This is a genomic window from Saccharopolyspora rectivirgula DSM 43747 (assembly GCF_000497205.1).
Taxonomy (GTDB): domain Bacteria; phylum Actinomycetota; class Actinomycetes; order Mycobacteriales; family Pseudonocardiaceae; genus Saccharopolyspora; species Saccharopolyspora rectivirgula.
Genome location: NZ_AYJW01000002.1, coordinates 57,018 through 113,748, shown reverse-complemented (window position 1 = coordinate 113,748; position 56,731 = coordinate 57,018). Strand labels below are relative to the sequence as shown.

Genomic DNA, 56,731 nt, shown 5'->3' with positions numbered 1-56,731 from the left:
AGCGGGCGCGGCGCGTGGCCGGCACCGCGACGGCCCTGGCCAGGCTCCGGCGGGTGGCGAACCGGGACAAGCGGTTGGCGATCGTGCTCTCCTCCTACCCGACGAAGCACTCCCGGGTGGGCAACGCGGTCGGGCTGGACACCCCGGCGTCCGCGGTGGTCCTGCTGCGCGCCCTGGCCGAAGCCGGGTACGACCTCGGCGGACTCGATCTGTCCGAATTGGATGGAGACGGGCTCGTCCACCGGCTGATCGAAGCGGGTGGCCACGACGTGGAGTGGCTGACCGAGGAGCAGATGGAGCAGGCCGCCATCCGGGTCCCGGCCAGCCGGTACCGGGAGTGGTTCGACGCGCTTCCGCAGGGCCTGCGGGAGGCCATGACCGAGCACTGGGGCGACCCGCCCGGCGAGCTCTACGTCGACGGCGAAGGCGCGATCTACGTCGCCGCGCTGCGGTTCGGCAACGTGGTGCTGCTCATCCAACCGCCCCGGGGCTTCGGCGAGAACCCGATCGCCATCTACCACGACCCGGATCTGCCGCCCTCGCACCAGTACCTGGCCGCGTACCGCTGGCTGGACGAGGAGTTCGGCGCGCACGCCGTGGTGCACCTGGGCAAGCACGGCACCCTGGAGTGGCTCCCGGGCAAGGGACTGGGCATGGCGGCAGACTGCGCACCGGACGCCGTGCTCGGCGACCTGCCGCTGGTCTACCCGTTCATCGTCAACGACCCGGGGGAGGGCACCCAGGCCAAGCGCCGCGGCCACGCGGTCGTCATCGACCACATGATCCCGCCCATGGCGCGCGCGGACAGCTACGGCGAGATCGCCAAGCTGGAGCAGCTGCTGGACGAGTACGCCATGGTCTCCGAGCTGGACCCGGACAAGAAACCCGCGCTGCAGAACCAGATCTGGGACCTGGTCACCAGCGCTGAGCTGCACCGCGACCTGCACCAGGAGGAACAGCCGGACGACGAGTCGTTCGACGACTTCGTCATGCACATCGACGGCTACCTCTGCGAGATCAAGGACGTGCAGATCCGGGACGGGCTGCACGTCCTGGGCCGCGCCCCGGAGGGCGAGGAGCTGGTCAACGACGTGCTCGCGGTGCTGCGGGCCCGGCAGATGTTCGGCGGCAAGGTCGGGGCCCTGCCCGGGCTGCGCTCCGCGCTGGCCGCGCACTTCGGGCTGGACGAGCAGGCGCTGCTCGCCGATCCGGGGGCGAAGGTGGACGTGCCGGAGGCGCTGCGCGGTCTGGTCGACGGCCCGGCGGCCACGGCCTCGGACGCGGTCGACCTGCTGGAGGAACTGGCCCGCCGGCTGGTCACCGAGCTGGCCCGCGCGCAGTGGCGGGCCGACCAGGTCGACCAGGTGGTGTCCGGGGTGCTGGCAGAACCGGTCCGGCAGGTCGCCGAGGTGCTCCGGTTCGCCTGCGCCGAAGTGGTGCCCCGGCTGCTGGGCACCACCCAGGAGGTCGCCAATCTGCTGCACGCGCTGGACGGCGGTTTCGTGCCGGCCGGCCCGTCCGGCTCCCCGACCCGCGGGCTGGTGTCCGTGCTGCCCACCGGGCGCAACTTCTACTCGGTGGACCCGAAGGCCATCCCGTCCCGCAACGCGTTCGACGTCGGTTCGGCGCTGGCCGAGTCGCTGATCGCCCGGCACCGGCAGGACACCGGGGAGTACCCGAAGTCGGTGGGCTTGACCGTGTGGGGCACCTCGGCCATGCGCACCCAGGGCGACGACATCGGGGAAGTCCTGTGGCTGATGGGGTGCCGCCCGGTCTGGGACGACGCCTCCCGCCGCGTCACCGGCTTCGACGTCGTGCCCCTGGAGGAGCTCGGCCGACCGCGCATCGACGTGGTGGTGCGGATCTCCGGGTTCTTCCGGGACGCCTTCCCGCACGTGGTCTCCCTGGTGGACGAGGCGGTGCGGACGGTCGCCGAGCTGGACGAGCCGGACGACTGGAACTACCTGGCCGCGCACTACCGCGCCGACGTGGGGGAGCACGGGGACGCCCGGCGCGCTTCGGCCCGCATCTTCGGCTCGAAACCGGGCGCTTACGGTGCCGGGTTGCTGCCGCTGATCGACGCGCGCAACTGGCGCAGCGACGAGGACCTGGCGGAGGTGTACGCGACCTGGGGCGGCTACGCCTACGGCAAGGGGCTGGACGGTTGCCCGGCCCGCGGCGACATGGAGGCCGCGTTCCGGCGCATCCAGGTGGCGGCCAAGAACGTCGACACCCGGGAGCACGACATCGCCGATTCCGACGACTACTTCCAGTACCACGGCGGCATGGTCGCCATGGTGCGGGCGCTCTCCGGGCGCAACCCGGCCGCCTACGTGGGGGACTCGGCCGTGCCGCACGCCGTGCGCACCCGGAGCCTCGCGGAGGAGACCAAGCGGGTCTTCCGCGCGCGCGTGGTCAATCCGAAGTGGATTTCGGCGATGCAGCGCCACGGGTACAAAGGTGCGTTCGAACTCGCCGCCACGGTGGATTACCTGTTCGGTTTCGACGCCACGGCCGGGGTCGTCGACGACTGGATGTACCAGAAGCTCGCCGACTCCTACGTGTTCGACGAACAGGTGCAGCAGTTCCTGCGGCAGTCGAACCCCTGGGCGCTGCGCGGGATGACGGAACGGTTGTTGGAAGCCGCCGAACGCGGGTTGTGGGAGGAGCCGGACGAGACCGTTCTCGACCAGCTGCGCGCGGTCTACCTCGACCTGGAGGGTGAGCTCGAAGGTTGAAGCCAGCGGAATTTCGACCGGCAGGGCTAATTTTCCGGAGTGGTGCCGGTTGCTTTCCGCTGCGGTGCCGCGAAAAACCGTGGTCAAATGCGAAAACCCTGCTGTGGCAAGAAGAATCTTGACCGCTGGATTTGGGTCGTACGGGTGGTTTTGCCGCGGACCTGTAACCTGTTCGGGCTCGCCTGGCGGGAGGGGCTGTATCTGAAGTCGCGCTGTGATCCTCTCTGTCATGGACACTTTGTCGGACCGGAGGAGGGCCGGTCATGGGGGACCGTTCCGGTGAGCTCCGGGGGAGGAGAGCAGCGAGATGGCAAGTGCCCTGCAGCGCATGAGCATGCTGGCGACGGGGGCGCTGGCAGCTGTACTGTCAGCCGCCTTCCTGACGCCCACCGCGAACGCTGAGCAGACCGGGTTCTCGTCCAGGCAGCCGATCGTCGGGGGACAACCGGTTTCCATCGCCGAGCACCCGTGGGTGGTGTACCTGGTCGACACCCAAGGGAACCAGTACTGCGGCGGCACCTTGGCGAAGGAGAACAAGGTGGTGACCGCCGCGCACTGCGTGCACTCGGAAACTCCCGAGTCACTGCAGGTCGTCGCCGGTCGGGAGGACAAGCGGAGCAATGACGGCGTCGTCGCCGCGGTCACGGACATCTGGGTGCACCCGCAGTTCCAGAACGCCAACCGCGGCTCGGACGTGGCGGTGCTCACGCTCGACCAGAACCTGCCGTACGAGTCGCTGCCGTTGGCTTCGGCGCGCGACGACGGGCTGTACCAGCCGGACACCCCGGCTTCGGTGTTCGGTTGGGGAGCCACGTCGGAAGGCGGGGCGGCGTCGGACGTGTTGCGCAAGGCCGATGTCCAGGTCATCGGGGACCAGGACTGCCAGTCGGCTTATCCGCAGTACCGCGGGGACCGGATGGTGTGCGCGGGAGCGCCGCAAGGGGGGATTGACAGCTGTCAGGGGGATTCCGGCGGGCCGCTGGTCGCCGGCGGCAAGCTGATCGGGATCGTCTCCACCGGCAGCGGGTGCGCTCGCCCCGGCTATCCCGGTGTCTACACCAAGGTCGCCGCTTACCACGACGACATCGCCGCTCAACTGGGCGCATGAGTCGACGTGGCCGGGGCTGCGGGAGCACGTCCCCGGCCACGTCGGCTTCAGCCGGTGACCAGGCCGATCGAGATGGTCAGGAAGGCCGCTGCGCTCACCGTGTCCAAGGTGCGCAGCACCCGGGGCTGTTGGAGGCGCTGGGCGATCCGGGAGGCGGCCAGCACGATGGTCGTTTCCCAGATCGCGGCGACTCCCAGGAAGACCAGGCCCAGCACGGTCAACTGCACCGCGGGCTGGGCGGAGTTGCCGACGAACTGCGGCAGGAAGGCGAGGCTGAACAGCAGCATCTTCGGATTGGTGATGTTGCTGAGCAGGCCTCGCAGGTAGGGGTTGCCGGGGGCCGGATCGCTCCGCTCCAGGGTTCCGGGGGAGGACTCCTTCCTGGTGAGCCACAAGCCGTGCAGGATGGCTCCGGCCAGGTAGAGCAGGTAGGCCGCGCCGATCCACTTCATGGCGGACAGCACGGCGGGGCGGCTGGCGATCAGGGTGCCCAGTCCGGAGATGGCTGCGGCCATCTGCACCGTGCTCGCGCTGTGGATGCCGGCCAGGGCCAGCAGGCCGGCGCGGCGGCCGTGGTGCAGCGAGGTGCGCAGCAGCAGGAACGAGTCGACGCCAGGAGTGAGCACCACGACCAAGCTGGCGATCAGGAATGCCGGTAGCGGTGTTAGGTCCAGCGACAACGCAGCCCCCCACAACGTGTTGGTCACTCGATCGGATGGATCTGCTCCTCCCGTCGGCGTGCTCGGCTGGCCCGGGCTTGGTGGCCGTTGGGCGCTGAGCGGGAATTCCGGCGGAGGAGCTAAGCGAGATCAGGAATCATCGCGTAAATATTCCTGCCGAAAGACATGATAGCGAAATTTTTTACTGCTCAGCTGTGAGTTGCGCCTCGTGTTTCCCGGGTGTCCGGGTGACTACCGTGTGTCGTCGGGAAGATCGACAACGGTGGAGGGGCGAAGTGGGGCGCACCCAGGGCGGCAAGAGCAGGGCGCTGCGCCGGATCGCTGCGGTCGGGGCCGCGGTGGCGGCGACCGCAGCAGCGGCTCCGGCGGCGAACGCGGCGCAGCAGCCGACTCCGCGGATCCTCGGCGGGGCGGAAGTCGGCCAAGGTCAGGCTTCCTGGGTGATGGCCATCACCGACAGCTCCGGGAAGCACTTCTGCGGTGGCGCTCTGGTCTCCCCCACCAAGGTCGTCACCGCGGCGCACTGCGCGGTTTCCCCCGTCGGGGGAGTGGTCCGGCCGGCCAGCGACTTCCGGGTGGTGGGCGGCCGGGTCGACCTGCGCACCGCACAAGGCGAGGTGCGCCAGGTCGAGCGGGTCTGGGTGCCTCCGACCTACCGGCACTACACGGAAGGCGACGACATCGCGGTGTTCACCCTGCGCGCCCCCATGCCCCAGCGGCCGGTCCCGCTGGTGGAGGCCGCGGACACCGAGGTCTACCGGCCCGGTGCCCTCGGTCGGGTCTACGGCTGGGGAACCACCAGCGAAGGCGGTCCCGGCTCGCCGACCTTGCGTTCGGTCGCGCTGCCGGTGGTTCCGGACGGCGCTTGCCAGCAGGCCTATCCCAGCTTCGTGCCGACCAGCATGTTCTGCGCGGGCTACCCGGAAGGCGGCAAGGACGCCTGCGCCGGCGACTCCGGGGGGCCGTTCGTGGTCAACGGCAGGTTGGCCGGGGTCGTTTCCTTCGGCACCGGATGCGGTCGGCCGGGCATGCCCGGGGTGTACACCCGGGTGGCGGGTTTCCTCCCGGAGCTGTCCGAACAGCTGTGAGCGCGCGCCGGCCCGCGTCGTCCGCGGCAGCGGGGTGTGGTATCGAATCCGGGTGACCCCACAGCTTCCCGCAGACGTGCACCGCGCCTGGACCGCGGACCTGAGCGCTGCGCAGCTCTACCGGATCTTGCAGCTGCGCGTGGACGTGTTCGTGGTCGAACAGCGATGTCCCTACCCCGAGTTGGACGGGCGCGACATGGAGGAGACCACCCGGCACTTCTGGATCGAGGAGCCGGACGGCCGGGTGGTGAGCTGCCTGCGGCTGCTGGAGGACGGCGACGTCTTCCGGATCGGCCGGGTGTGCACCGCGGCCGATGCCCGCGGCAAGGGGTTGAGCAGCAAGCTCATGCGGGCCGCCGTCGCCGAGGTCGCCGGCGCGCCGGCGGTGCTCTCCGCGCAGGTCTACGCCGTCGACTTCTACCGCTCGTTCGGCTTCGAGCCGGAGGGCGAGCAGTACCTCGAGGACGGCATCCCGCACATCGACATGCGCCGGCCCGCCAGATGACGGCGTGGCGTGAGTCCTAGCTGCGATCGATCGTTTCTGCGACGATGTCCGTCGGCCATCGCAAGGGGCGGGCAGGAAGCCGGTGGGAATCCGGCACGGCCGGCGCCACTGTGACCGGGGAGTGAAGCCTCCCGCAGGCCCGGGTTCTTCCAATCGGGTCGGGTGTGCCACCGGGACGTCAGTCCTGGGAAGGCCGGAGGTGAGCGGTGATCCGGGAGTCAGGAGACTGCTACCCCTTGTTTCCCGAAGACCCGGGGCGTCCGAGACCCGAGGAAGGAAACAGGCATGACAGCTTCCCGGCGTACCGCGCCGCGTTTTCCGTTCTCCGCCGTGGTCGGGCACGACGACCTCCGTCTCGCGCTGCTGTTGAACGCGGTCAACCCGAGCATCGGCGGAGTGCTGGTGCGCGGTGAGAAGGGAACCGCGAAGTCCACTGTGGTGCGTTCGCTGGCCTCGCTGCTGCCGCCGGTGGACGTCGTCGTCGGCTGTCGTTTCGGCTGCGCGCCCGCTGCGCCGGACCCGCATTGCCCGGACGGCCCGCACGACTCCGGTGCTCCCGCCCAGCAGCGGCCGGCGAACCTGGTGGAACTGCCGGTGGGGGCCACGGAAGACCGGCTGGTCGGTTCTTTGGACCTGGAGCGGGCGCTGTCCGAGGGAGTGCGTGCTTTCCAACCGGGCTTGCTGGCGGCGGCGCACCGCGGCGTGCTCTACGTCGACGAGATCAACCTGCTCCACGACCACCTGGTCGACCTGCTGCTGGACGCCGCGGCGATGGGACGAGCCCACGTCGAACGGGAAGGCGTGTCGGTTTCCCACGCGGCTTCCTTCCTGCTGGTCGGCACCATGAACCCGGAAGAAGGCGAGTTGCGGCCGCAGCTGCTGGACCGCTTCGGGCTCACCGTGCAGGTGGCCGCCTCCAGGGAAGTCCCGGTCCGCACCGAAGTGGTGCGGCGGAGGCTGGCGTTCGAAGCCGATCCGGAAGGTTTCGCCGCCGAGTGGGCGGACGCCGATGCCGAGCTGGCCGAGCGGATCGCCCGAGCCAGGGAGCGGCTCGGTTCGGTGGTCCTGCCGGACTCGGAACTGCGCCGCATCGCCGCCCTCTGCGCGTCGTTCGAGGTGGACGGGATGCGGGCGGACTTGGTGCTGGCTCGCACCGCGGTGGCGCACGCCGCCTGGCGCGGGGCGGACGCGGTGGAAGCCGGTGACGTGGAAGTCGCCGCTCGACTGGCGCTGCCGCACCGGCGCCGCCGGGACCCGTTCGACGAACCGGGCATGGACGAGCAGCAGCTGCAACAGGCCCTGTCGGAGGCGGCCGAGGCGGCGGGGGACGACGATGACGACCCGCCGGACGGCCCCGATGGCGGTCCGGGCGGGGAGCCTCCGCAAGATCCCGACGGTCCGGACACCAGCGGTGGGGAAGCTGCGTCCGGAAGCGGTGACGGCGCAGCGGAAAGCTCCCAACCCGGTCGGCCTCCGCAGGCCCCGGCGCCCGCGTTCAAGGCGCGGTTGCTGGAGGTGCCCGGACTGGGTGAGGGGGATTCCGGTCGGCGTTCCCGGGCGCGTTCCCGGCGCGGGCGGGCGGTTCGCGCGTCCCGCGCCGAAGGCAGCGGCATCCACCTGGTGTCGACGTTGACGGCCGCGGCGCCGCACCAGATCGCCCGTGGACGCTCCGGTCCGGGGCTGGTGCTCGCGCCGGAAGATCTGCGCCGGGCGGTCCGGGAGGACCGGGAGGGCAACCTGGTGCTGTTCGCGGTGGACGCCTCCGGTTCCATGGCGGCCCGCCAGCGGATGTCGGCGGTCAGCGGCGCGGTGCTGTCCCTGCTGCGGGACGCCTACCAGCGCCGGGACAAGGTCGGGGTGATCGCCTTCCGGGGTGATTCTGCGGAGTTGGTGCTGCCGCCCACGTCTTCGGTCGAAGTGGCGGCGGCGCGGCTGCGCCGGATGCGGACCGGTGGTGGCACGCCGTTGGCGCAGGGGATCCTCCGCGCGGGAAAGGTGGTCCGGACCGCGCAGTTGCGCGATCCGCAGCGGCGCGCGCTGCTGGTGCTGTTGACCGACGGCAAGGCCACCGTGCCGGTCGAGCCGGGCGCCGGCAGCCGGCAGGCGGTGCAGGACGCTTTGCAGGCGGCGGGGAAGTTCGCCGCGACCGGCACCGCTTCGGTGGTCATCGATTGCGAGAGCGGACCGGTGCGGCTCGGAATGGCGAAGCGGTTGTCGGTGGCGCTGGGCGGGCAGTGCCTGCGGTTGGAGGAGTTGTCCGCGGAGAGCGTCGCCGGGGTGGCCAGAGCGGTGCGCGATGAACGGCGGCGGGCCGCTTGATTGCTGTTTGGTTACGGCAGTCGGCGTTTCGAGTTCTCAACTCCTGCTGCGCTTGGTACCGTTTCCAGTGTCCACCTGACCCCCAGGGGTGGACTTCGGCGAGTTCCCCTGCGCTCCCGGTGACCCCCAGGCCGGTTGAGCGCGGGGGACTGCCCCCTTCCCCTCTTCTGTCCTCAGTGGAGCACTGGATCCGGTTTCCGCTCGTTCGTCGTCTGCGCTGGACTGTCGTCCCCTGGAGCAGTGCGGTTTTCCGCTGGCCGGTGGTCCGCGGAGGAGGAAGGAAATTGGTGGAGACCAGTTCTGCTGCGGACGGTCGCGCGCCGGGTGCAGGAGCTGCTCCTGCGGCGCGTTCCGCAGAGCAACTGGGTGCGGTGCACATCGATCGTTGGTTGGGGTCGTTTCATGCCTAAGGGACAGCCATCGACCATTCCGGATGACGGGTTGACCACGCGCCAACGCCGCAACCGTCCGCTGGTCGTGGTGCACACCGGTGAGATGAAGGGCAAGTCGACCGCTGCGTTCGGGCTCGCCCTGCGGGGCTGGAACCAGGGCTGGTCGATCGGCGTGTTCCAGTTCGTCAAATCGGCCAAGTGGCGGGTTGGCGAGGAAGCCGCTTTCCGCGGTTTGAACCAATTGCACGAGCAGACCGGTCAAGGTGGCCCGGTCGAGTGGCACAAGATGGGCGAGGGCTGGTCGTGGGCCCGCAAGAAGGGAACGGAGCAGGACCACGCCGCCGCTGCCGCGGAGGGCTGGCGGGAGATCGCTCGTCGGATCGAGCAGCAGCGGCACACCCTGTACGTGCTCGATGAGTTCACCTACCCGTTGCGGTGGGGATGGGTGGACGTCGAGGACGTGCTGTCCGTCCTGCGCGACCGCCCGGGGTACCAGCACGTGGTGATCACCGGCCGGGACGCGCCCCAGGAGTTGATCGACGCCGCGGATCTCGTCATGGAGACCACCAAGGTCAAACATCCGATGGATTCGGGCCAGAAGGGGCAAAGGGGCATCGAGTGGTGAGCGATGCCCGGGTGGTGATCGCCGCCCCGGGGTCCGGTCAGGGCAAGACGACCGTCGCGACCGGCCTGCTGGCGGCGTTGAGCCACCGCGGGGAGCGGGTGGCGCCGTTCAAAGTCGGCCCCGACTACATCGACCCGGGCTACCACCGGCTGGCCGCGAACCGCCCGGGGCGCAATCTCGATCCGGTGCTGTGCGGGGAAGAGCTCATCGGACCGCTGTTCCGGCACGGCTCCCGCGGTGCTGATCTGTCCATTGTGGAAGGTGTGATGGGGTTGTTCGACGGCCGGTCCGGTGCGCCGGGGCCGGTCCCGTTCGGCAGCACCGCCCACGTCGCGGAACTGCTCGACGCGCCGGTCGTGCTCGTGGTGGACGCCGGTGGGCAGGGGCACAGCCTGGCCGCGCTGCTGCACGGATTCCGCTCCTACGGTCCGCGGACCCGGGTGGCGGGGGTGGTCTTGAACCGGGTCGGTTCGGAGCACCACGTGCAGCTGCTGCGGCAAGCGGTGCACGAGCAGGGGCTGCAGCTGCTCGGGGCGATTCCGCGGAACGCCGACCTGCAGGTGCCGTCCCGGCACTTGGGGCTGGTCACCGCGGTCGAGCGCGGAGCTGCCGCGCGGCGCGCCGTGGCGGAGATGCGCCGGGTCGTCGAGCAGTCGGTGGACCTGGACGCGGTGGTCGCCCTGGCGCGGTCCGCCCCACCCCTGGACTGTCCACCGTGGAAACCGGAAGAGGTGGTCTCCGAACGGGGGAAGCCGGTGGTCGCGGTGGCCGGCGGGGCGGCTTTCACCTTCGCCTACGCTGAGCACGTCGAGCTGCTGGCCGCGGCCGGAGCGGAAGTGGCGGTGGTCGATCCGCTCAACGACGAGCGCCTCCCCGACGGCACCGCAGGGCTGGTGCTGCCGGGCGGTTTCCCGGAGCAGCACGTCGAACAGCTGGCCGCGAACGCCGCGCTGCGGGCGGAGATCGCCGAGTTCGCCGCGGCAGGTCGGCCGGTGCACGCCGAGTGCGGCGGACTGCTCTACCTCGCCGAGGAGTTGGACGGCCACCGGTTGTGCGGGGTCGTTCCGGCCACCGCCCGCATGTCCAGCCGGTTGACCCTGGGTTACCGGGACGCGGTGGCCGCGGCGGATTCCGCTGTCTTCGCCGCAGGAACCCGGGTGCGCGGGCACGAATTCCACCGCACCGCGCTCCAGCCGCGCTGCGGCGAACTCCCGGCGTGGACCTGGCGGGATGTGCGGGAAGGGTTCGTCGAAGGCGGTGTGCACGCTTCCTACCTGCACACCCATCCGGCCGCGCAGCCCGGCGCGGTGGAGCGGTTCGTGGCGAGGTGCGTGCGATGAGATTGGTCGGTGTTGGCGTCGGTCCGGGCGACCCGGAGCTGCTGACGTTGGCCGCGCTGCGGGAACTGCAGGCGGCCGACACGGTGTTCGTCCCGGTGCTCTCCGCCGACGAGCAGGGGCGAGCGGAGTCGGTGGTGCGGGCGCACTGCGGGGACGACGAACGCGTCCAGCGGTTGGTGTTCGCCCTGTCCGACCCGGTGGACGGTCCGCAGCAGCGGCGGCGCGCCAAGTGGGACCAGGCGGCGGAAGCGGTGGTGCAGCGCTTGCGGGAGTGCCGGGGCACCGTGGCCTTCGCCACCCTGGGGGATCCCTCGGTGTACTCGACGTTCAGCTACCTCGCCCAGACCGTGCGGCAGTTGCTGCCGGAGGTCGAGCTGGCGACCGTGCCCGGCATCACCGCGATGCAGGCCACCGCGTCGCAGGCCGGGGTGGCGCTCACCGAAGGAGCGGAGTCGCTGACCGTAGTGCCGGTGATGCGAGATGTGAGTGTCCTTCGAGAAGCGCTGGCCGCGCGCGGTACTGTCGTTGCCTACAAGGGTGGCCGGCGGCTCAGCGAGCTGCGCTCGGTGATCGCTGAGCACGGTGCGCTCGATCGTTCGGTGTACGCCGAACATCTGGGCACGCCGGATGCCAGGGTGTTGCCGCTGTCCGAAGTGCCGGAAACCGGCGCGGCGCCGTATTTGTCCACCGTGGTAGTGCTTCCCCCACGAGGCGGTAGAGGAGAACAATGGTGACTGGCCGGATCTCGTTCATCGGTGCCGGGCCCGGAGCGGCCGACCTCATCACGGTCCGCGGCGCCCGCCGGATCGCCGAAGCTGACATCGTGGTGTGGGCGGCGAGCCTGGTCACTCCCGAGTGCATCAAGGAGCACGCCCGCAAGGACGCCGAGCTGGTCGACTCCTCCCGGCTGGTCCACGAGGAGGCGATCGAGATCTACCGGCGGGCCGAGCGGGACAAGCTCAAGGTCGCCCGGGTGCACTCCGGGGACCCGTCGCTGTGGGGCGCGGTCCAGGAGCAGTACGACGCCTGCACCAAGATGAACCTGGAAGTCGAGATCGTGCCGGGGGTCCCGGCGTTCTCGGCCGCGGCCGCCGCCGTCGGTCGGGAGCTGACCGTCCCGGAGGTGGCGCAGTCGGTGGTGCTCACCCGGCTGGAGGGCGGCAAGACCCCGATGCCGGACGGGGAGCGGGTCCGCAAGTTCGCCGAGCACGGCACCACCATGGCGCTGTTCCTGTCGGCCGCGCGCACCGGGCAGCTGGTGCACGAGCTGCGGGAGGGCGGTTATCCCGACGACACCCCCGTGCTGGTCGCCTACAAGGTCACGTGGCCGGACGAGCTGCTGCTGCACACCACGCTCGGGGACCTGGAGCGCACCGTCAAGCAGCACAAGCTCTGGCGGCACACCCTGTTCATCGTGGGCAAAGCGCTGACCAGCAGCGGAACCCGCTCGCACCTCTACCACGCCGGCCACTTCCACACCTACCGGCGGGCCGATCCTGCCGCGCGCCGGGCGCTGCGCGCCGAGCGCTCCCGGAGCCGCTACGGAACCGGTGCCGCTTCCGAGCGGCCCGCGGCGAAGCGGCCGGATTCCGAAGTCGCTTGGTGGGCGGTCCGCAAGTGGCAGGAGACCGCCCGGGAGGCCTCGCGCTCGACGGCCGGCCGCGGCCAGGCCGCCCGGGAGGACGAGTCGCAGCAGCACCTGTTCGAGGCGCACGAATCGAGCTCGGCCCAGGAGGTCCCGCGAGCACCGGAGGCGGAGGCGGCCGCGCCCGACGCGGAGGAGCAGTCCGCGGCGGCGAAGACCAAGCGGACTTCCGCGGCGGCCACCACGACCGTCCGGGCCACCGCGAAGACCGGTGCGAAGCGGACCAAGAAGGCCTCCGGCAAGACCAGCTCCGGAAAGTCCCGGCGCAAGTCGGCTCCAGCCAAGAAAGATGACTGACCCCAACGAGGACGAGCAGCCGCGCCTCCGCGAACCGGACCTGCCGCGCACCGCGAAGGTCCGGCCGAAGGCGCTGCGCACCGGTTACACCACCGGGGCGTGCTCGGCGGCGGCGGCGAAGGCTGCAGCTGAGCTGATGCGCACCGGGCGCCTGCCGGAAACCGTGCAGGTGCTCTTCCCGGACGGCAGCCGGCACTCCTTCCCGGTGGACTCCGGGAGCCGCGATCCGGCCACCGCGGTGGTGGTCAAGGACGCCGGGGACGACCCGGACGTCACCCACGGGGCCCGGATGACCGCGACGGTCACCGGGCGGGACGACGCGGAGGTCGTGCTGCACGGCGGGGAAGGCGTCGGGGTGGTCACCAAACCGGGGTTGGGGCTCGAGGTCGGCGGCCCGGCGATCAACCCGGTTCCGCGGAAGATGATCACCGAGTCGGTTCGGGAGGTCATCGGGGACGCCGGCGCGGACGTGACCATCTCCGTCCCGGGCGGCGAGAAGATGGCCTACAAGACGACCAACCGGCGGCTCGGCATCTACGGCGGGATTTCGATCCTGGGCACCACCGGGATCGTCCGGCCGTTCTCCACCGCTTCGTGGCGTTCCAGCGTGGAGCAGGCGGTTTCGGTGCTGGCCGCGCAAGGCGGGCGCACCGCCGTGCTGTCCACCGGCGGGCGCACCGAGAAGGCCGCCATGCGGCTGCTCCCGGACCTGCCGGAGGTCGCGTTCATCGAAGTCGGTGACTTCACCGGGGCGGCTCTGCGACGCGCCGTGGAGCACGGGCTGTCCGATGTGGTGTTCGTGGGGATGATCGGCAAGCTGACCAAGCTCGCTTCCGGGGTGGTCATGACGCACTACACGCGCTCCAAAGTGGACACCGGGATTCTGGGGCGCATCACCGCGGAATTCGGTGGCACCCCGGAGCAAGTGGACGAGGTCCAGCGGGCGGCCACCGCGCGCCGCGCCTACGAGGTGTGGGAGGCGAACGGAAGCCTCCGGGGCTGCGGCGACCGGCTGTGCGCAATGGTCGCCTCCGTGCTGGAGCGCTTCAGCGCCGAGTGCGGCCGACGACTGCCGGCGCGGGTCGCGATGGTGGACTTCACCGGAGAGCACGTGGTCGCTTCCACCGAAGCGGGGTGGGTGACATGTCAGTCACGGTGATCGGCATCGACGGCGCCGGGCTCCCGCCGGGCGGCGCGGAGGCCCTGGAATCGGCCCGAATCGTGATCGGCGCCCGCCGGCACCTGGACGCGCACGCCCCCGAGCACGTGCGCAAGCTCGAACTGGGACCGATCGAACCGGCCCTGAACACCCTGGCCGCGCTCGCCGCGGACGAACGCGGCGTGGTGCTCGCCTCCGGAGACCCCGGGTTCTTCGGCATCGTCCGCGTGCTGCGCGAGCGCGGCATCCACTGCACGGTGCTCCCGGCGACCTCCAGCGTCCAGCAGCTGGTGGCGCGCGTCGGGCGACCGTGGGACGACGTGATCGTGGTCAGCGCCCACGGCCGCGACCTCACCCGGGCCGCCAACGTCTGCCGCGCCAAACCGGCCGTGGCGGTGCTCACCGCCCCCGGGGCGGGGCCGGCCCAGCTCGGTTCCGCGCTGTGCGGCTGGCGCAGAACCCTGGTCGTGGCCGAGAACTTGGGGCTTCCCGAGGAGTCGCTGGTCACCGTGGACCCGGCCGAGGCGGCCCGCAGGACCTGGTACGAACCCAACATCGTGCTGTCCCTGGCGGACCTGGACGCGGTTCCGCAGCGCGGTTGGATCGCCGGTGCCCAGCCGCTGCCGGAAACCGGTTGGGCGCTGCCCGAGGACGATTTCTCCCACCGCGACGGGATGATCACCAAAGCCGAGGTGCGCGCGGTGGCCCTGGCCAAACTCGCCCCCCGGCTGGGTTCGCTGGTGTGGGACGTCGGTGCCGGCTCGGGATCGGTGGCGATCGAGTGCGCCCGGATGGGGGCGGCCGTGATCGCCGTCGAATCGGACGAGAACCAGATCGTGCGGCTGCTGAGCAACGCCGCCGTGCACGGTGTCGACGTGCGCATCGAAGAGGGCAAGGCCCCCCGCGCGTTGCGGGAGCTGCCGAAACCGGACGCGATCTTCGTCGGCGGCGGTGGCACCGAGGTGATCACCGCGTGCGCCCACGTGGGGGCGTCCCGGGTGGTGGTCGCGCTGGCCGCGCTCGACCGGGTCACCTCGACCAGGGACGTGCTGCGCAGCGCAGGTTACGAAGTGGAAGGTGTACAGCTGTCGGCTTCCCGGATGACCGACCTGCCGGACGGGTCCTCCCGGCTGGAGGCGGTCAATCCGGTGCTGCTGGTCTGCGGACAGCGGTGACGGCCGGCCGGGTTCACCGGTGACGAAGCAGGGAGCGAGGAAGCGTGATCGGGCTGTTCGCGGTGACCGCGGCGGGAAAACGGGCAGCAGCCGAACTGGCCGTGCGGCTCGGTCCGGACGCGGTGGTGGCGGACGGACCAGTCGGCTCGGCGCTGCGGCGGCTGTGGGACCACCTGGACGCAGCGGTGTTCTTCTTGGCCACTGGCGCCACCGTGCGTCTGATCGCCCCGCTGCTGCGGGACAAGCACACCGATCCGGCGGTGGTGTGCGTCGACGAGGGGCGGCAGTTCGCCATCGCCCTGGCCGGCGGGCACGCCGGCGGGGCCAACGAGCTGGCCGCGCACGTGGCCGAAGCGCTCGGCTGCACCCCGGTGATCACCACGGCCACCGACAGCACCGGGATCACCCCGCTGGACGAACTGGTGGACATGCTGGACGCCTCCGTCGACGGCGACCTGGCCGGCTGCGGAGTGGCCGTCCTCGACGGGGAACCGGTGCGGCTGGTCAACCCGCTGGGCTTCCCGCTCCCCGCGCTGCCGGAGAACGTCTCCACCGACGTGGAGAACCCGACGTGGACGATCATCATCGACGACCGGCGGCCGGAGGACCGGGAAGACCGGAACACGCTGCGGATCATCCCGCGCACCCTGGTGGTGGGAGTCGGCTCGGCGCGCGGCGTGCCCCGCACCGCCGTCGCCGAGACCATCGCGCGGCTGGACCGCGACCACGGGCTCGACCCGCGGGCGATCCGGGCCTGCGCCAGCGTGGACCGCAAAGCCGACGAGACCGGGATCCTGGAAGCCGTGCAGGACCTCGGCTTCTGGCACTCGGGCGGGGACGAGCTGCCGCTGCTGACCTACCCGGCGCAGGTGCTGGCCGACGTCGACGTGCCCAACCCCAGTGAAGTGGTCAACGCCGAACTGGGCACGCCCAGCGTGGCGGAGGCCGCGGCGCTGCACGCGGCGGCAGAACTCGGCTACGGGGCCCCGGTGGAACTGGCGGTGCCCAAGATCAAGGGCGACAACGTCACCGCCGCAGCAGCCCGGATCCTGCCGCGAGGACGTCTGGCCATCGTCGGCATCGGCCCCGGAGCCCCCGACCTGCGGGCCCCGCGCGCGGACGCGGAGCTGCGGCGCGCCTCGGTCGTGGTCGGCCTCGACCAGTACCTGGACCAGGTCCGGCACCTGCTGCGCCCGGGCACCGAGGTGCGCTCCAGCGGACTCGGCCAGGAAGAGGCCAGGGCGACCGAAGCCGTGGAACTGGCCCGGCAGGGCAAGGCCGTGGCCCTGATCGGCTCCGGGGACGCCGGGGTGTACGCCATGGCCAGCCCGGCCCTGGCGAAGGCCGGGCTCGAGATCGAAGTGGTGGGGGTTCCCGGGGTGACGGCGGCCCTGGCCGCGTCCGCCCTGCTGGGCGCCCCGCTCGGGCACGATCACGCCCTGATCAGCCTGTCGGACCTGCACACCCCGTGGGACGTGATCGAACGGCGGGTGCGCGCTGCCGCGGAAGGCGACCTGGTGGTGTGCTTCTACAACCCGCGCTCCAAGGACCGGGACTGGCAGCTCGGCCGGGCGTTGGAGATCCTCGCCGAGCACCGGCCGGCCACCACCCCGGTCGGCGCGGTGCGCCAGGCCACCCGCAGCGGTCAGCGGGTGTGGTGCGCGCCGATCTCCGAGTTCGACCCCGCGGAAGTGGACATGCTCACCACGGTCGTCGTGGGGTCGTCGCAGACGACCGTGGTCGGGCAGCGCATGGTCACTCCCCGCGGCTACCGGTGGATGAGCACCGATGCCCGATGAGCGGCTGGTGGTCTCCTCGGCCTGCACCGCCTGCGGAGCGTGCCTGCTGACCTGCCCGGAGCACGCCCTGCGCCCCGCACCGGGGCGACCGCGGGTGCTCGACGAGCGGTGCACCGCCTGCGGGGAGTGCGTGGAGGTCTGCCCCGCCGACGCCCTGCGGCTGGTCAGCGCATCAGCTTCGCCAACTCCACCCGGGACCGAACCCCGAGCTTGGTGAAGATGTTGCGCAGGTGGTAGTCCACGGTGCGGTGGCTGATGTGCAGGTGCGCCGCTATCTCCCGGTTGGTGGCGCCCTCCGCGACCAGGCGGGAGATCTCCTCCTGCTGCGGGGTCAGCTCCGCGCGCCCGGGCCGGTCGTCGCCGGGGACTTTCGCCCCCGCGGCCCGCAGCTCCGCCCGCGCCTTGTCCGCCCACGCGGGAACGTCGCAGTCGCGGAAGATCTGCCACGCCTCCGCCAGCAACCGGCGCGCCGCACCGGGCTTGCGGTCGCGCCGCAGCTGCTTGGCGTACAGCAGCTCGGTGCGGGCCAGCTCCACGCAGGCCCCGGAGGTGCGGTGCAGTTCGATGGCGGTCCGGAAGTGCTCGTCGGCCTCCGCCGACCGGCCGGCCAGCAGGGCGTGCGAGCGGTGGGAGAGCGCCAGGCGAGTTCTGCTGCCGGTGTGGGACGCCCAGTCGTCGAAGGCCCGGATGGTGCCCCCGGCTTCGTCCTGCTGCCCGCAGGCGGCTGCGGCCTCGGTGAAGTGCGGCGCGGCCATCACCCGCACCACCGTGTTGGTCTGCCCGTTCCACGAGTTCATCGACCGCATCCGCTGCACCGCGTCCAGCGGTCGTTCGGCGGCCAGCGCGGCGCAGCCCTGCGCCCACGAGCTGAACGCGTCCGGGCGGGCCAGGCCGCGACTGGCCACGCCTTCGGTGAACTCCCGGTTCAGCCGGTGCCGGGTGGTGTCCTGCTCCCCGCGCAGCGCAGCGGTCAGCGCGAGGATGGCGAGGTGGTCGATCCCGGTGTTGTGCTGCCCCAGCGAGCGCGCGATCCGCAGGCCCTGCAGGGAGCTGGCTTCCGCCTCGGCGTACCGGTCGAGCTGCAGCGCGGCCAGCGACCGGTACACCAGCGCCCACGGCAGCTGCCAGTGCTGCCCCAGACGCTGCGCGCTGCTCTGCGCCCGGCAGGCGAGATCGCGGGCCCGGACGGCGTCCCCCAGGGTGTAGGCGGCTTGGCTGGCCAGGATCTGGGACATCGGTTCGGTGGTCGTTTCAGCCAGCTGCACCACGCGGTGCAGTGCGGGGACCGCTCGCCGGTGCTGTCCTTCGACGGTGGCCGACATCCCGGCGAAGTGCTCGAAGATGAGCTGTTCGGCCGGTCGGTCGGCACCGCTCCGCAAGTGGCGCACCCGCTGCGCGGTGTCCTGGTAGCCGCGGTAGTCACCGGTGATCCAGTCGGATTCGCCGGCCAGCAGCAGGGCGGTGAGCGCCAGTTCCCGATCGCTGGCCAGCAGTTCTTCGGCTGCTTCGCGCAGCGTTCGCCGGGCCAGCGCCGGGTCCCCGCTGCGCAGTTCCATGGTTCCCCGGAACAGCTCGGCGAGGCCGCGTTCGCTGCTGGTGCAGGCCAGTTGTCGGGCTTGGCGCACCAGCGAGATGGCGTGGCCGTGCTGTCCGTCGAGCCAGCTGTCCCGGCTGGCCGCCAGCAGCTGGCGAGTTCTGTCCACTGCCGACGCGGCTGAGCGGGCGGCCTGTTCGTAGGCCCGTGCGGCGGTGGCGTAGTCCCCGTGCTCGCGGGCCCGTTCGGCCGCTCGGGCCAATCGCGCGGAGCGGCAGCTGTCGGGGCCGTCTTCGGCTGCGGCGCGGTGCCAGGCGAGCCGGTCCGGGGTGGCCGAGGTGGCCAGCGCTCTGGCGAGGAAACCGTGCGCCTGCCGGATTTCCGCCGGGCCAGCGGCATCCAGCACCACGGACCGCGCGACGCGCGGCACTCGCACGGTGCGCCCGCTGACGTCCGCGAGCCCGCGGGCGGCGATGTCCCGCAGGCCGGCTTCGGTGACCTCCCGGGCGGCAGCGGCCGTGCCGAGGTCCTCTTCGACGGCCGCGGCCAGCACGATCGTGCGGCACTCCGGTGGCAGCGCGCGGAACTCCCGCAGGTACCGGCTGCCCAACCGGCCGTTCGGCACCAGCGGCTGCCGGATCGGCGCCAACCCGGCCCGCTGCTGGGGGGTCAGCGCTTCGACGAGTTCCACCGCGGCTTGCGGGTTGCCGCCCGCGGCGGTGCACACCGCGTCGACGGCTTGCGGGCACAGCTCTCCGGGCCAGCGGTCTTCGATCAATCGTCGGCAGGCGTCGTCGTCCAGCGGGCGGAGGGGGAGTTCGCGGATCCCCCGCCACAGCTCGGGAAGCTCCGCGGAACCGGTTTCCGCGGTGAAGACCACCAGCACCGGCAGGTCGGCCGTCCTCCTGGCCGCGAAGACCAGCGCGGTCAACGATTCCCGGTCCAGGTGGTGCGCGTCGTCCACGCCCAGCAAGATCGCGCGGTGCCGGGACTTCTCCCGCAGCAGCGCCCAGATTTCCCGTGCCGGCGCCACCGGCATTCCGCTCCCGGCGACGCCCAGCAGTCGCAGCAGCGACCACACCCCGCCCAGCGGGATGTGCTGTTCAGCGGAAAAACCCTGCAGCCGGAGCGTTTTGAACCCGGTGGCCTCCCGGAAGAGCTGGTTCAGCAGCGCGGTGCGGCCCAGTCCGGGTTCCCCGGTTATCACCAACGCGCTACCGCTTCGCCGGCGAGCGCTTTCCGCCGCACGGAGCAGAACAGCGGCTTCTTCGGTGCGCCCGTGGAGATTTTCCGGCGCAGCCGCCGCTTTTTCCAGCTCGCTGAGCATGACAAGAGTGTTATCGACCTGTGGTGATCGGGTAAATCGGACAATCGGTGGCTGTTCCGCGTGCTCGCGCGATTTCGGCGGAACGCCCGCGAGACTGGTGATTTCGCCGATGTGCCGGGGGCTGATCTTCGCCAAGTATTGCTGCGTCTCCAGAATTCAACGTCCTGGGAGGCGCAATGCGTCGATTGTTCGGTGTGCTGCTGGCGTGTTTGGCGCTCGCAGTCCTCAGTCCCCTGGGCACCGCCCACGCGGCCGGCAAGAACCCAGTGGTGTTCGTGCACGGTTACACCGGGAGCGCTTCGAACTGGGTGGCCGCCCAAGCGTACTTCCGGCTCCAGGGGTACGACTCCAGCCAGTTGCACGCTTTCGAGTACGACTGGAGCCAGTCCAACGAGATCAGCGCGGCTCAGCTCGGCGACTTCATCGAGCAGGTGCTCCAGGAAACCGGAGCGGACAAGGTGGACATCGTCAACCACTCGATGGGCGGGCTGGTGACGCGCTGGTACATGAAGGAACTCGGCGGGCACGTCAACGTGGGGCACTGGGCTTCGCTGGCCGGGGCCAACCAGGGGACCACTTACGCCAGCGCGTGCCTGATCTACCGGTCGTGCCAGGAGATGCTGCCCGGATCCAGCTTCGAGCGGCAGCTGAACTCCGGTGATCCCACGCCGGGTGACGCGGAGTACGCGACGTGGTACTCGCCCTGCGACGGCATCATCGTCCCCTACACCAACACCCGGGTCGACGGCGCCCAGAACAACCTGGTGGCTTGCGAGACCCACCTCGGGTTCCTGACCAACACCGATGTGTTCGGTGAAGTGGTCGACTTCTTCGAGAGCTGATCACCGCCACGGACACCGCGGAGCCCGCAGCCGCGGTGTCCGTTCGCGTCCGCGGGTTCCCGCCGTCGCAGCCGAGTGGAAAGCTGGGCGGGGTGAACGCTCACATGACACCGGAGGAATTCCGGCGCCTCGGCAAGCAGGTGGTGGACTGGATCGCCGACTACTACGCCGGAATCGAAGAACACCCGGTGCGTTCCGCGGTGCGGCCGGGTGAAGTGCGGGAGAAGCTGCCGGCACGCCCACCGGAGCACGGCGAACCCTTCGAGGCGGTGCTGCGGGACCTGGACCAGGTGCTGCTGCCCGGGGTGACGCATTGGCAGCACCCCGGTTTCTTCGCCTACTTCCCGGCGAACGCCAGCGGGCCGGCGGTTCTCGGCGATCTGCTCTCCAGCGGCCTGGGGGTGCAGGGGATGCTGTGGGCGACCAGCCCGGCTTGCACCGAGCTGGAAACCCTCGTCGTCGACTGGCTGGTCGAGCTGCTGGGCCTGCCGGAGCGCTTCCGCACCGACTCCACCGGTGGTGGGGTCGTCCAGGACTCGGCTTCCAGCGCGGCGCTGGTGGCACTGCTGGCGGCCCTGCAGCGGGCCAGCGACGGGCAGGTGGCCGAATCCGGGATCACCCGGCGGTACACGGTCTACGTCTCCGAGCACACCCATTCGTCGCTGCAGCGCGCGGCCCGGATGGCCGGGGTGGGGGCCGCCAACGTGCGGGTCGTCGAGGACGATCCGCGGACGTTGGCGATGGATCCGGCGCACCTGGCCGAGCTGATCGCCGAAGACGTCGCGGCCGGCGCGGTGCCCACCATGGTCTGCGCGACGATCGGCACCACCTCCACCACCGCCGTGGACCCGGTGCCCGAGATCGGGAGGGTTTGCCGCCAGCACCGGGTGTGGTTGCACGTGGACGCGGCATATGCCGGGGTGGCCGCGGTGTGCCCGGAGTTCCGCTGGATCAACGACGGGGTCGCCGACCACGCCGACTCCTACTGCACCAACCCGCACAAGTGGCTGCTGACCAATTTCGATTGCAGCGTGCTGTGGATGGCCGACCGGGCCCCGCTGATCAACGCCCTGTCGATCCTGCCGGAGTACTTGCGCAACCCGGCGACGCTGTCCGGTGCGGTGATCGACTACCGGGACTGGCAGGTGCCGCTGGGGCGCAGGTTCCGCTCGTTGAAGCTGTGGTCGGTGCTGCGCTGGTACGGCGCCAGCGGGCTGCGCGAGCACATCCGCACCACTGTCGGCTTGGCCCAGGAGTTCGCCGCCCTGGTGCGCGACGACCCGGAGTTCGAGCTGCTGGAGCCGCACCCGTTCTCCCTGGTGTGCTTCCGGCCGCGGTTCCCCGGGCTGCCGGTGGAGGAGGCCAACCGCCGAACGCTGCAGCTGCTGGAGACGCTCAACGACAGCGGTGAGCTGTACCTGTCGCACACCAAGGTGGACGGGCGGGTGCTGCTGCGGCTGGCGGTGGGGTCCCCGCAGACCGAGCGGCGGCACGTCCTGGCCGCTTGGGAGCGGATCCGCCGGGAGGCCATCGCCGCGGGGCAGTAGCCGGCGGACCGCCGCGGAAAAGGCCCCTCCCGCGGGAAGGGGCCTTTCCGGTCGCTCGGCGCTGGCCGGCGGGGGTGCTGGCGCACTGGTGCTACCACCCGGACATCCGCTGCGAGTGGTTTCAAGCCGGGAGGTGCACCCGCCGGTGCAACCGTTCGCCTATGTCGTGCGCCGCGTTGTCCAGGAGCTTGTGCGCCAGGTCGAACAGGGCGCGGGCGATGGCGATCTCGTCACCGATCTCCGGTACCTCGGGGTCGTCCGGGTGCCGTCGGGCCGTGCCGTGCCCGTGCATGGCCATGCCGCTGGGCGTGGTGAATCCAACATCGCAAGTGGTCTTCGCCCCGGTCTCGACCACTTGGAGGTTCAGGGGGATCGAGCGGGTCTCGTTCATGGCTGCCTCCTGCTGTCTGATCGTTCCCATCCGCGTTGTCCTGCGCTTTCGCGGTTTCCGTCCGCGGGGCGCGGTGGGGACGGCCGGTCATCTCCCGAGTACCCGCCAATGCCGGTGACCGAACTCACCATGTTTGACCTCCGGTGAGTTACGGGCGAGGATACAGCGGCCGGCGGTCGCAGGAACCCGGTGCGAATCCGGGACGGTCCCGCCACTGTGACCGGGGAGCGAACCCCGCTCGTGCCACGGCTGCGCTCAGCTGGAAGGCCGGGGATCTCGCGGTGATCCGGGAGTCAGGAGACTGCGCGTCGGCCCGTGCTGGCAGGTGGCGCGGAGGCAAGGTCCCTTGGGCGGGTGAACCCGGAGGATGCCGTGATCGTGATGTCGGATCCTGCCGTCGGGCAGTGGTGCACCGGACGGCGCAGCGCGCGACCGCGCGGAGCAGCTGCACTGCGCCGGACCGGAGGCGGTTCGCCGCGAGGCCGGTGCGGTTCTGCAGTCCGCGCCCCGCGCTCGGCCGCCGCGACCGCTGCGCGGATCTCGCCCCTACCGAAGTCGTCGCCAACGGCGGCTGCGCCGATCTCGCTGCGCGCCGCATCGATGTTCACTGTGGACGTTCTTGTTCCGGTGCCGCCCTCCCCGAGCGGTACCCGGTCGCGGTCCAGCACCGCGATGGTCCGCGGAACCGAGTCGGTCCTGTTCGGACACCATTCCGATGGGCGAGAGCGGACGGAGGTCGCGTGAGCAGCACTCCGGAACCGAACGGTCTGGGCGGTGTTCGGAAATCGGTGCACCCAATAGAAGTCGAGTCCTACCGGATCATGCGGTCCAGGGTGGACTTCAGCTTCTTCCCACCGCTCACCAGGGAAGTCGTGGAACGCATCGTGCACACCACGGCGGACCCGAGCTGGGCGGGTGAAGTGGTCGCCAGCGAACCCGCGCTGCAGGACGGCCGGCGAGCTCTGCTCGCCGGGGTGCCGCTGATCGCCGACGTGCGCATGGTGGCGGCCGGTGTCACGGTCCGCCAGGCCGAAGTGGCCATCGCCGAGGACGGTGTCGCCGAGCTGGCCGCCGAAACCGGGCTCACCCGCTCGGCAGCCGGGATCCGGCTCGCCGCCGCCAAACACCCCGACGGGGCGGTGTGGGCGATCGGCAACGCACCGACCGCGCTGGCCGAACTCCTCCGGCTGGCCGCGGCCGAACAGGTGCGACCGGCACTGGTCATCGGGGTGCCCGTCGGATTCGTGGGAGCGGTGGACGCCAAAGCGGAGCTGCGGCGCAGCGGCCTGCCTGCGGTGAGCACGCTGACCGAACGCGGCGGAGCAGCGATCGCTGCAGCAGCCGTGAACGCCCTACTCTACTGGACAGGAGGTAGCCGGTGACCGAACCGCTGCTGGTCGTTGGCCACGGCACCACGGACAACACCGGAGTCGCCGAGTTCAACGCGTTCGTCGAACGCGTTCGCACCCGCATGGCCCCCGCCGGGACCGACGTGTCGGGCGGGTTCATCGAACTGTCCGCCCCGCCGGTGGCCACCGCCTGGGGCGAACTGGTCGAGCGCGGCCACCGCCGGATAGCAGCGGTCCCGCTGGTGCTGGTCGCAGCCGGCCACGGCAAGGGCGACATCCCCGCGGCCCTGGAGCGCGAGGTCCGCCGCAACCCCGGGACCTCCTTCGTCTTCGGCCGGCCGCTGTGGCCGCACCCGCTGCTGCTGGAAGTGCTCGCCGAGCGGATCGAGGCCCGAGTCCCCCGGGAGGAGTGGGCGGAAACCGCTGTCGTGCTGGTCGGTCGGGGCTCCACCGATCCCGACGCCAACGCCGAAGTGTGCAAGGCCTCACGGCTATTGCAGGAAACCGGTGGTTTCGCCACAGTGGAAACCGCCTACATCTCCCTCACCAGGCCGGGAGTTCCCGGCGGACTGGAGCGGGCTCGCAGGCTGGGCGCGAAGAAAGTCGTCGTCGCACCCTTCTTCCTGTTCGACGGGGTACTGCCGCAGCGCGTGGTCGAGCAAGCCCGGGAGTACGCCGACTCGGCACCGGACATCGACGTCCGGGTCGCCAGCTACCTCGGAGACTGCGATGCCCTGGTCGACGTCGTCGTGGAGCGCTACCACGAAGCCCTCCACGGAGACATCCGGATGAACTGCGACACCTGCGCCTACCGCGTTCTCCTGCCGGGGTTCGAGGACAAGCTGGGCGCGCCGCAAACCCCGCACCACCACCCAGACGATCCAGCCGGACACGGACATGCACACAGCCACCACTGACCAGACCCCGCAGCTGCCCTACCTGGCCGGGCTGAACCTCACCGGCCGGCGAGCGGTGGTGGTGGGCGCGGGCACCGTAGCGCAGCGCCGCCTGCCCCGACTGCTCAACGCGGGGGCTGCGGTGGAGGTGATCGCCCCGGAGGCCACCCCTGCGGTGGAGGCGCTGGCCGAAGCCGGCGAACTGGTCTGGCACCGCCGCGAGTACCGCTCCGGCGACCTGGACGGGGCCTGGTACGCCATCGCGGCCACCTCCGACCCGGAGGTGAACGCCGCGGTCGGGGCCGAAGCGGAGCAGCAGCGGGTCTTCTGCGTGCGCTCGGACCACGCCGCGGCGGGCACCGCGGTCACCCCGGCGGTCGGCGAGCACGACGGCCTGCTGGTGGGGGTGCTCTCCGGGGGCAAGCCGCGGCGCAGCATCGCGGTGCGCGACGCCCTCGTGGAGGCCTTGCGGACCGGGACCGTGGACGTGCACGCCGAACCGGTCGCTCCCGGGGTGGCGCTGGTCGGGGGTGGACCGGGCGCGGCGGACCTGATCACCGTGCGGGGCCGCCGCATGCTGGCCAAGGCCGACGTGGTGGTGGTCGACCGCCTGGCTCCGCGGGAGCTGCTGGAGGAGCTCGGACCGCACGTCGAGGTGATCGACGCCGCCAAGATCCCGTACGGCCGGGCCGCCAACCAGGAGGTCATCAACCGCACCCTGATCGAGAAGGCGCAGGCCGGCAAGTTCGTGGTGCGGCTCAAGGGCGGTGACCCCTACCTGTTCGGGCGCGGCTTCGAGGAGCTGCTCGCCTGCGCCGAAGAAGGCGTCCCGGTCACCGTGGTGCCCGGCATCACCAGCGCGTTCGCCGCCCCGGCGCTGGCGGAGGTGCCGGTGACGCACCGCGGAGTGGCGCACGAGGTGGTGGTCGTCTCCGGGCACGTGCCGCCCGGGGACCCGCGTTCCCTGGTGGACTGGCCGTCCCTGGCCCGGCTGCGCGGCACCCTCGTGCTGCTGATGGCCGTCCAGCGGATCGAGCAGTTCGCCGAGGTGCTGGTGCAGCACGGCCGCGACGCCGCGACCCCGGTGGCGGTGGTCCAGGAGGCCAGCACCGGGGCCCAGCGCTCGCTGCGGACCACGCTGGCCAAGGTCGCCGAAGAAGTCCGGCAGCACGAGATCAAGCCGCCGGCGGTGGTCGTCATCGGACCGGTGGCGGGGCTGCGGGGGGCCTGAGCTCAGGCCGGCACCACCAGGCACAGCTGGCGCGCCGACTCCCGCTCCACCCGCAGGCCCGCGTCGTGGGCGAGGTCGATGACGTCCTCGACGGTCTCGGGCTCCGCGTCGGCCTGCACCACGGCTCGGGCCAGCTTGCCCTTGTGGGCCTTGTTGTGGTGGCTGATCACCTTGCGCTGGCCGAGCTCGTTCTCCGACAGCACGCGCAAGCCCACCGCGCCCGGGATGGCGGCCAGCGCGGCGTAGGCGCTGGAGCGCAGGTCCAGCACGAGCCCGCTGATCTCGGCCAGCACCGGTTCCAATGCCGCCCGCCAGACCCGGCGCAGCGAGCCGACGCCGGGCAGGCTGTTGCCGGCGGAGAGCCGGTAGGCCGGGATCATGTCGTTGCCCCGCAGCAGACCGAACAGCGCCGAGGCGACCGCCAGCCGCTCGCCGGCGCGCTCCTGCTCCGCTGTGGACAGGGACGGGATGTCGAGCGCGTCGTAGAGGACCCCGGTGTAGCGGCGCAGCGCCGGGGTGGTCGGGGAGTCCCACAGCTCGGTGTTGCGGTGGACTTCGTCGATCTGCCGCTCGGTGAGCTTGAGGACCCGCAGGCTCTCCGGAACATCGTCCGCCAAAGTGGACAGCGCGTCGAGGAGCTTGCGGCGGGTCGGGTTCAGCTCCGGGAACGACAGGTCGTCCAGCTGCAGCGGGCCGCCGGTGCCACCCGCGGCCTTGGTCTCCGATGGGGGAAGCACGATCAGCACCTCACCAGCCTAGGAGAGCGCTGGTCCCCGCTGCTCACCCGCCGCGAGCGCCGCTCCTCGGCGGACGACCCGCCGGGGCAGGGAGAAGGCCGCTGCCGGTTGGGCACCCGGCGGTGACCGCGCCGCTCCCGCAGGGGGACACTGGGTGCGGCACACCGGGCGAGTCGCTGGCAACGAACAGCGGAGCGCCGGTTACGCTGCCCGAACAACCCGAAAAACCGCGGACGAGGAGCCAGTAGCCGTGATCACTAGGATGTCGACCCTGTTCCTGCGTACCTTGCGCGAGGATCCAGCCGACGCCGAGGTGCCGAGCCACAAGCTGCTCGTTCGTGCGGGGTACGTGCGGCGGGTCGCTCCGGGCATCTACTCCTGGCTGCCGCTGGGCCTGCGGGTGCTGCGCAACGTCGAGCGGGTGGTGCGCGAGGAGATGGACGCCATCGGCGGCCAGGAGATCCACTTCCCGGCGTTGCTGCCCAGGGAGCCCTACGAGAAGAGCAACCGCTGGACCGAGTACGGCCCGAACCTGTTCCGGTTGAAGGACCGGAAGGGCAACGACTACCTGCTCGGCCCCACCCACGAGGAGCTGTTCACCCTCACCGTCAAGGGCGAGTACAGCTCGTACAAGGACTACCCGGTCATCCTCTACCAGATCCAGACGAAGTACCGGGACGAGGAGCGCCCCCGCGCCGGTGTGCTCCGCGGCCGCGAGTTCGTCATGAAGGACTCCTACTCGTTCGACTTGGACGACGAGGGGCTCAGCGAGTCCTACCAGCTGCACCGGGACGCCTACATCCGGATCTTCGACCGGCTCGGCCTGCGCTACGTCATCGTCAAGGCGACCTCCGGAGCCATGGGTGGTTCCGCGTCGGAGGAATTCCTCGCCGAGAGCGAAACCGGCGAGGACACCTTCGTCCGCAGCACCGAGTCCGACTACGCGGCCAACGTCGAAGCGGTCGTCACCCCGGTTCCCCCGGCGGAGCCCATCGAGGGCAAGCCGGCGGCCGAGGTGCACTACACGCCGAACACCCCCACGATCGAGAGCCTGGTCGACTACCTCAACGCCAACACCGACCGGAAGTTCACCGCAGCGGACACGTTGAAGAACGTGCTGGTGAAGGTCCGGCAGCCGGGAGCGGACGAGTGGGAGCTGCTGGCCGTCGGGGTCCCGGGGGACCGGGAAGTCGACATGAAGCGGCTGGAGGCCTCCCTGACCCCGGCCGAGGTGGCCCTGCTCGAAGAGGAGGACTTCGCCGCCAACCCGTTCCTGGTCAAGGGCTACATCGGTCCGAAGGCCCTGCAGGAGAACGGGGTCCGCTACCTGGTGGACCCGCGGATCGTGCCGGGCACCGCGTGGGTCACCGGTGCTGACAAGCCCGACCACCACGTGGTGGACCTGGTCTGCGGCCGGGACTTCACCCCGGACGGCACGATCGAGGCCTCCGAGGTGAAGGAAGGCGACCCGTCGCCGGACGGCAAGGGCACCTTGGTCGCCGCCCGCGGCATCGAGATCGCCCACATCTTCCAGCTGGGCCGCAAGTACGCCGACGCCTTCGAGCTGGACGCGCTCGGCCAGGACGGCAAGCCCAAGCGGATCACCATGGGCTCCTACGGCATCGGGATCTCCCGGCTGGTCGCGGCGATCGCCGAGCAGAGCCACGACGACCTCGGCCTGGTGTGGCCGCGCGAGGTCGCCCCGGCCGACGTGCACATCGTGATCGCCGGCAAGGACGAGGCGATCTGGGAGCGGGGCGAGGCCATCGCGGCCGAGCTGGACGCCGCCGGGGTGCAGGTGGTCCTCGACGACCGCACCGTCTCGCCGGGCGTGAAGTTCGCCGACGCCGAGCTGCTCGGGGTGCCCACGATCCTGGTGGTCGGCAAGGGACTGGCCAAGGGCGGCGTGGTCGAGGTGCGGGACCGCCGGAGCGGGGAGCGCACCGAGGTGCCCGCCGACGACGCCGTGCAGCACTTGGTCGGCGTGGTGCGCGGCTGATCCCGGGGCGGGCAGCCGCGCCCGCCCCCTCGCGTCAGGTGAGCGCGCCGAGCACCCGCTCGGTGTCGGCCAGGTGGGGCAGCACGTGGTGCGCCCCGGCTGCCCGCAACTCCTCCTCGGTGTGCCCGCCGGTGGCCACCCCCACCGCCACCGCGCCGAACCGGAGCGCCCCGGCGACGTCGTGCGGGGTGTCGCCGACGACCACCACCGAGCCCGCGTCGATCTGCCGACCGGTCCGCGCTTCGGCCTTGCGGACCGAGTCGGCGATCAGGTCGTGCCGGTGGTGGGAGAGGTGGCCGAACCCGCCGAGGCCGAAGTCGAGGTGCTCCTGCAGGTCGAAGGCGGCCAGTTTGTGGTGGGCGACTTCGGGCAGGTTGCCGGTCACCGGGGTTTGGGCGATGCCGTCCGCGCTGGCCAGGTGGGCCAGGGCCTGAGCCGCTCCCGGCATCGCGCTGCCCTGCGCGGCGAGTTCCTCCCGGGTGGCCTCGACCGCCTTGGTGAGGGCGGTGAACATCGCCGAGACGGTGTCGTCGTCCGCCGGGAGGCCGTGGGTGTTCAGCACGTCCGTGGTGATGGCCAGTTCGGTCCGCCCGGCGGTGTTCGGCATGCGGATGAGGTCTTTCCCGGTGACTTCGGCCAGCGCCTTGCGGTACCAGCGGGTGCCGAAGCCGCGCGCGTCGATGAGCGTCAGGTCGATGTCCCAGAGAACGAGCCGGCGCATTCGCGTCATCCTGCCAGGAAAAACTCGGGGGTCAACCGGCTCATCCGGCCAGGAAGTCCAACTGCACGCGGCGGACCGGGTTGTCCTTGTTGGTGTCCACCAGGCAGATCGACTGCCAGGTCCCGAGGGCGAGCTGGCCGCCGCGGACCGGGATCGTCGCGTACGGCGGGAGGAAGGCCGGCAGCACGTGGTCCCGCCCGTGCCCGGGGGAGCCGTGCCGGTGCCGCCAGCGGTTGTCGGCCGGCAGCAGGTCGCCGAGCGCGGTCAGCAGGTCGTCGTCGCTGCCCGCGCCGGTTTCGATGATCGCCAGCCCGGCGGTGGCGTGCGGCACCCAGACGTTGAGCAGGCCTTCTTCCGCGCCTGCCGAGCGCAGGAACTTCGTGCACTCGGAGGTCAGGTCGTAGACGGTTTCCCGGTTCCCGGTGCGGATCTCGAGTTCTTCGCTGTGCATGTCTCCAAAGTAGGTGCCGACCGTCCTCCCGGGTGGCACGATGCCTGCCATGCGGCAGGCTTTCGGTGGTTGGTTCGACGTCCCGGACGGGTACCTGAACACGGCGAACATCGGGGTTCCGCCCGCGGCGGCCGCGGACGCGGTGGTCGAATCGGTGCAGCGCTGGCGCTGCGGGATCGGTCGGGTCGAGGACTTCGCGGAGCCCGTCGCCACGGCTCGCAGGGCTTTCGCCCGGCTGATCGGGGTGGACGCCGAGCGGGTCGCGATCGGTGCTTCCGTGGCGCAGCTGGTCGCGCTGGTGGCGTCGAGCCTCCCCGACCGGGCTCGGGTGCTCGTCGCGGCGGGCGAGTTCACCAGCGTCACCTTCCCCTTCGCCGCGCAGCAGGACCGGGGAGTGCGCGTGACCGAGGTCCCGCTGGAGGAGCTCCCGGAGCGGGCCGGTGGGCACGACGTCGTCGCGGTCAGCGCGGTCCAGTCCGGCTCCGGGCGCCTGGTCGACCTGGCCGCGCTGCGGGAGGCGGCCGAGCGCCACCACGTCCGGGTGCTGCTGGACGTGACGCAGGCCGCCGGGTGGCTGCCGTTGGAGCTGTCCTGGGCCGACTGGGTGGTCTGCGCCAGCTACAAGTGGCTGCTGGCTCCGCGCGGGGCCGCGTGGTTGGCGGTGCGGCCGGATGCGCCGCTGCGCCCGGTCGTCGCCAACTGGTTCGCGGGGGAGGAGCCCATGGACACCATCTACGGGCTGCCGCTGAGCTTGGCCGGCTCGGCACGCCGGTACGACCTGTCCCCGGTGTGGTTCTCCCACGTGGGGGCGGCGGTCTCGATGGAGTGGCTGGCCGGGCAGGACATCGCTGAGATCTCCCGGCACTGCGTCGGGTTGGCCGACGAGTTCCGCACCGCGCTGGGGATGCCGCCGGCGGGGTCGGCCATCGTCTCGGTCGACCGACCAGACGCTGTGACCAATCTCACCAAGGCGGGAATTGCCTGTTCCGCTCGGGCGGGCCGGGCGCGGCTCTCGTTTCACCTGTACAACACTCGCGATGATGTGGCGCGAGCGGTGCGGGCCTTGGGAGGAACGCTCACCTAGTCCGCTCCGAGTTGTTCGTCCTGTTATGCACAAGCGATACGGTTGGTGTTCGTGCCAGACCCACACGGTGCCCCAGAAGATGTGACGGGGTCATATTCGAATGCGCAGCGTAAAACCACACCGCTGCGCCGGGACAACTCCCTCATCCAATCGGAGCGCGCTCCGGGGCCGGACGAGGAGAAGACCCGCCCCGCCTTCGCGCCGCCGGACACCCAGCAGTCGCCGGGAACCCGGCAGTTCCAGTCGCCGGGCACCCGCCAGTTCGACGCGGTACCGGCGCAGCCGCCGCCCCGGCAGGAAACCCCTCCCGGGTTCGCCGGTGGTTCCGGGACCGGTCCGGGGAAGCTCTCCCCGACCGGATGGCTGCTCCGCGGCCTGGGCCTGGTGGCGATCTCGGTCGTTTCCGGCCTGCTGTGGCTGGCGATCAAGCCGGCTCCGGAGGAACCGCCGGAGGAGCCCGGTCAGCCGGAGCTGAAGTACACCTTCAACCAGGTGATGCGGGTGGAAGGGGGTGTGCAGGGCTGCCAGCGGGTGTCCAGCGACAAGATCGCCGAGTACTTCGAAGAGCACGAGTGCGAGCACCTGTCCCGGGCGCTGTACAGCACGCTCACCCCCACCGGGGAGCGGGTGCTGACCTCGGTGATCACCGTGCTGATGCCGGACGAGCAGAGCGCCCAGCAGCTCAACCAGCTGGCCACCCAGGACAACACCGGCAACGTCCGCGACCTGGTGGACGACAACAACCTCGGCACCGAGGGCCTGCCCAGGTTGAACGACAAGGCGTACGCCTCGGACCAGCAGGGCAGGCTGGTGGTGATCGGGGATTCGGCCTACTACGACAAGAAGACCCCGGAGAAGGATCCGCAGCTGGTGGACATCACCAAGGAGGCGCTCAAGCTCGGTTGGCCGCAGGAGCGCGACCAGCTGCCACCGCGCTGATCAAGGCCGACCGGGGAAGACGGGTGCGGCCGGCCGCTGGCCGGCCGTGATCCGCCAGCGGGTGCAGCGGGTGGCGGAATCGGTGAGCCCGGTGAGCGCGAGCCGCCGCAGCTCGGCGTTCTCGCTGTTCTCCAGCACCGAGCGCCACCCGGTCTGGCAGTCCTGCTCGGCGGTCACCAGCAGCTGGATCGCGGACTTCTCGTCGGTGACCTCCTGGTCGATGTCGTAGGCCGGTTGCGCGGCAGGGGGCCGCTGCCCGGCGTCCTGGAGGACCCGTTGGGCGTTGTCGCGCTGCCGGGCGTGCTCCTCGGCGGCCTCGACGACGGCGGAACGCACGCTGGAACTGGTGAACGCGGTGGCGAAGCCGTAGACCCACACGGCGGCGTGCTCGGCGCTGATGGCGTCCCGCAGCGCGTCGGTTTCGGTTTCGGACAGCTCACTCACCGAGGACCTCCAGAAGGCACGCGCAGCTCGCGGAGATCGAGCCGGTCAGACCGGCCCGGTAGGGCGGTAGTTCGGCGACCAGCTTCGCGGCGGTTCCCTGGCTGGCCCGGAGGGCTTCGCGCAGGGCGTCCGCGGCGGCCGAAGCCGACCTCGGGGCCTGCTGGTCGGGGGGTTCCGGAACGGACGGCCCGGCGTCCGGGTCCGGGGGGTTCACCCGCTCGATTTCCCGCTGCAGGGCTTCGGCGTGCTGTTCGCGGGCGTTGGCGATCTCCTCGGCGGTTCCCGCCAAGCCGGGGTAGGCCTTGCCGACGGCTCGGGCCAGCTTGGCGTCGGCCTTGGCGGACTTGGCCAGGGACAGCAGCGGATCGGGGGACTGATCGCCGGAGCTGCAGGCCGCTGCGCCGGCGGCGAGCAGGGGGAGCGCCGTGAACAGGCGGAGCACTGCTCGGCGAGAAAACCCGAATTGGGCTCGTGAGTGGGTCTCCACGTCGTCCTATCCTGCCAGCGATCCGCCGCGGAGATCACTTCGGGCCCGGTCGGCGACGGTGGCTGTCAATCCGCCGATCGTTTGGGTCCCAGGGCGGAGTGGCTCGCAGCCGGACGCGCTACCCTGGGCGACCGCGGACAGCGCTCCGGCGCTGGTCGGTGTAAGTTGAGCGATTCGGTACGGACAGACGTCGGTGCGGGTGCCCTCCCGCAGCGCCGTGGTCTGAACCAGATAACGGAAATGGGGAGCCCAACGTGTCCAGCCCGCCTAGTGGAGCGGTTACCGCGCAGCTGGAGCCCGTCGTAGCCGAAGCGGTGGCGGACGCGGGCTTTGATCTGGAGGAGTTCGAGGTTCAGCAGGCCGGCCGCCGTCGGCTGGTCAAGGTGGTCATCGATTCCGACGAGGGCGTTGAGCTCGATCAGATTTCCGACGTCAGTCGTGCCGTTTCGGCGGTGTTGGATGCCCACGAGCACGTGCTGGCCGGTCCGTACACGCTGGAGGTCACCTCACCCGGGGTGGACAGGCCGCTGACCCGGGTACGCCATTGGCGCCGGGCTCGCTATCGGTTGGTCAAGATCCGGCTCGCCGACGGGGCGAAGTTGGTGGCGCGGGTCGGCGAGGCCGATGATGAAGGTGTCACGGTGCTGGTCGACGGCAAGCTGCGCCGGTTGACCTACCGTGAAATCGAGCGTGCGGTTGTGGAGGTGGAGTTCCGGCAGCCGCCGGCGGAGGAACTGGCCAAGCTCGAGCGGGCTGCGGGCGGCGTTTCCCAGCAGGGGGACGACCGGGGAAACACGGAGGAGTCGAGGTGAACGTCGACATCGCGGCGCTGCGGGCGATTGAGCGCGACAAGGACATCCCGTTCGAAACGGTCCTGGAAGCGATTGAATCCGCGCTGCTCACCGCTTACCGCCACACCGAGGGGCATCAGCCGCATGCCCGGGTGGAGGTGGACCGCAAGACCGGTGTGGTGCGAGTGATCGCCCACACCCTGGCGCCCGACGGCAGCATCGAGGAAGAGTGGGACGACACCCCGGAGGGGTTCGGGCGCATCGCGGCGACGACTGCGCGGCAGGTCATCCTCCAGCGGCTCCGCGACGCAGAGCACGAGCGCACCTACGGCGAGTTCTCCACCAAGGAGGGCGAGATCCTCGGTGGTGTCATCCAGCGGGACGCGCGGGCCAACGCCCGGGGCATGGTTGTCGTCCAGTTCGGTGACAGCGAAGGTGTGATTCCGGCCGCTGAGCAGGTGCCGGGGGAGAAGTACGAGCACGGCACCCGGATTAAGTGCTACGTCGTGGGCGTTTCCCGGGGTGCGAAGGGAACGCAGATCACCCTCTCGCGCACCCACCCGAATCTCGTCCGCCGGCTGTTCGCCCTGGAGGTCCCGGAAATCGCGGACGGTACGGTGGAGATCCCGGCGGTCGCTCGGGAGGCGGGGCACCGCTCCAAGATCGCGGTCCGGTCCACGCTTCCCGGGGTGAACGCCAAGGGTGCGTGCATCGGCCCGATGGGGGCCCGGGTGCGCAACGTGATGAGTGAGCTCGGTGGTGAGAAAATCGACATCATCGACTACTCGGACGATCCGGCGACGTTCGTCGGGAACGCGCTGTCCCCGGCGAAGGTGGTTTCCGTGGAAATCGTCGACGAGCGCGCCAAGGCCGCGCGCGTCGTGGTCCCGGACTTCCAGCTTTCGCTGGCAATTGGTAAAGAAGGACAGAACGCTCGGCTAGCTGCACGGTTGACTGGGTGGCGGATCGACATCCGCAGCGATGCGGACCCCGACTCGCCCACCACGTCGGCGGGCCAGGCTCCGAACCAGGAGCCCAGCTCGGCGGCAGGGCTCGACCCGGCCGTCGGCGGGCTGCCGACCGTGGGTTCGGCTGAGTAAGTTCTCGGGTTAGAATCACAGGAGGTTCGACGGAGGGAGCGGCAATCCACACACGTATGTCCGGTGACCGAGGCGAGAGTCGAGGGCCGGTTCGTACCTGCGTGGGCTGTCGGGTCCGGACGTCGTCCCTCGAGCTACTTCGTGTAGTGGCCGAGGTCGGTCGGGCTGGTCCCGTCGCCGTTCCTGATCCGCGACGCAGGCTGCCGGGACGGGGAGCTTGGCTCCACCCGGATCTCGGTTGCCTTCGTTCTGCAGAGCGGCGTCGGGCTTTTCCGCGCGCCTTGCGCGTGGCGGGGAAGCTCGATTTATCGGCTGTGCATGACTACCTGGCTGCCCAGCAGCGAAGGGCTCACAAGGAGACCGACGTGGGATCCGTCCCACGCCAGGCAGTAGAAGGAAAGCAGGTCGACCCGTCATGAATCAGCCGTGAAGCTGAAGCCATGAACGCGCATCGGCGATAGGACGAGGTCGAGCGGGACTGCCGCCCGGCCTCACCCAGACGAGGAGAGCAGTGGCAGGCAAGGCCCGCGTGCATGAGCTCGCGAAAGAGCTCGGTGTAACCAGCAAGGAAGTATTGAACAAGCTCGCCGAGCAGGGCGAGTACGTCAAGTCGGCGTCCTCCACCGTGGAGGCCCCGGTGGCGCGCCGACTGCGTGACGCATTCGCCAAGTCGGCGGAGAGCAAGGATGGCGACGGCGCTCAGCCGGCCAAGGGCGCCAAGGCTGGCCCCAAGCCCGGTCCCAAGCCGGGCCCGAAGCCCGAAGCGCCGGCGGCGCAAGCTCCCAAGCCCGGTCCGAAGCCGGGCCCGAAACCAGGACCGAAGCCGGGTCCTCAGCCGACGAGCAAGCCGGCTGAGTCGACGCCGGCTGCCGAAGCTCCCAAGCCCGGTCCCAAGCCCGGTCCCAAGCCCGGCCCGAAGCCGGGTCCCAAGCCGGGCAGCCGCCCCGGCGAGTCCGGTGTTGTCCCGCCCAAGCCCCAAGCGCCCAGGCCTGGTCCGCGTCCGCCGCGGGTCGGCAACAACCCGTTCGGCGTGGGCAGCGGTTCCCCGCAGCGGGCGCCGCGGCCCGGCCAGCAGCGCGGTGGCCAGGGTCCTGGTCGCCAGCAGGGCCAGCAGCGCGGTGGCCAGGGCGCGGGCACCGCTGGTGGTTCCCGGGAAGGCGCTCCGCGTCCGAACCCGGGCATGATGCCGCCTCGCCCGAACCCGGGCATGATGCCGCCTCGCCCGCCGCGCAGCGGTGCTGCCAGCGGTGGCGGCGGCGGTGGCCGTGGCGGTGGTCGCGGTGGCGGCCGTCCCGGCGGCGGTGGCCGTCCGGGTGGCGGCGGCGGTTTCCGCGGCGGCCCCGGTGGCGGTGGCGGTTTCCGCGGACGTCCGGGTGGCGGTGGCCGTCCGGGACGTGGCGGCACTGCCGGTGCCTTCGGGCGGCCTGGCGGTCCGTCCAAGCGGAGCCGCAAGTCGAAGCGGCAGAAGCGCCAGGAGTACATGGAGAACATGCAGGCGCCGTCGGTGGGCGGTGTTCGCCTGCCGCGCGGCAACGGCGAGACCGTGCGCCTGCGCCGTGGTGCTTCGCTGTCCGACTTCGCCGAGAAGATCAACGCCAACCCGGCTTCGCTGGTGCAGGCGATGTTCCACCTCGGCGAGATGGTGACCGCGACCCAGTCGGTTTCCGACGAGGTCCTCGAGCTGCTCGGCCAGGAGATGAACTACAAGGTCGAGATCGTCAGCCCGGAGGACGAGGACCGGGAGCTGCTGGAGTCCTTCGACGTGCACCTGGGCGACCCGAACAGCTCCGACGAGGAGCTGAAGCCGCGGCCGCCGGTGGTGACCGTCATGGGTCACGTCGACCACGGCAAGACCCGACTGCTGGACACCATCCGCAAGAGCAACGTCCAGGCCTCCGAGGCCGGTGGCATCACCCAGCACATCGGTGCTTACCAGGTGACCACCCAGCTCGAGGGCGAGGAACGGCAGATCACCTTCATCGACACCCCGGGTCACGAGGCGTTCACCGCGATGCGTGCCCGTGGTGCGAAGTCGACCGACATCGCCGTGCTGGTGGTGGCGGCAGACGACGGCGTGATGCCGCAGACGGTGGAGGCGATCAACCACGCCCAGGCGGCTGGTGTGCCGATCGTGGTGGCGGTCAACAAGATCGACTTGGAGGGGGCCAACCCCGACAAGATCCGCCAGCAGCTGACCGAGTACGGCCTGGTCGCGGAGGAGTACGGCGGCGACACGATGTTCGTCGACATCTCCGCCAAGCAGGGCCGGAACATCGAGGGCCTGCTGGAGGCGATCCTGCTCACCGCGGACGCCACGCTCGACCTGCGGGCGAACCCGAACATGCCGGCCCAGGGCGTCGCCATCGAGGCGCACCTGGACCGCGGCCGCGGCCCGGTGGCGACCGTGCTGGTGCAGCGCGGCACGCTGCGCATCGGTGACTCGGTGGTCGCCGGTGACGCCTACGGCCGAGTGCGCCGGATGATCAACGAGAACGACGAGGACCTCCAGGAGGCCCCGCCGTCGAAGCCGGTGCAGGTCATCGGGTTCACCTCGGTGCCGGGTGCTGGCGACACCTTCCTGGTGGTCGGTGAGGACCGGGTGGCCCGGCAGATCGCGGACCGCCGCGGGGCGCGGATGCGCGAGGCCCAGAACGCGGCCAAGCGCAAGCGCGTCAGCCTGGAGGACCTGGACAAGGCCCTCAAGGACACCAACCAGCTCAACCTGATCATCAAGGGCGACAACGCCGGTACGGTCGAAGCCCTCGAGGACTCGTTGACCAAGATCGAGGTCAGCGACGAGGTCGAGCTGCGGGTGATCCACCGCGGTGTCGGCGGCATCACCGAAAGCGACATCAACCTGGCGACCGCCGAGAACACCATCGTGCTGGGCTTCAACGTCCGAGCGGACAACAAGGCATCCGAGGTTGCCAACCGCGAGGGCGTGGAGATCCGGTACTACTCGGTGATCTACCGGGCGATCGAGGACATCGAGCAGGCCCTCAAGGGCATGCTCAAGCCCGAGTACGAGGAAGTCGCGCTCGGCAAGGCGGAGGTCCGCGAGACCTTCAAGTCCTCGAAGGTCGGCACCATCGCCGGCTGCCTGGTCACCGAGGGGATCATGCGGCGGAACGCCAAGGCGCGTCTGTTGCGCGACAACGTGGTCATCGCCGAGGACCTCACCATCGCTTCGCTGAAGCGGTTCAAGGACGATGCCACCGAGGTGCGCGACGGTTTCGAGTGCGGTCTGACGCTCGGGTCGTACAACGACATCAAGACCGGGGACGTCATCGAGACCTACGAGATGCGCGAGAAGCCGCGCACGTGACTCGCCCGCTGACGGGGCCGTCTACCGGCGGCCCCGTCACGCGGTCCACTGCGCGGTGGAGAACACTATGTATGTCGGTGCGCTCGAACTGGACGTTCTGCTGGGTGATGTCCGCTCGCTGAAGCAGAAGCGGGGCGTCATCCGTCCGGTGCTCTCCGAGCTGCGGCGGCGGTTCGACGTCGCAGCCGCGGAGGCCGGTGACCAGGACCTCTATCGGCGTGCGCTGCTGGGGGTTGCGGCGGTGTCCGGGGATGCCGGGCACGTCCGCCAGGTGCTCGAGGCTTGTGAACGTCTGGTTGCCGGGCGCCCTGAATTGGAACTGCTCTCGGCTCGGCACCGAATGCTGGGTCCGGAGGACTGATGTCGTTGAAGGAGGTGCGCCGTGGCTGATACGGCGCGCGCCCGCAGGCTTGCCAAGCGCATTGCCCAGATCGTCGCCACTGGCCTGGAGCACCAGGTCAAGGACCCGAGGTTGGCGATGGTCACCATCACCGGGGCGAAGGTGACCCCGGACCTGCGGGACGCAACGGTCTACTACACCGTGTTCGGTGACGAAGCGGATCAGTCGTCCACCGCTGCGGCGCTGTCCCGGGTGACCGGTTTCCTGCGGTCGATGGTGGGCCAGCAGACCGGGGTGCGGTTCACCCCGACGCTGACCTTCGTCCCGGACACCGTGCCGGACCAGGCACGCCGGGTGGAGGAGCTGCTGGCCAAGGCCCGGGAGGCCGATGCCGAGGTGGCTCGGCTGGCGTCCAACGCCCAGCCGGCCGGGGATCCGCAGCCCTACCGGGTGCCGGAGGAGGGGGACCAGGAGCCCGCCTCGGACTCGTCCGACGCCGATGAAGAGGACGGATCCGAGTTGCGCGGTGGGCCACACAGGGCTTGACCTCCGGATCCGCTTCCGGTGGGTTGGGGTTGATGGTTCAAGTGGCCCAGACCGGTCTTGGAGGTGACGCCGGTGGACGGCCCATCCGGTGAGGACGCCGATCGGGATCGTTTGACCGCGGACGTCGCTGCGGCGGCCCGCCGGCTGTCCACCGCCACCGATGTCGCGGTGCTCGGCCACGTCAACCCGGACGCCGATGCGCTCGGCAGCGCGTTGGCGTTGGCGATGGGGTTGCGGCGCCGCGGGTGTTCCGCGCGGGTCTCCTTCGGCGAACCGGCGGAGCTGCCGCGCTCCCTGCGCGGGTTCGACCCGGAAGGCCTCGTCGTGCGTCCCGAGGACGTGCCGCGGGTGCCGGAGGCGCTGGTGGTGTGCGATTGCGACTGCCCGGAGCGGCTCGGGAAGCTGGCGGACCGGGTGTCGGCCACCGCTGAGGCCGGCGGGGACGTGATCGTGCTCGACCACCACGCGTCGAACACCTCGTTCGGCACGTTGAACGTGGTGGACCGGGGGGCGGAGGCGACCGTTCGGCTCGTGCTCGACCTGCTGGACGAGCTCGGCGTGGAAGTCGACCTGCCGATCGCCCGCTGCCTGTACGCCGGTCTGGTCACCGACACCCGCTCGTTCCGGCACGCGAGCGCGCAGACGCACCGGGTCGCGGCGCGGCTGCTGGAAGCGGGGGTGGACCCGGCGGGCACAGCGCGGCAGCTGATGGACGCCCACCCGTTCCGCTGGTTGCGGATGCTGTCGGCGGTGTTGGCGGAGGCGCAGCTGGAGCCGGCCGCGGCCCGGGGCCTGGGTCTGGTGCACGCGACCGTCCGGTTGGCTGATTCGGCCGGGTTGAGCAGCGAGGACCTCGACGGTGTGATTGACCTCGTGCGCACCGCTGCGGAAGCTGAGGTGGCCGCGGTGCTCAAGGAGACCGCGCCGCGGACGTGGGCGGTGTCGCTGCGGGCGAACAGCCGGCTGGACGTGGGTCGAGCGGCGGTGGCGTGCGGTGGTGGCGGCCACCGGCTCGCCTCCGGGTTTTCCGCCACCGGATCTGCCGAGGAGGTCTTGCAGCGGCTCCGGGCCGCGTTGGAGACGGCGCCGTTGTTGTCGTGATCTGCCCGGTTGGTGCTGTGCCCGGGCGAGTCGTTCTTCGAGTCCTTGCCTGCCGTGGTGACGGGAGCTGGTGTGTCGGAGCAGGGTGAACGGGTACCGGCCCGCAAGGTGCTGGGGCTTGCGGTCCCGGCTTTGGGGGTGCTGGCGGCCGAGCCGCTTTACGTGCTGGTGGACACCGCCGTGGTCGGCCATCTCGGTGCGGTCCCGTTGGCCGGGCTGGCCCTGGCCGGGACGTTGTTCTCCCTGGTCACCACCCAGTTGACGTTCCTCAGCTACGGCACCACGGCGCGCGCCGCGCGGCTGCACGGCAGTGGCGACCGCGCCGGTGCGGTGGCCGAAGGGGTGCAGGCGACGTGGTTGGCCGTGGCGGTCGGCCTGGTGGTCGCGCTCGTCGGACAGCTGGTGGCCGCGCCGGTGGCCAACGGCCTGGCCGGGGGCGGCCCGGTCGCGGACGCGGCCGTGTCGTGGCTTCGCATCGCGCTGTGCGGGGCGCCGATGGTGTTGATCACCATGGCCGGCAACGGCTGGATGCGCGGCGTGCAGGACACCGTTCGACCCCTGCGCTACGTGCTGGTGGGCAACGGGATCTCCGCGGTGCTGTGCCCGGTGCTGGTCTATCCCGCGGGCCTGGGCATGGAGGGCTCGGCGCTGGCGAACTTGGTGGGCCAGAGCATCGCGGCGAGCTTGTTCGTGCGCGCCCTGGTGGTGGAGCGGGTCGGTGTGCGGCCGGATCCGAGCCGGATGCGCGCCCAGCTGGGCATGGGCCGGGACCTGGTGCTGCGGAGCTTGGCGTTCCAGGTGTGCTTCGTGTCCGCCACCTCGGTGGCCGCGCGGATCGGTGCGGAGTCCGCCGCTGCCCACCAGGTGGTGTGGCAGTTGTGGTCGTTCCTGGCGCTGGTGCTGGATTCGCTGGCGATCGCCGCGCAGTCGCTGGTGGGGGCTGCGCTGGGCGCGGGGCGGGAGGCTTCGGCCAAGGCGATCGCCAAGCAGATCACCGGCTACGGGCTGGTGTTCGGGGTGGTGCTGGGCGTGCTGTTCGCGGCGCTGGCGGGGCCGCTGCCCGCGCTGTTCACCACCGATGCGGCGGTGCTCGCCGAGGTCCCGAAGGCCTGGTGGTTCTTCGTGGTGCTGCAGCCGGTGGCCGGGGTGGTGTTCGCGGTGGACGGCGTGCTGCTCGGGGCCGGGGACGCGGCGTTCCTGCGCACGGCGACGATGCTCAGCGCGCTGGTGGGCTACCTGCCGCTGATCTGGCTCTCGCTAGCGTTCGGTTTGGGGCTGAGCGGCATTTGGACGGGGCTGTCGCTGTTCATGCTGCTCCGCCTGGTGAGCGTGGTGCTGCGGGTCCGCTCGGGCCGGTGGGCCGTGGTGGGTGCGGAACCGGCGAAGGCGTGATCAGTTCCAGAACCAGTCCTGCTGGCGGACTTGGCGGAACGCTTCGCGGCGCGCGTCGGCGGGCAGCCGCTGGATGTAGACCATCCCGTTGAGGTGGTCGGTCTCGTGCTGCAGGCAGCGGGCCATCAGGCCGTGCCCGGAGACGGTGATGGGGTCGTTGTTCAGGTCGACGCCTTTGACCACCGCGTAGTTGGCGCGCGGGGTGGGGAAGCTGAGCCCGGGCAGGGACAGGCAGGCTTCCTCGCCGTCCTGCTGCTCTTCGGAGAGCTCGGCGATCTCGGGGTTGAGCACGTAGCCCTTCTCCCCGTCGATGTTGTAGCTGAACGCCCGGATGCTCACGCCGATCTGCGGGGCCGCCACTCCGGCTCGTCCGGGGGCGTCTACGGTGTCCAGTAGGTCTTTGACGATGGTGCGCAGCCGGTCGTCGAACGCGGTGACCGGCTCGGCGACCATCCGCAGTACCGGGTCACCGAACTTCCTGATCGGCCGTAGTGCCACGTGAACCTCCTGGTGCGCCTGGGAGCCGTTGTGTCCGTGACGTCTTGGATGATGGAAGGCCGTGTCTGAGCAGCAGTCCCGAGTTTCGCAGAAGAAGCGGTCCGCGCTCCCGCCAGGTCTGGTGGTGGTCGACAAGCCTTCGGGGATGACCTCGCACGACGTGGTCGCCCGGATGCGCCGGATCATGGGCACCCGTCGGGTGGGGCACGCGGGAACGCTGGATCCGATGGCCACCGGGGTGCTGGTGCTGGGGATCGAGCGGGCGACGAAGCTGCTCGGTCATCTGGCGCTGGACACCAAGGCGTACTTGGCCACGATCCGGCTCGGTGAGGCGACCACGACCGACGACGCCGAAGGCGAAGTGGTGTCGCGCGCGGACGCCTCCGAGGTGGAGGAGGACGCCATCCGGTCCGCGGTCAGCACGTTGACCGGGGACATCATGCAGGTGCCCAGCGCGGTCAGCGCGGTGAAGGTGAACGGGCGCCGGGCTTACGAGCTGGTGCGCTCCGGCGAGTCGGTGGAGCTGCAGCCGCGGCCGGTGACGGTGGAGCGGTTCGACGTGCTGGCGGTGCGCCGGTTGCCGGAGGCGACCGAGCTGGACGTGCTCGTGGAGTGCTCGTCGGGCACCTACGTCCGGGCGCTGGCCCGGGATCTGGGGGAGCGCCTGCAGGTGGGCGGCCACCTGGTGGCGTTGCGGCGCACCCGGGTGGGGCCGTTCGGCTTGGCCGAGGCCCGCACGCTGGAGCAGCTGGAGGAGGAGCCGCAGCTGTCGATGAGCATGGACGAGGCGGTGGAGGCCGCGTTCCCGCGGCGGGACGTCGGGTTGCGCACCGCGCGTGCGCTGGCGCACGGCCAGCGGGTGCCGGCGGCCGGCGTGGACGGGGTGTACGGCATGTTCGACCCCAGCGGTCGCGCGGTCGCTCTGGTGCGGGACGAGGGCCGGTACGCCAAGCCGGTGTTCGTGATCACTCCAGCCTGATCCCGCCGCGCCGGGAGCGGGTGCGGCAACGCGGTCGAGGCCGGGGAAGTACGCTGCTGTCCGTGCAGCGTTGGCGCGGACTCGAGCAGATTCCCGGTGGTTGGGGACGGTGCGTGGTCACCATCGGTGTCTTCGATGGTGTGCACAGAGGGCACCAGCAGTTGATCAACCACGCGGTCCAGCAGGCGCGGCGGCGCAACCTGCCGTGCGTGTTGATGACCTTCGATCCGCACCCGTCCGAGGTAGTCCGACCGGGTAGCCACCCGGCGCAGCTGACCACTCTGCGCCGGCGGGCGGAGCTGGTCGAGCAGCTCGGCGTGGACGTCTTCTGCGTGCTGCCGTTCACCCGCGAGGTGTCGCGGATCCCGGCCGAGGAGTTCGTGCACGAGTTCCTGGTGGAGCGGTTGCACGCGGCCGAGGTGGTGGTCGGGGAGAACTTCACCTTCGGCTACAAGGCGGCGGGCAACATCGACCTGCTGACCAAGCTGGGGGAGCGGTTCGGCTTCGAGGTCTCCTCGGACGCGCTGGTGTCCGGCCCGGTGCGGCGCGCCGGTGACCCGACCGAGACGTCGGTGACCTTCTCCTCCACCTACGTCCGCTCCTGCATCGACGCCGGGGACGTGGGCGCGGCCGCCTCGGCGCTCGGCCGGTTCCACCGCTTGGAGGGCATCGTGGTGCGGGGTGCCGGCCGCGGCGGCAAGGAGCTGGGTTTCCCGACCGCGAACTTGTCCACCCCGGAGCACGCGGCCATCCCGGCCGACGGGGTTTACGCCTGCTGGTTCACGCACCGCCGGCAGAACTCGGAGCTGCCGGGCACGACCTATCCGGCGGCGGTGTCGGTGGGGAGCAACCCGACGTTCTCGGGCACCGAGCGCACCGTCGAGGCGTACGTGCTGGACGTCACCGATGCCGATTTCTACGGCGAGCACGTGGCGTTGGACTTCGTGCAGCGGCTGCGGGGGATGGAGCGCTTCAGCAGCGTCGAGGCGCTGATCGAGCAGATGCACCGGGACGTCGCGGAGACCCGCCGGGTGCTGGGCGTCGATCGGTGAGCAGGGCGTCGGTGGTGCTGCTCGGCTGACGGCTGGGCGTCGTGCTGGCTCACCTTGGGTCCAAAAATTTTCACATTTCGGTCCGTTCGACAGCGGTGGCCTGGCAGTATTCGAAATGGTCTCGGCGAACCCGAGGCGGAGGAGCGAGAGGGCACCGGGGGAGCGAAGGTGGCGGAGAGCAGCAACGTCCAGCGGAACCTGGCGCTGCAACGGCAGTGGTACGGCGAACCGCTGGGGGACCGGGTGCGCCGTCTGGTCGTTGCCTTCCGCATCTCCCAAGCGCAGCTGGCCGACGTGCTGGGCATCAGCGCACCGATGCTCAGCCAGGTGATGAGCGGGCGCCGGGCGAAGATCGGCAATCCCGCCGTGCTGGCGCGCTTGGTCATGCTGGAGCGCAAGGTCCTGATCCCCGGGGTGGCGGCCGGCGAGGAAGAGGCGATCAAAGAGGCCTTGGAGGACGTGCGCACGTCCCGGCCGCTGCTGGGGCGGGACGACCTGCCGGTGGTGCACCAGAGGCGGGAGCCCAGCGGGGAGGAGGCGGCCTGGCCGGTGCTGCGCAAGGTGGCCAAGCCCAGTGAGCTGGAAGGGGCGGCCGCCATGATCAAATCCCGTTACCCGGCGCTGGCCGAGTTGTTGCGGCGGGCCGCCAACGGCGACGTGAAGTAGCGCGCTCGACGGGCAGAATCGGCTGCGTGGCCCGCGCCGGAGTTCCCGGGAGGTGGCATATGCGGCTGTTCACCGCGCTGTGGCCGGTCGAGGACGCGCTGCGGCACCTGGACCGCGCGGTGCGCGCGGTCGACCAGGAAGACCTGGCGGCGGCGACCGGGGGGTTGCGCAAGTTCCGGTTCATCTCCCCGGACCGCTGGCACTTGACCTTGTGCTTCCACGGCGACGACGCCGATCTGCAGGCCACGACCGAGCAGGTGGAGAGCCGGGTGGCCGCTCTGCCGGGGGTGTCCGCGCCTCGGCTGCGGTTGGCCGGGGCCGGGACGTTCCGCGGGGTGCTGTGGATCGGGGTGCAGCCGGCGGAGGAGGCCGATGAGACCGCGTTGCGGCAGCTGGTGGGGGCGGCCGGTGGTGACGCGCGGGGCTACGAGGCGCACCTGACCATCGCCCGGTGGTTGGGCGGCCGGCTGGACCGGGCGCGGCTGACCGGGTTGTTCGCCGACTACGCGGGCCCGTGGTGGGAGCCCGAGCACCTCGCGGTGATGAGCAGCGAGCTGCGCCGGGGCGGCCCGATCCACCGGACGGTGCACCGGGTGGCGCTGCCGCGCCGGGCGTCAGGTTAGGCCGGATGGCGATTCCTTGCTGTTATGCTGACTGTGAGTCCGGCTGCAGTCCGTGGTGGCCGGAGGTCGTCGTACGACGATTCCCTGCTTGCCGCAGGCGGAGTTGACACGGGACAGCGACAAGGAGAGTCAACCGTGGCTTTGTCCACTGCTGAGAAGAAGCAGATCCTGGCTGAGTACGGCCTGCACGAGAAGGACACCGGCTCGCCCGAGGCCCAGGTCGCGCTGCTGACCAAGCGGATCATCGGGCTGACCGAGCACCTCAAGCAGCACAAGCAGGACCACCACTCCCGTCGTGGTCTGCTGCTGATGGTGGGCCGTCGCCGCCGCCTGCTGAACTACCTGCAGAAGGTGGACATCGAGCGCTACCGGTCGCTGATCCAGCGGCTCGGTCTGCGTCGTTGACGAACCGAGGGGAGCGGCTCGTGCCGCTCCCCTCGATGTCTAACCGGACGGCGCGCCGCGCCGTCACCAACTGAAGAGCGCTCACGGTAACGGGACAGGCGTCCGCCGGTCCTCGGTAGTGGCTTACGGGGGGTTCGCCCCCGTGGGCTTCGATCGATGGCCGGCCTCGTTCGGACCGACGACCCCGTACTTGCCGTGGGCCTCGCGAGAACGAGGAGTCAATCTTGACCGACCAAATCGACGAGGGCGTGTACGAAACCACGGCCGTGCTGGACAACGGTGCGTTCGGCAAACGCACCGTCCGGTTCGAAACCGGGCGACTGGCCAAGCAGGCGGCCGGCAGCACGGTCGCCTACCTGGACGACGAGACGATGGTGCTGTCCGCCACCACCGCGTCCAAGCAGCCCAAGGAGCAGTTCGACTTCTTCCCGCTGACGGTGGACGTCGAAGAGCGGATGTACGCCGCGGGCCGCATCCCGGGTTCGTTCTTCCGCCGGGAAGGCCGCCCGTCCACCGACGCGATCCTGACCTGCCGGTTGATCGACCGGCCGCTGCGCCCGTCCTTCGCCGACGGGTTGCGCAACGAGGTGCAGATCGTGGTCACGGTGCTGAGCCTGGCGCCGAACGACTACTACGACGTGCTGGCGATCAACGCCGCTTCGGCTTCCACCCAGCTGTCCGGCCTGCCGTACTCGGGGCCGATCGGCGGCACCCGCATGGCGCTGATCGACGGCCAGTGGGTCGCTTTCCCCACCTACGACCAGCTGCAGCGCGCGGTGTTCAACATGGTCGTCGCCGGCCGCATCGTGGGTGACGACATCGCGATCATGATGGTGGAGGCCGAAGGCACCGAGCACACCGTCGAACTGGTGAAGAACGGTGCGCAGGCGCCCACCGAGGAAGTCGTGGCGGAGGGCCTGGAGGCGGCCAAGCCGTTCATCCGGGCGCTGTGCGAGGCGCAGCAGCGCCTGGCCCAGACCGCCGGCAAGTCGACCGCCGAGTACCCGCTGTTCCCGGCGTACGAGCAGGACGCCTACGAGGCGGTGGAGCGCATCGCGGCCGCGGACCTGGCCGAGGCGCTGAAGATCGCCGGCAAGCAGGAGCGCGAAGAGCGGCTCGACGAGATCAAGGCCAAGGTCGTCGAAGAAGTCGGCATCGGCGAGGGCGAGGAGTTCGAGGGCCGCGAGAAGGAGATCGCCGGTGCTTTCCGGGCGCTGACCAAGAAGCTGGTCCGCGAGCGGATCATCCGCGACCAGGTGCGCATCGACGGCCGCGGCGTCACCGACATCCGCCGGCTGTCGGCCGAGGTCGGGGTGGTCCCCCGGGCGCACGGTTCGGCCCTGTTCGAGCGGGGGGAAACCCAGATCCTGGGGGTTTCCACGCTGAACATGCTCCGGTTGGAGCAGACGATCGACTCGCTGTCGCCGGAGACGACCAAGCGCTACATGCACCACTACAACTTCCCGCCGTACTCGACCGGTGAGACCGGCCGGGTGGGCAGCCCGAAGCGCCGCGAGATCGGGCACGGTGCTCTGGCCGAGCGGGCGCTGGTCCCGGTGCTGCCTTCGCGCGAGGAGTTCCCGTACGCGATCCGGCAGGTGTCGGAGGCCATCGGGTCGAACGGCTCCACCTCGATGGGCTCGGTCTGCGCTTCCACGCTTTCGCTGCTCAACGCGGGTGTGCCGCTGAAGGCCCCGGTCGCGGGGATCGCGATGGGCCTGGTGTCGGCCGAGATCGACGGCAAGACCCACTACGTGGCGTTGACCGACATCCTCGGCGCCGAGGACGCCTACGGCGACATGGACTTCAAGGTCGCCGGCACCAAGGACTTCGTGACCGCGCTGCAGCTGGACACCAAGCTGGACGGCATCCCGTCCGAGGTGCTGGCGCAGGCGCTCAGCCAGGCCCGGGACGCCCGGCTGACCATTCTCGACGTGATGGCCGAGGCCATCGGCTCGCCGGACGAGATGAGCCCGCACGCGCCGCGGGTCACCTCGATCAACATCCCGGTGGACAAGATCGGTGAGGTGATCGGCCCCAAGGGCAAGATGATCAACTCGATCACCGAGGAGACCGGGGCGGAGATCACCATCGAGGACGACGGCACCATCTACGTCGGTGCTGCCGACGGCCCGTCGGCCGAAGCGGCGATCGAGAAGATCAACGCCATCGCCAACCCGCAGTTGCCGAAGGTGGGCGAGCGGTTCCTCGGCACCGTGGTCAAGACCGCCGCGTTCGGGGCGTTCGTCTCCCTGCTGCCCGGCAAGGACGGCCTGGTGCACATCTCCAAGCTGGGCAACGGCAAGCGCATCGGCAAGGTCGAGGACGTGGTCAACGTCGGCGACAAGCTGCGCGTGGAGATCGCGGACATCGACAGCCGCGGCAAGATCAGCTTGGTCCCGGTCGACGAAGAGGGCGAGAAGTCCTCGGAGAAGGGCGAGAAGCCTTCGGAGAAGGGCAAGAAGGAAGAGAAGAAGGGCGCCGGCAAGTCGGGGGCGTCGAAGTCCCGGTCTTGAGGTGGCCGGTCTGAACTAAGCTGCTGATCCGAGGTGCGGCCCGCTCCAGTTCCCGTGGAGCGGGCCGCATCATTTGGCCAGGCCCATGATGGGCTCGTGTTCTTCCGCTGACGGACTGCGAAGGGATATGACCAGAAATCAAGCACGTGCCGGGTACTTGCAGCGGCCGGGAACCACGCAGGTCCTCGGTCGCACCAGCGGGGGTGAGACGGTGCGGCGCACCGTGCTGCCCGGTGGTCTCCGGGTGGTGACCGAGCCGATCCCCGGGGTGCGGTCGGCCGCGGTCGGCATCTGGGTCGGGGTCGGTTCCCGGGACGAGTCGCCGAAGCAGGCCGGTGCGGCGCACTACCTGGAGCACTTGCTGTTCAAGGGGACGACCAACCGCTCCGCGGCGCAGATCGCCCAGGAGATGGACGCGGTGGGTGGTGAGCTCAACGCCTTCACCACCAAGGAGTACACCTGCTACTACGCGCACGTGCTGGACAGCGATCTGCCGTTGGCGGTGGACGTGCTGTGCGACGTGGTGTTCCGCGCGGTGAACACGGACGCCGATGTGGACGTCGAGCGCAACGTGGTGCTGGAAGAGATCGCGATGCGCGACGACGACCCGGAGGACCTGCTGTTCGAGCTGTTCAGCAGCGCGGTGCTGGGCGACCACCCGCTGGGGCGGTCGATCCTGGGCACCGAGGAGTCCATCGCCAACATGACCCGCTCCCGGGTGCACGGCTTCTACCGCAGCCACTACGTGATGCCGAAGATGGTGCTGGCGGTGGCGGGCAACGCCGAGCACCAGGCGGTGGTGCGGCTGGTGCGCAAGGCCCTCAAGGACCGGCTGTCCGGGCAGGTGCGGCCCGAGCCGCCGCGCAGCGGGCGGGTCCGGTTGCCCAGGCAGGAGCTGCTGGCGCTGCGCCGTGCCGACACCGAGCAGGCGCACCTGCTGGTCGGCTGCCGCGGGCTGGACCGCTACGACGAGCGCCGGTTCACGCTGGGCGTGCTCAACGCCGCGCTGGGAGGCGGGATGAGCTCGCGGTTGTTCCAGGAGGTCCGGGAGCAGCGCGGGCTGGCCTACTCGGTGTACTCGACCGCCGCGTCTTACGCGGGGACCGGCACGTTCTCGGTGTACGCGGGGTGCGCTCCGGATCGGCTGGGCGAGGTCGCCGAGGTGGTGCGCGGGATCCTCACCGAGGTCGCGGAGCACGGGCTCACCGAGGAAGAGGTGGAGCGGGGCCGCGGCCAGTTGCGCGGCGGCCTGGTGCTGGGGCTGGAGGACAGCGCGTCGCGGATGAGCCGCATCGGCAAGACGGAGCTGAACTACGGGCGGCACTTCAGCGTGGAGCAGACGCTGGAGCGCATCGACGAGGTCACCGTCGAGGATGTGGCTGACCTCGCGAGTGAGTTGTTGCGGCGCCCGCTCACCACCGCGGTGGTGGGTCCGTATGCTGACCTTCAAGATCTGCCGGCGGGTGTGTGAGCCGGCACGCCCGGGAAGTCAAGCCGAGTTGGAACGAAGGGTTGTCATGAGCTCGCCGATCAAGGTTGCAGTGCTGGGCGCTCGCGGACGGATGGGTTCCGAGGCGGTGCGGGCGATCGGCGAGGCGCCGGACACCGAACTCGTCGCCGAGATCAACCGCGGGGACGACCTTTCCGCGCTGGTCGACAACGGGGCGCAGGTGGCGGTGGACCTGACCCACCCCGACTCGGTGATGGACAACGTCCGGTTCTGCGTGGACAACGGCATCCACGTGGTGGTGGGCACCAGCGGCATGACCGAGGACCGGCTTGCGGAGGTGCGCTCCTGGCTGGGCGAGGACCCGTCCACCGGGGTGCTGGTGGTGCCGAACTTCGCCATCGGCGCCGTGCTGTCGATGAAGTTCGCGGAGCTGGCGGCGAAGTTCTACGAGTCCGTCGAGGTCGTGGAGCTGCACCACCCGAAGAAGGCCGACGCCCCTTCGGGGACCGCTGCCCGCACCGCGCAGCTGGTCGCCGGGGCGCGCGAGCAGGCCGGGTTGGGCCCGGCGCCGGACGCCACCACCAAGGAGGTGGACGGCGCGCGGGGCGCTGACATCGACGGGGTCCGGGTGCACTCGGTGCGGATGTCCGGGCTGGTGGCCCACCAGGAGGTGCTGTTCGGCACGGAGGGCGAGTCGCTGACCATCCGGCACGACTCCTACGACCGGCGCTCCTTCATGCCGGGTGTGCTGCTGTCGGTGCGGGAAGTCGGTTCCCGCCCGGGGCTGACGGTGGGGCTCGACGCGTTGCTGGGGCTGTGACGTGGGCCGTGACGACGGTGCTCGCCGCAAGCTGACCGGTCCGCGCACCGCGGCGTTCGTGGTCGCCGCGGTGCTGGCGGTGTACCTGGTGCTCATGGCCGGCCGCGCGGTGACGATGATCGTCTCCGGGAACCCGGTCTTCGTCGGGCTCGGCTTGGCGATCCTGGTGTTCCCGGTGCTGGGGGCCTTGCTGGTGGTCGACCAGTTGCGGTTCGGCGCCCACACCGAGCGGTTGGCCCGGCGGCTGGCCGAGGAAGGCGAGCTGCCGGACGTGTCGCACTTGCCGAGGCGGCCTTCCGGGCGGGTGGAGCGCGAGGCGGCGGACGCCTGGTTCGACGAGAAGCAGGCGGAGCTGGAAGCCGATCCGCAGAACTGGCGGCGCTGGTTCGCCCTGGCCCAGGCCTACGACTTGGCGGGCGACCGCAATCGCGGGCGGAAAGCGATGCGCCGGGCCATCGAATTGGAGCGCGCCGAGAATTCTTGATCCATCATTTTCCGAATACCGGGAAATGATTTTTCAAAAAACGTGGGTGGCGAATTCCGGGGCGAAGGTGAGCGATCCGAATCGGAAAAGCCGCCCGACGAAACCGATGACCAGGAAGCTCACCAGCGGCACCTTGGCCAGGCCGGCGGCGGCGGACACCGCGGCGAACGGCGGCAGGCTGGCGGTCGCGCTGGTCAGCAGCACGCCCCGGGCCCACCACCGGCGCTGTTGGCACACCTGCCGGAACCGGGCGAGTTTCTCCTGGTAGCGGCGTCGACGCCCGGACATCTCGGTGCTGCGGCGCAGCAGCGAGGGCAGTTGGATGGCCCCGCGGCCGGCGTAGTAGTGCAGCAGTTTCCCGGCGATCTGGCCCATCGCGATGACCAGCGCCAACGCCCACCACGCCACCGGCTGGTCGCTCACGACCAGGCCGACCGCGAACAATTCGATGCTGAGCAGCGGTATCACGGCCGAAACCAGGGAGAGCCCCAGCGCGGTCGCCAACAGCCCGATTGCCGTGATCAATGGATTCTCCGGGTTGGCTTCCGAACTGGCCGGAGCGTAACAGCCGGGCGTGTTGTTTTCTTGGTCAGGTAGCTACTTCAGCTGGAATTCGAGGGATCCGCTCAACCGCATTTCCCGCAGTGGGCGACCGCCGGCGTCGAGGGTGCGGACGGTGCCGTCGGGTTCCCAGCCGGCGCTGCGGAAGAACGACAGCGAGGCGGTGTCGGCGACCGGCACCCACGCGATCCCCCGGGTGGCGCCCCGCAGGGTTTGCAGGTTCGCCGCGGTGGCCAGCAGTCTGCCGCCGTGCCCGCGCCGCCCCCACCGGGGTTCCACGAGCAGGGAGCTGATCAGTGCGACTTCGGCCGCGTCGGTGGGCAGGCTGCCGTCCGGGGCGGCGAGCTCGGCTTCGGGTGCGGGGCCGGCGGCGCAGAAGCCGACGGTCCAGGGCCCTTCGGTGGCGATCACGACTTGGGCGGGACCGTGTTCGAGGGTGTGCTGCCACTGCTGTTCGGTTTCCTGCTGGGACAGGTGGTCGAGCACTTCCGGTGGCAGCAGTTCCGCGTACGCGGTGCGCCAGGTGCTCAGCTGGATGCGGGCGATCTCGGCGGCGTCACCTGGTGTTGCGGGGCGGACAGCGGCTTCGGCCATGCCGCCAACCTAGCGTGTTCGGGCCTGCACCGGGAGCGGTTCGCCGGTGGATGTCGGGGCGGGGTGGCAGCATGCGGTGCGTGCGAACGATCAGTCCTGCCGAGGCCCGCCGCGTGGTGCTGCGGGCGCAGGGGTTCACCGGTGGTCGTCCCGGGGCCGGTTCGGGTCGTCGGCAGTTGTCCCGGGTGCTGTCCCGGATCAGGTTGCTGCAGTTGGATTCGGTCAACGTGGCGGTGCGGGCGCACTACGTGCCGCTGTTCAGCCGGTTGGGGCCGTACTCGCGGCAGCTGCTCGACGCGGTCGCGTGGGAGCCCACCCCGGCCCGGCCCCGGATGCTCGTCGAGTACTGGGCGCACGAGGCGTGCCTGCTTCCGGTCGCCGACTGGCCGCTGCTGCGCTGGCGGATGCGGGATTGCGGGGGGTGCGTGGCGGCGCCGCGGCAGGGAGCTGCTGGAGCAGGACCCCCAGTTCGTCGCTGACGTGCTGGCCGCGGTCAAGGAGCTGGGCCCGGTGGGGGCCGGGACCGTGGAGCGGGAGCTCGGGGCGGACCGCCCGGGCCAGCGGGGCCCGTGGTGGGACCGCAGCCGCACCAAGCGGGTGTGCGAGCTGCTGTTCGCCACGGGGGAGTTGACCACCGGTGCGCGGCGGAACTTCGAGCGGCTCTACGACTTGCCGGAGCGGGTGCTGCCGGCTGCGGTGCTGGCGCGGGAGCCGGACGAGCAGGAGGCGGTGCGCGAGCTGGTCGAGCGGTCGGCGCGGGCGCTGGGGGTGGCCACCGAGGCGGATCTGCGGGACTACTACCGGTTGGGCGTGCAGCAGTGCCGCGCGGCTGTCGAGGACCTGGTGTCGGCCGGGGTGTTGGAGCCGGTGGCGGTGCGGGGGTGGCGGCAGCGGGCGTACCTGCACCGCTCGGCCTCGGCGCCCCGCGAGGTGGCGGTGCGGGCGTTGCTGTGCCCGTTCGACCCGCTCATCTGGGAGCGGTCTCGTGTCGAGCGGTTGTTCGGGTTCCGCTACCGGTTGGAGATCTACGTGCCGCAGCGCGAGCGCCAGTACGGCTACTACGTCTTCCCGTTCTTGTGGAACGACCGGCTGGTGGCCCGGGTGGATCTGAAGGCGGACCGGGCAGCCGGGGCGCTGGTGGTGCGAGGGGCTTTCGTCGAGCCGGGGCAGCCGGAGGCGGCGGTTGCCGCGGAGCTCGCCGGGGCGTTGCGGGAGATGGCGGATTGGCTGGAGTTGGAGGACGTGCTGGTGGCGGACAACGGTGATCTGGCCGGCCCGCTGCGGGCCGCGGTGCGGTAGCCGCGGGCGGGCCGGCGTGGTTTCAGCTGGCCGAGGTGAGCAGGGCGCTGCCGGTGCCGGTGCGCGCGTGGATCCGCATCTCGGGTTCGCGTTCCGGCGCCTGCTCGGAGACGTCGAGGTCGCTGGCGACCGTCCCGGTGGCCGAGGTCAGGTCCACTTCGGCCGTGCGGTCGCGTTGCAGGGTGATCTGCACGTCGCCGCTGCCGGTGATCAGCTCCAGTTGTCCGCTGCGGGCTTCGGCGACGGTGAGGCTGCCGCTGCCGGAGCGGACGAGCAGGTTGCCGTCCACGCTGCCCAACCACACGTTGCCGCTGCCGGTGACCACTGTGGAGGGGCCGGTGAGGTTGGTGATTTCGATGTCGCCGCTGCTGCTGCGGGCGTGCACCCCGGAGGTGACGGTGCCCAGCCGGATCGGTCCGGCGCCGGAGCGGATGGTGGCGCGTTCCGCGGTCCGCTCGACCGAAACCGTGCCGGATCCGGATTGGATGTTGGCCCGCAGCGCGGTGCCGGTGACGGTGGCTTCGCCGGAGCCGATGTGGATCCCCACTTCGGAGTTCTCCGGTGCGTGCACTTCGATGGCCAGCGGGATGCTGCGCAGCGGCCCCATGTTGGGGGTGCGGACGACCAGTCGGTTGCCGGTCATGGTCACCCGGGTTTGCCGGACCGCTTCGCTGATGGGGGCTTTGGTGCTGCGCCCGTTGTCCCAGGCGGCGCGCAGGCCGCTTTCGCCGAATTGTTCGCTGACCCAACTGAGCAGGTTGGACAGTCCACCGCGCCAGTCCGGGCCGCCGGAGGTGGGGTCGTGCCGGACCTCGATGCGGGTGGTGGCGGTGTCGGTGAGCCGGACGGTGACCGGGCCCAGGATGTTGGAGATGTCCAGGCTCACCGGTTCAGGAGTGCTGAACTCCTGGGTGCGGATCAGTTCGTTGCTGGTCTCTTGGAAGTCGCCGGGCTGCGCCGGGCCGTTCGGGTCGAATGCCACTGGAGCTCACCGCCTTCTAGGACTGGACCCAGCCGTGGATGCGGGCGCCGGGTTCGCCGCGCCACCGCCCGCGCCCGTGGTCCCACGGTCCGCGACCGCGGCTGCCGTGCAGCGCGCCTTGCACCGCTTGGGCGACCCAGGTGTTGAGGGAGACGCCTTGGGAGGCGGCGGCTTTCTCGGCTTGGGATTTGATCTCGTCCAGGAGGCGCAGGGTGATGCGGCTGATGTCGCCGCCTTCGGAGTGCGGCGGCGGGGGTGGGGGTTCGTTGGTGGTGTCTTCGGTTCTGCTGGTGGTGGCGTCGTTGACCACGACTTGGACGTCCCTGCCGTCCAGGCGCAGGTCGACGACCGGTCCGTCGAGTTGGGTGGTGATTTCGGCGGCCAGGTCGGACAGGGCGTTCATGATCGCCAGCCGGGCGGCCGGTTCGATCGCGCTGGCGAGGACCGCGGCCATCTGCCGGGTGTGCTCGTCGCCCACCGAGGCGGCTGATGTGAGGTCGTCGCGGAGTTGGCTGATGTACGGCGTCAAATCCATGACGTCACTATGACGCTACATGTGACATCAGGCAAGCACCTGAATGGCGTCATCGGTGTCCGCACGGCTGTCGGAGGTGGCAGTTAGGCTCGTTCGAGAGGTCAAGGGGAGTCAACGACGGTCTTGGCGCCGTCACGCAGCAAAGAAGGGAATTCGCCCGTCGTGACCGAAATCGTGCGGCCGAAAGTGCAGTTGATCGGCAAGACCGAGTTCTTCCCACCGGAAGACGTCGACTGGTCCACCGATGCCGACGGCGGGCAGGCGCTGGCCGAGTTCGCGGGGCGGGCGTGCTACCAGTCGTGGCACAAACCGAACCCGAAGACCGCGACCAACGAGGGCTACCTCCGGCACATCCTGGAGGTCGGGCACCTGTCGGTGCTCGAGCACGGGACCGTCACCTTCTACATCACCGGGGTGTCCCGTTCGCTGACCCACGAGCTGATCCGGCACCGGCACTTCTCCTACTCCCAGCTGTCGCAGCGCTACGTCCCGGAGCGGGACGCCGCGATGGTGGAGCCGGAAGTGATCGCCGCGGACCCGGAGCTCCACGAGAAGTTCGTCAAGGCCGCTGAGGCCAGCGTGGCGGCCTACTCGGAACTGCTGGAGGCCCTGCAGGAGAAGTTCGCCGACGAGCCGAAGGCCACCTTGCGGCGCAAGCAGGCCCGGCAGGCGGCGCGCTCGGTGCTGCCCAACGCCACCGAGACCCGGATCGTGGTGACCGGCAACTACCGGGCCTGGCGGCACTTCATCGCCATGCGCGCCACCGAGCACGCCGACGTGGAGATCCGGGCGCTGGCCGTGGAGTGCTTGCGGCAGCTGCAGAAGGCCGCGCCGAACGTGTTCGGCGACTTCGAGATCACCGAGCTCAAGGACGGCACCGAGGTCGCTTCCAGCCCGCTGGTCAGCGAGGGCTGAGGCGGACGCCGGCCGGCCGGACGCCGCGGCGCGCCCGCGGTTTCCGGTCGGGCGGTGATCTTCAACGGCAGCCCGGCCCGCCGCCCGCTAGAGTGGCGCCATGGGATTGGCCAGTGACGAGCGTCAGCAGTTGTGCGATCTGTTCGAGCAAGTGGGGCCCGAGGCGCCCACGCTGTGCGATGGGTGGAACACCCGGGACCTCGCGGTGCACCTGGTGCTGCGGGACCGGCGCCCGGACGCGCTGGCCGGCAAGTTCGTGAAGGCGCTGGCGGACCGCCGGGAGAAAGCCGAGCAGGAGCTCCGGGCCAAGCCGTGGCCGGAGCTGGTCGACGAGGTGCGCCAGGGGCCGCCGAAGTGGAACCCGCTGAGCCTGGAGCCGGTGGCCGAGGCGGTCAACAGCGTCGAGTTCTACGTGCACCACGAGGACGTCCGCCGCGCCCAGCCGGGCTGGCAGCCGCGTCCGTCCGACCCGGCGCGGGAAGAGGGCCTGTGGCGGGCGCTGTCCCGGATCGCCCGCATGATCTACGGGCGCAGCCCGGTGGGCGTGGTGCTCCGCCGACCGGACGGCACGGAGATCGCGGCCAAGCGCGGCCCGCGCACGGTGCGCGTCATCGGTGAGCCGAGCGAGCTGATCCTGCACGCCTTCGGCCGCAAGGAGCTGCAGGTGACGTTCGAGGGCAACGAAGCGGACGTGCTGGCCATGGAGGACCTGCGCCGTTCGCTGTGACGGGCGCGCTGGAAAATCTCACCGCCGATCGGCCCCGGGGCAGAAAAAACAACCGTCCGCGACTGCCTCGGGGAACGGGTTTGCGGGCGCTCGGTTCGAGCAGGTCCGGGCTGCGGTGCCGATGGCCTGACCAGGTAGCGTCAGGGGTATGACCGACTGTCCGACTGCCATTCCGGGGCGC

Annotated in this window: 54 protein-coding genes, 1 pseudogene and 2 riboswitches (2 of these 57 only partly in view); of the genes and pseudogenes, 42 read left to right on the top strand and 13 right to left on the bottom strand. The window is 70.6% G+C overall.

Features of this window, described 5'->3' with window-relative positions:
• Together cobN and SREC43747_RS0101260 are read left to right on the top strand one after the other, a co-directional pair.
• Positions 1-2,738 carry the 3' portion of a cobaltochelatase subunit CobN gene (gene cobN / locus SREC43747_RS0101265; RefSeq protein ID WP_037331124.1) on the top strand. 949 nt of this gene lie to the left of the window's left edge, so 2,738 of the gene's 3,687 nt are visible here — the last part of the coding sequence; its start codon lies off the left edge, out of view; the stop codon is at positions 2,736-2,738.
• 307 nt (positions 2,739-3,045) lie between these two features.
• Positions 3,046-3,846 (top strand): S1 family peptidase, encoded by an 801-nt coding sequence (locus tag SREC43747_RS0101260; RefSeq protein WP_029719340.1) that lies wholly within the window; start codon positions 3,046-3,048, stop codon positions 3,844-3,846.
• Between the two features lie 47 nt (positions 3,847-3,893).
• Here the strand turns inward: SREC43747_RS0101260 and SREC43747_RS0101255 are convergent, their stop codons facing one another.
• A complete protein-coding gene (locus SREC43747_RS0101255) occupies positions 3,894-4,553 on the bottom strand; it encodes a LysE family translocator (RefSeq protein WP_236622957.1) in 660 nt (219 codons plus the stop codon).
• A 248-nt stretch (positions 4,554-4,801) separates the two neighbouring features.
• Between SREC43747_RS0101255 and SREC43747_RS0101250 the strand changes: the two genes are divergently transcribed.
• From SREC43747_RS0101250 to SREC43747_RS20435, 11 genes are all read left to right on the top strand, one after another.
• A complete protein-coding gene (locus tag SREC43747_RS0101250; protein WP_029719338.1) occupies positions 4,802-5,614 on the top strand; it encodes a S1 family peptidase in 813 nt (270 codons plus the stop codon).
• Between the two features lie 52 nt (positions 5,615-5,666).
• Positions 5,667-6,119, top strand: a complete 453-nt coding sequence (locus SREC43747_RS0101245; protein ID WP_081722369.1) for a GNAT family N-acetyltransferase — start codon at positions 5,667-5,669, stop codon at positions 6,117-6,119.
• Between the two features lie 72 nt (positions 6,120-6,191).
• A riboswitch (cobalamin riboswitch) is annotated at positions 6,192-6,348 on the top strand.
• 56 nt (positions 6,349-6,404) lie between these two features.
• Positions 6,405-8,438: a putative cobaltochelatase gene (locus SREC43747_RS0101240; protein ID WP_029719336.1), complete on the top strand. Its 2,034-nt coding sequence runs from the start codon at positions 6,405-6,407 to the stop codon at positions 8,436-8,438.
• A gap of 402 nt (positions 8,439-8,840) precedes the next feature.
• Entirely contained in the window at positions 8,841-9,455 is a 615-nt protein-coding gene (gene cobO, locus SREC43747_RS21765) for a cob(I)yrinic acid a,c-diamide adenosyltransferase (protein WP_029719335.1), read from the top strand.
• Entirely contained in the window at positions 9,449-10,795 is a 1,347-nt protein-coding gene (locus tag SREC43747_RS0101230; protein ID WP_029719334.1) for a cobyrinic acid a,c-diamide synthase CobB, read from the top strand. Before cobO ends, SREC43747_RS0101230 begins: the two co-directional genes overlap by 7 nt.
• Positions 10,792-11,529, top strand: a complete 738-nt coding sequence (cobI, locus tag SREC43747_RS0101225; RefSeq protein ID WP_029719333.1) for a precorrin-2 C(20)-methyltransferase — start codon at positions 10,792-10,794, stop codon at positions 11,527-11,529. Before SREC43747_RS0101230 ends, cobI begins: the two co-directional genes overlap by 4 nt.
• Entirely contained in the window at positions 11,526-12,737 is a 1,212-nt protein-coding gene (gene cobM, locus SREC43747_RS19505) for a precorrin-4 C(11)-methyltransferase (RefSeq protein WP_081722367.1), read from the top strand. Before cobI ends, cobM begins: the two co-directional genes overlap by 4 nt.
• Positions 12,730-13,896: a cobalt-precorrin-5B (C(1))-methyltransferase gene (locus tag SREC43747_RS0101215; protein ID WP_029719331.1), complete on the top strand. Its 1,167-nt coding sequence runs from the start codon at positions 12,730-12,732 to the stop codon at positions 13,894-13,896. Before cobM ends, SREC43747_RS0101215 begins: the two co-directional genes overlap by 8 nt.
• Entirely contained in the window at positions 13,881-15,071 is a 1,191-nt protein-coding gene (locus SREC43747_RS0101210) for a bifunctional cobalt-precorrin-7 (C(5))-methyltransferase/cobalt-precorrin-6B (C(15))-methyltransferase (protein ID WP_029719330.1), read from the top strand. Before SREC43747_RS0101215 ends, SREC43747_RS0101210 begins: the two co-directional genes overlap by 16 nt.
• Positions 15,072-15,115: 44 nt before the next feature.
• On the top strand, positions 15,116-16,870 hold the full coding sequence (gene cobJ, locus SREC43747_RS0101205) for a precorrin-3B C(17)-methyltransferase (protein WP_029719329.1): 1,755 nt from the start codon (positions 15,116-15,118) through the stop codon (positions 16,868-16,870).
• Entirely contained in the window at positions 16,860-17,087 is a 228-nt protein-coding gene (locus tag SREC43747_RS20435) for a 4Fe-4S binding protein (protein ID WP_081722366.1), read from the top strand. Before cobJ ends, SREC43747_RS20435 begins: the two co-directional genes overlap by 11 nt.
• Here the strand turns inward: SREC43747_RS20435 and SREC43747_RS0101200 are convergent.
• Complete coding sequence (locus SREC43747_RS0101200; protein WP_029719328.1) at positions 17,035-19,731, bottom strand: helix-turn-helix transcriptional regulator; 2,697 nt, start codon at positions 19,729-19,731, stop codon at positions 17,035-17,037. The two genes, SREC43747_RS20435 and SREC43747_RS0101200, sit on opposite strands and share 53 nt — an antisense overlap.
• A gap of 176 nt (positions 19,732-19,907) precedes the next feature.
• Between SREC43747_RS0101200 and SREC43747_RS0101195 the strand changes: the two genes are divergently transcribed.
• Positions 19,908-20,573 carry an esterase/lipase family protein gene (locus tag SREC43747_RS0101195; RefSeq protein WP_029719327.1) on the top strand — a complete coding sequence of 222 codons (666 nt, stop codon included), beginning with the start codon at positions 19,908-19,910 and terminating at the stop codon, positions 20,571-20,573.
• Between the two features lie 104 nt (positions 20,574-20,677).
• Positions 20,678-22,120: an aminotransferase class I/II-fold pyridoxal phosphate-dependent enzyme gene (locus tag SREC43747_RS0101190; RefSeq protein WP_029719326.1), complete on the top strand. Its 1,443-nt coding sequence runs from the start codon at positions 20,678-20,680 to the stop codon at positions 22,118-22,120.
• Positions 22,121-22,241: 121 nt separating this feature from the next.
• Here SREC43747_RS0101190 and SREC43747_RS0101185 read toward each other — a convergent pair whose 3' ends face one another.
• Positions 22,242-22,511 carry a DUF1876 domain-containing protein gene (locus SREC43747_RS0101185; RefSeq protein ID WP_029719325.1) on the bottom strand — a complete coding sequence of 90 codons (270 nt, stop codon included), beginning with the start codon at positions 22,509-22,511 and terminating at the stop codon, positions 22,242-22,244.
• A 179-nt stretch (positions 22,512-22,690) separates the two neighbouring features.
• Positions 22,691-22,815, top strand: a riboswitch (cobalamin riboswitch).
• 436 nt (positions 22,816-23,251) lie between these two features.
• Here SREC43747_RS0101185 and SREC43747_RS0101180 point away from each other — a divergent pair.
• Genes SREC43747_RS0101180 through cobA form a run of 3 tightly spaced genes read left to right on the top strand, consistent with a single transcriptional unit; the run spans position 23,252 to position 25,987 of the window.
• Positions 23,252-23,893, top strand: a complete 642-nt coding sequence (locus SREC43747_RS0101180) for a precorrin-8X methylmutase (protein ID WP_236622956.1) — start codon at positions 23,252-23,254, stop codon at positions 23,891-23,893.
• The gene (locus SREC43747_RS0101175) at positions 23,890-24,777 is read left to right on the top strand and encodes a sirohydrochlorin chelatase (RefSeq protein ID WP_029719323.1); all 888 of its coding nucleotides are present in this window, start codon (positions 23,890-23,892) and stop codon (positions 24,775-24,777) included. The genes SREC43747_RS0101180 and SREC43747_RS0101175 overlap by 4 nt, the downstream gene beginning before the upstream one ends.
• Complete coding sequence (gene cobA, locus SREC43747_RS0101170; RefSeq protein WP_051387507.1) at positions 24,758-25,987, top strand: uroporphyrinogen-III C-methyltransferase; 1,230 nt, start codon at positions 24,758-24,760, stop codon at positions 25,985-25,987. Before SREC43747_RS0101175 ends, cobA begins: the two co-directional genes overlap by 20 nt.
• Before the next feature lie 2 nt (positions 25,988-25,989).
• Here the strand turns inward: cobA and yaaA are convergent, their stop codons facing one another.
• Positions 25,990-26,733: a peroxide stress protein YaaA gene (yaaA, locus tag SREC43747_RS0101165; protein WP_029719321.1), complete on the bottom strand. Its 744-nt coding sequence runs from the start codon at positions 26,731-26,733 to the stop codon at positions 25,990-25,992.
• Between the two features lie 241 nt (positions 26,734-26,974).
• Here yaaA and SREC43747_RS0101160 point away from each other — a divergent pair, with 241 nt between their 5' ends.
• Entirely contained in the window at positions 26,975-28,723 is a 1,749-nt protein-coding gene (locus SREC43747_RS0101160) for a proline--tRNA ligase (RefSeq protein ID WP_029719320.1), read from the top strand.
• Positions 28,724-28,757: 34 nt separating this feature from the next.
• Here the strand turns inward: SREC43747_RS0101160 and SREC43747_RS0101155 are convergent, their stop codons facing one another.
• The gene (locus SREC43747_RS0101155; protein ID WP_081722365.1) at positions 28,758-29,444 is read right to left on the bottom strand and encodes an HAD family hydrolase; all 687 of its coding nucleotides are present in this window, start codon (positions 29,442-29,444) and stop codon (positions 28,758-28,760) included.
• Positions 29,445-29,484: 40 nt separating this feature from the next.
• Positions 29,485-29,895 (bottom strand): secondary thiamine-phosphate synthase enzyme YjbQ, encoded by a 411-nt coding sequence (locus SREC43747_RS0101150; protein ID WP_029719318.1) that lies wholly within the window; start codon positions 29,893-29,895, stop codon positions 29,485-29,487.
• A gap of 49 nt (positions 29,896-29,944) precedes the next feature.
• Here SREC43747_RS0101150 and SREC43747_RS0101145 point away from each other — a divergent pair, with 49 nt between their 5' ends.
• Positions 29,945-30,979 (top strand): aminotransferase class V-fold PLP-dependent enzyme, encoded by a 1,035-nt coding sequence (locus SREC43747_RS0101145; protein WP_029719317.1) that lies wholly within the window; start codon positions 29,945-29,947, stop codon positions 30,977-30,979.
• 81 nt (positions 30,980-31,060) lie between these two features.
• Positions 31,061-31,918 carry a hypothetical protein gene (locus SREC43747_RS19500; protein ID WP_236622955.1) on the top strand — a complete coding sequence of 286 codons (858 nt, stop codon included), beginning with the start codon at positions 31,061-31,063 and terminating at the stop codon, positions 31,916-31,918.
• Here the strand turns inward: SREC43747_RS19500 and SREC43747_RS0101135 are convergent, their stop codons facing one another.
• Positions 31,919-32,362, bottom strand: coding sequence for a ferritin-like domain-containing protein (locus SREC43747_RS0101135; protein ID WP_029719315.1), 444 nt, complete (start codon positions 32,360-32,362; stop codon positions 31,919-31,921).
• Positions 32,355-32,804: a ferritin family protein gene (locus SREC43747_RS0101130; protein WP_236622954.1), complete on the bottom strand. Its 450-nt coding sequence runs from the start codon at positions 32,802-32,804 to the stop codon at positions 32,355-32,357. The genes SREC43747_RS0101135 and SREC43747_RS0101130 overlap by 8 nt, the downstream gene beginning before the upstream one ends.
• Positions 32,805-33,103: 299 nt before the next feature.
• Between SREC43747_RS0101130 and rimP the strand changes: the two genes are divergently transcribed.
• The 8 genes from rimP to SREC43747_RS0101095 all read left to right on the top strand — a co-directional run bounded on the left by rimP (position 33,104) and on the right by SREC43747_RS0101095 (position 41,444).
• Positions 33,104-33,661, top strand: coding sequence for a ribosome maturation factor RimP (rimP, locus tag SREC43747_RS0101125; protein WP_029719313.1), 558 nt, complete (start codon positions 33,104-33,106; stop codon positions 33,659-33,661).
• The gene (gene nusA, locus SREC43747_RS0101120) at positions 33,658-34,740 is read left to right on the top strand and encodes a transcription termination factor NusA (protein ID WP_029719312.1); all 1,083 of its coding nucleotides are present in this window, start codon (positions 33,658-33,660) and stop codon (positions 34,738-34,740) included. The genes rimP and nusA overlap by 4 nt, the downstream gene beginning before the upstream one ends.
• Positions 34,741-34,796: 56 nt before the next feature.
• Entirely contained in the window at positions 34,797-35,159 is a 363-nt protein-coding gene (locus SREC43747_RS20430) for a YlxR family protein (RefSeq protein WP_081722364.1), read from the top strand.
• A 92-nt stretch (positions 35,160-35,251) separates the two neighbouring features.
• Positions 35,252-38,065, top strand: a complete 2,814-nt coding sequence (gene infB / locus SREC43747_RS0101115) for a translation initiation factor IF-2 (RefSeq protein ID WP_029719311.1) — start codon at positions 35,252-35,254, stop codon at positions 38,063-38,065.
• A 67-nt stretch (positions 38,066-38,132) separates the two neighbouring features.
• A complete protein-coding gene (locus tag SREC43747_RS0101110) occupies positions 38,133-38,426 on the top strand; it encodes a DUF503 domain-containing protein (RefSeq protein ID WP_029719310.1) in 294 nt (97 codons plus the stop codon).
• Between the two features lie 21 nt (positions 38,427-38,447).
• Complete coding sequence (rbfA, locus tag SREC43747_RS0101105) at positions 38,448-38,951, top strand: 30S ribosome-binding factor RbfA (RefSeq protein WP_029719309.1); 504 nt, start codon at positions 38,448-38,450, stop codon at positions 38,949-38,951.
• A 72-nt stretch (positions 38,952-39,023) separates the two neighbouring features.
• Positions 39,024-40,052 carry a DHH family phosphoesterase gene (locus SREC43747_RS0101100; RefSeq protein ID WP_236622953.1) on the top strand — a complete coding sequence of 343 codons (1,029 nt, stop codon included), beginning with the start codon at positions 39,024-39,026 and terminating at the stop codon, positions 40,050-40,052.
• A 72-nt stretch (positions 40,053-40,124) separates the two neighbouring features.
• A complete protein-coding gene (locus tag SREC43747_RS0101095) occupies positions 40,125-41,444 on the top strand; it encodes an MATE family efflux transporter (RefSeq protein ID WP_029719307.1) in 1,320 nt (439 codons plus the stop codon).
• Here SREC43747_RS0101095 and def read toward each other — a convergent pair whose 3' ends face one another.
• Positions 41,445-41,942 (bottom strand): peptide deformylase, encoded by a 498-nt coding sequence (gene def, locus SREC43747_RS0101090; protein WP_029719306.1) that lies wholly within the window; start codon positions 41,940-41,942, stop codon positions 41,445-41,447. It abuts the gene before it with no gap.
• 61 nt (positions 41,943-42,003) lie between these two features.
• On the opposite strand from def, the gene truB reads away from it, so the two are divergent.
• The 9 genes from truB (at position 42,004) to SREC43747_RS0101045 (ending at position 50,937) form a co-directional block, all read left to right on the top strand.
• On the top strand, positions 42,004-42,921 hold the full coding sequence (truB, locus tag SREC43747_RS0101085) for a tRNA pseudouridine(55) synthase TruB (RefSeq protein WP_029719305.1): 918 nt from the start codon (positions 42,004-42,006) through the stop codon (positions 42,919-42,921).
• A gap of 62 nt (positions 42,922-42,983) precedes the next feature.
• On the top strand, positions 42,984-43,973 hold the full coding sequence (locus SREC43747_RS0101080; RefSeq protein ID WP_081722363.1) for a bifunctional riboflavin kinase/FAD synthetase: 990 nt from the start codon (positions 42,984-42,986) through the stop codon (positions 43,971-43,973).
• A 168-nt stretch (positions 43,974-44,141) separates the two neighbouring features.
• Positions 44,142-44,639, top strand: a complete 498-nt coding sequence (locus SREC43747_RS0101075) for a helix-turn-helix domain-containing protein (protein ID WP_029719303.1) — start codon at positions 44,142-44,144, stop codon at positions 44,637-44,639.
• 59 nt (positions 44,640-44,698) lie between these two features.
• Positions 44,699-45,262 (top strand): 2'-5' RNA ligase family protein, encoded by a 564-nt coding sequence (locus SREC43747_RS0101070; RefSeq protein WP_029719302.1) that lies wholly within the window; start codon positions 44,699-44,701, stop codon positions 45,260-45,262.
• Positions 45,263-45,397: 135 nt separating this feature from the next.
• On the top strand, positions 45,398-45,667 hold the full coding sequence (rpsO, locus tag SREC43747_RS0101065; RefSeq protein ID WP_029719301.1) for a 30S ribosomal protein S15: 270 nt from the start codon (positions 45,398-45,400) through the stop codon (positions 45,665-45,667).
• 224 nt (positions 45,668-45,891) lie between these two features.
• Positions 45,892-48,183 carry a polyribonucleotide nucleotidyltransferase gene (locus SREC43747_RS0101060; protein ID WP_051387503.1) on the top strand — a complete coding sequence of 764 codons (2,292 nt, stop codon included), beginning with the start codon at positions 45,892-45,894 and terminating at the stop codon, positions 48,181-48,183.
• Positions 48,184-48,310: 127 nt separating this feature from the next.
• Positions 48,311-49,654, top strand: coding sequence for a M16 family metallopeptidase (locus tag SREC43747_RS0101055; RefSeq protein WP_029719299.1), 1,344 nt, complete (start codon positions 48,311-48,313; stop codon positions 49,652-49,654).
• A 46-nt stretch (positions 49,655-49,700) separates the two neighbouring features.
• Positions 49,701-50,453, top strand: a complete 753-nt coding sequence (dapB, locus tag SREC43747_RS0101050; protein WP_029719298.1) for a 4-hydroxy-tetrahydrodipicolinate reductase — start codon at positions 49,701-49,703, stop codon at positions 50,451-50,453.
• A gap of 1 nt (position 50,454) precedes the next feature.
• On the top strand, positions 50,455-50,937 hold the full coding sequence (locus SREC43747_RS0101045; RefSeq protein WP_037331119.1) for a hypothetical protein: 483 nt from the start codon (positions 50,455-50,457) through the stop codon (positions 50,935-50,937).
• A gap of 33 nt (positions 50,938-50,970) precedes the next feature.
• Here SREC43747_RS0101045 and SREC43747_RS0101040 read toward each other — a convergent pair whose 3' ends face one another.
• Positions 50,971-51,462: a VTT domain-containing protein gene (locus tag SREC43747_RS0101040; protein ID WP_029719296.1), complete on the bottom strand. Its 492-nt coding sequence runs from the start codon at positions 51,460-51,462 to the stop codon at positions 50,971-50,973.
• Between the two features lie 72 nt (positions 51,463-51,534).
• Positions 51,535-52,092 (bottom strand): GNAT family N-acetyltransferase, encoded by a 558-nt coding sequence (locus SREC43747_RS0101035; protein ID WP_029719295.1) that lies wholly within the window; start codon positions 52,090-52,092, stop codon positions 51,535-51,537.
• A gap of 71 nt (positions 52,093-52,163) precedes the next feature.
• Here SREC43747_RS0101035 and SREC43747_RS19495 point away from each other — a divergent pair.
• Positions 52,164-53,391 (top strand): annotated as a pseudogene (locus tag SREC43747_RS19495) (winged helix-turn-helix domain-containing protein).
• Between the two features lie 22 nt (positions 53,392-53,413).
• Here the strand turns inward: SREC43747_RS19495 and SREC43747_RS0101025 are convergent.
• Together SREC43747_RS0101025 and SREC43747_RS0101020 are read right to left on the bottom strand one after the other, a co-directional pair.
• The gene (locus tag SREC43747_RS0101025; RefSeq protein WP_051387501.1) at positions 53,414-54,373 is read right to left on the bottom strand and encodes a DUF4097 family beta strand repeat-containing protein; all 960 of its coding nucleotides are present in this window, start codon (positions 54,371-54,373) and stop codon (positions 53,414-53,416) included.
• A gap of 16 nt (positions 54,374-54,389) precedes the next feature.
• Positions 54,390-54,908 carry a toxin-antitoxin system HicB family antitoxin gene (locus SREC43747_RS0101020; protein WP_029719293.1) on the bottom strand — a complete coding sequence of 173 codons (519 nt, stop codon included), beginning with the start codon at positions 54,906-54,908 and terminating at the stop codon, positions 54,390-54,392.
• 162 nt (positions 54,909-55,070) lie between these two features.
• Here SREC43747_RS0101020 and thyX point away from each other — a divergent pair, with 162 nt between their 5' ends.
• The 3 genes from thyX to dapA all read left to right on the top strand — a co-directional run.
• Positions 55,071-55,823: an FAD-dependent thymidylate synthase gene (gene thyX / locus SREC43747_RS0101015; protein ID WP_029719292.1), complete on the top strand. Its 753-nt coding sequence runs from the start codon at positions 55,071-55,073 to the stop codon at positions 55,821-55,823.
• Between the two features lie 100 nt (positions 55,824-55,923).
• Entirely contained in the window at positions 55,924-56,550 is a 627-nt protein-coding gene (locus tag SREC43747_RS0101010; protein WP_029719291.1) for a TIGR03085 family metal-binding protein, read from the top strand.
• 148 nt (positions 56,551-56,698) lie between these two features.
• Positions 56,699-56,731: the beginning of a 4-hydroxy-tetrahydrodipicolinate synthase gene (gene dapA / locus SREC43747_RS0101005; protein WP_051387500.1), read on the top strand. Its footprint extends 924 nt past the window's final position; the window shows 33 of its 957 coding nt (coding positions 1-33); it begins with the start codon at positions 56,699-56,701; the stop codon falls past the right edge of the window.

Bases quoted from the DNA above. Each gene is read 5' to 3' on its own strand.
- SREC43747_RS0101260 (WP_029719340.1), top strand. From the start codon at position 3,046: ATGGCAAGTGCCCTGCAGCGCATGAGCATGCTGGCGACGGGGGCGCTG.
- SREC43747_RS0101195 (WP_029719327.1), top strand. From the start codon at position 19,908: ATGCGTCGATTGTTCGGTGTGCTGCTGGCGTGTTTGGCGCTCGCAGTC.
- SREC43747_RS0101155 (WP_081722365.1), bottom strand. From the start codon at position 29,444: ATGCGCCGGCTCGTTCTCTGGGACATCGACCTGACGCTCATCGACGCG.
- SREC43747_RS20430 (WP_081722364.1), top strand. From the start codon at position 34,797: ATGTCCGGTGACCGAGGCGAGAGTCGAGGGCCGGTTCGTACCTGCGTG.
- SREC43747_RS0101190 (WP_029719326.1), top strand. From the start codon at position 20,678: ATGACACCGGAGGAATTCCGGCGCCTCGGCAAGCAGGTGGTGGACTGG.
- SREC43747_RS0101070 (WP_029719302.1), top strand. From the start codon at position 44,699: ATGCGGCTGTTCACCGCGCTGTGGCCGGTCGAGGACGCGCTGCGGCAC.
- cobI (WP_029719333.1), top strand. From the start codon at position 10,792: ATGAGATTGGTCGGTGTTGGCGTCGGTCCGGGCGACCCGGAGCTGCTG.
- SREC43747_RS0101185 (WP_029719325.1), bottom strand. From the start codon at position 22,511: ATGAACGAGACCCGCTCGATCCCCCTGAACCTCCAAGTGGTCGAGACC.
- SREC43747_RS0101240 (WP_029719336.1), top strand. From the start codon at position 6,405: ATGACAGCTTCCCGGCGTACCGCGCCGCGTTTTCCGTTCTCCGCCGTG.
- dapB (WP_029719298.1), top strand. From the start codon at position 49,701: ATGAGCTCGCCGATCAAGGTTGCAGTGCTGGGCGCTCGCGGACGGATG.
- SREC43747_RS0101200 (WP_029719328.1), bottom strand. From the start codon at position 19,731: ATGCTCAGCGAGCTGGAAAAAGCGGCGGCTGCGCCGGAAAATCTCCAC.
- SREC43747_RS0101210 (WP_029719330.1), top strand. From the start codon at position 13,881: ATGTCAGTCACGGTGATCGGCATCGACGGCGCCGGGCTCCCGCCGGGC.
- SREC43747_RS0101020 (WP_029719293.1), bottom strand. From the start codon at position 54,908: ATGGATTTGACGCCGTACATCAGCCAACTCCGCGACGACCTCACATCA.
- SREC43747_RS0101055 (WP_029719299.1), top strand. From the start codon at position 48,311: ATGACCAGAAATCAAGCACGTGCCGGGTACTTGCAGCGGCCGGGAACC.
- SREC43747_RS0101215 (WP_029719331.1), top strand. From the start codon at position 12,730: ATGACTGACCCCAACGAGGACGAGCAGCCGCGCCTCCGCGAACCGGAC.
- SREC43747_RS0101035 (WP_029719295.1), bottom strand. From the start codon at position 52,092: ATGGCCGAAGCCGCTGTCCGCCCCGCAACACCAGGTGACGCCGCCGAG.
- cobA (WP_051387507.1), top strand. From the start codon at position 24,758: ATGCACACAGCCACCACTGACCAGACCCCGCAGCTGCCCTACCTGGCC.
- SREC43747_RS0101010 (WP_029719291.1), top strand. From the start codon at position 55,924: ATGGGATTGGCCAGTGACGAGCGTCAGCAGTTGTGCGATCTGTTCGAG.
- SREC43747_RS0101150 (WP_029719318.1), bottom strand. From the start codon at position 29,895: ATGCACAGCGAAGAACTCGAGATCCGCACCGGGAACCGGGAAACCGTC.
- SREC43747_RS20435 (WP_081722366.1), top strand. From the start codon at position 16,860: ATGCCCGATGAGCGGCTGGTGGTCTCCTCGGCCTGCACCGCCTGCGGA.
- cobO (WP_029719335.1), top strand. From the start codon at position 8,841: ATGCCTAAGGGACAGCCATCGACCATTCCGGATGACGGGTTGACCACG.
- SREC43747_RS0101110 (WP_029719310.1), top strand. From the start codon at position 38,133: ATGTATGTCGGTGCGCTCGAACTGGACGTTCTGCTGGGTGATGTCCGC.
- SREC43747_RS0101145 (WP_029719317.1), top strand. From the start codon at position 29,945: ATGCGGCAGGCTTTCGGTGGTTGGTTCGACGTCCCGGACGGGTACCTG.